The organism is Bradyrhizobium sp. RT6a, assembly GCF_040547675.1.
GTDB lineage: Bacteria > Pseudomonadota > Alphaproteobacteria > Rhizobiales > Xanthobacteraceae > Bradyrhizobium.
In genome coordinates, this window is record NZ_JBEPQC010000005.1 from 288,114 (window position 1) to 345,784 (window position 57,671).

General features: G+C 60.0%; 49 protein-coding genes and 8 pseudogenes (1 of these 57 only partly in view). 38 read left to right on the forward strand and 19 right to left on the reverse strand.

Features of this window, described 5'->3' with window-relative positions:
* Window positions 1-71: pseudogene (locus ABIC03_RS26795) on the forward strand (IS110 family transposase) (its annotated part extends 289 nt beyond the left edge of the window); the annotation flags it as partial.
* Between the two features lie 56 nt (window positions 72-127).
* Here the strand turns inward: ABIC03_RS26795 and ABIC03_RS26800 are convergent.
* Window positions 128-3,766 (reverse strand): DEAD/DEAH box helicase, encoded by a 3,639-nt coding sequence (locus tag ABIC03_RS26800; RefSeq protein WP_354062424.1) that lies wholly within the window; start codon window positions 3,764-3,766, stop codon window positions 128-130.
* 8 nt (window positions 3,767-3,774) lie between these two features.
* Entirely contained in the window at window positions 3,775-4,725 is a 951-nt protein-coding gene (locus tag ABIC03_RS26805) for an aminotransferase (RefSeq protein WP_354062426.1), read from the reverse strand.
* A 288-nt stretch (window positions 4,726-5,013) separates the two neighbouring features.
* On the opposite strand from ABIC03_RS26805, the gene ABIC03_RS26810 reads away from it, so the two are divergent.
* Both ABIC03_RS26810 and ABIC03_RS26815 read left to right on the forward strand, forming a co-directional pair.
* Window positions 5,014-5,196 (forward strand): hypothetical protein, encoded by a 183-nt coding sequence (locus tag ABIC03_RS26810; RefSeq protein ID WP_354062428.1) that lies wholly within the window; start codon window positions 5,014-5,016, stop codon window positions 5,194-5,196.
* 77 nt (window positions 5,197-5,273) lie between these two features.
* A complete protein-coding gene (locus tag ABIC03_RS26815; RefSeq protein WP_354062430.1) occupies window positions 5,274-5,456 on the forward strand; it encodes a hypothetical protein in 183 nt (60 codons plus the stop codon).
* Window positions 5,457-5,545: 89 nt separating this feature from the next.
* On the opposite strand, the gene ABIC03_RS26820 is transcribed toward ABIC03_RS26815, so the two are convergent.
* The 8 genes and pseudogenes from ABIC03_RS26820 to ABIC03_RS26855 all read right to left on the reverse strand — a co-directional run bounded on the left by ABIC03_RS26820 (window position 5,546) and on the right by ABIC03_RS26855 (window position 11,382).
* On the reverse strand, window positions 5,546-6,064 hold the full coding sequence (locus ABIC03_RS26820) for a DUF1045 domain-containing protein (RefSeq protein ID WP_354062432.1): 519 nt from the start codon (window positions 6,062-6,064) through the stop codon (window positions 5,546-5,548).
* Between the two features lie 292 nt (window positions 6,065-6,356).
* Complete coding sequence (phnL, locus tag ABIC03_RS26825; protein WP_354062434.1) at window positions 6,357-7,091, reverse strand: phosphonate C-P lyase system protein PhnL; 735 nt, start codon at window positions 7,089-7,091, stop codon at window positions 6,357-6,359.
* A gap of 13 nt (window positions 7,092-7,104) precedes the next feature.
* Window positions 7,105-7,883: pseudogene (phnK, locus tag ABIC03_RS26830) on the reverse strand (phosphonate C-P lyase system protein PhnK).
* Window positions 7,880-8,746, reverse strand: a complete 867-nt coding sequence (locus ABIC03_RS26835) for an alpha-D-ribose 1-methylphosphonate 5-phosphate C-P-lyase PhnJ (RefSeq protein ID WP_354062436.1) — start codon at window positions 8,744-8,746, stop codon at window positions 7,880-7,882. Before ABIC03_RS26835 ends, phnK begins: the two are co-directional and overlap by 4 nt.
* Window positions 8,736-9,929 (reverse strand): carbon-phosphorus lyase complex subunit, encoded by a 1,194-nt coding sequence (locus ABIC03_RS26840; RefSeq protein ID WP_354062438.1) that lies wholly within the window; start codon window positions 9,927-9,929, stop codon window positions 8,736-8,738. The genes ABIC03_RS26835 and ABIC03_RS26840 overlap by 11 nt, the downstream gene beginning before the upstream one ends.
* Window positions 9,926-10,521: pseudogene (gene phnH, locus ABIC03_RS26845) on the reverse strand (phosphonate C-P lyase system protein PhnH). The gene ABIC03_RS26840 and the pseudogene phnH overlap by 4 nt, the downstream one beginning before the upstream one ends.
* A pseudogene (phnG, locus tag ABIC03_RS26850) lies at window positions 10,511-10,983 on the reverse strand (phosphonate C-P lyase system protein PhnG). Before phnG ends, phnH begins: the two co-directional pseudogenes overlap by 11 nt.
* A 15-nt stretch (window positions 10,984-10,998) precedes the next feature.
* Window positions 10,999-11,382, reverse strand: coding sequence for an amidohydrolase family protein (locus tag ABIC03_RS26855; protein WP_354062440.1), 384 nt, complete (start codon window positions 11,380-11,382; stop codon window positions 10,999-11,001).
* A gap of 179 nt (window positions 11,383-11,561) precedes the next feature.
* Here ABIC03_RS26855 and ABIC03_RS26860 point away from each other — a divergent pair.
* The 14 genes and pseudogenes from ABIC03_RS26860 to ABIC03_RS26925 all read left to right on the forward strand — a co-directional run.
* Window positions 11,562-11,975: pseudogene (locus tag ABIC03_RS26860) on the forward strand (extracellular solute-binding protein); the annotation flags it as partial.
* 46 nt (window positions 11,976-12,021) lie between these two features.
* Window positions 12,022-12,376, forward strand: a pseudogene (locus ABIC03_RS26865) (ATP-binding cassette domain-containing protein); the annotation flags it as partial.
* A 21-nt stretch (window positions 12,377-12,397) separates the two neighbouring features.
* Window positions 12,398-13,594 carry an acyl-CoA dehydrogenase family protein gene (locus ABIC03_RS26870; protein ID WP_354062442.1) on the forward strand — a complete coding sequence of 399 codons (1,197 nt, stop codon included), beginning with the start codon at window positions 12,398-12,400 and terminating at the stop codon, window positions 13,592-13,594.
* 26 nt (window positions 13,595-13,620) lie between these two features.
* Window positions 13,621-13,995: pseudogene (locus ABIC03_RS26875) on the forward strand (ParB/RepB/Spo0J family partition protein); the annotation flags it as partial.
* A 463-nt stretch (window positions 13,996-14,458) separates the two neighbouring features.
* Window positions 14,459-15,148, forward strand: coding sequence for an ABC transporter permease subunit (locus ABIC03_RS26880; protein ID WP_354062444.1), 690 nt, complete (start codon window positions 14,459-14,461; stop codon window positions 15,146-15,148).
* Entirely contained in the window at window positions 15,145-15,873 is a 729-nt protein-coding gene (locus ABIC03_RS26885; protein WP_354062446.1) for an ABC transporter ATP-binding protein, read from the forward strand. The genes ABIC03_RS26880 and ABIC03_RS26885 overlap by 4 nt, the downstream gene beginning before the upstream one ends.
* Window positions 15,874-15,893: 20 nt before the next feature.
* The gene (locus ABIC03_RS26890) at window positions 15,894-16,976 is read left to right on the forward strand and encodes an ABC transporter substrate-binding protein (protein WP_354062448.1); all 1,083 of its coding nucleotides are present in this window, start codon (window positions 15,894-15,896) and stop codon (window positions 16,974-16,976) included.
* 32 nt (window positions 16,977-17,008) lie between these two features.
* Entirely contained in the window at window positions 17,009-17,437 is a 429-nt protein-coding gene (locus ABIC03_RS26895) for an OsmC family protein (protein WP_354062450.1), read from the forward strand.
* A gap of 3 nt (window positions 17,438-17,440) precedes the next feature.
* Window positions 17,441-18,772: an LLM class flavin-dependent oxidoreductase gene (locus ABIC03_RS26900; RefSeq protein WP_354062452.1), complete on the forward strand. Its 1,332-nt coding sequence runs from the start codon at window positions 17,441-17,443 to the stop codon at window positions 18,770-18,772.
* Window positions 18,773-19,337: 565 nt separating this feature from the next.
* On the forward strand, window positions 19,338-19,658 hold the full coding sequence (locus ABIC03_RS26905) for a hypothetical protein (protein WP_354062454.1): 321 nt from the start codon (window positions 19,338-19,340) through the stop codon (window positions 19,656-19,658).
* Window positions 19,659-19,667: 9 nt separating this feature from the next.
* Window positions 19,668-20,360, forward strand: coding sequence for an AbiU2 domain-containing protein (locus ABIC03_RS26910; protein ID WP_354062456.1), 693 nt, complete (start codon window positions 19,668-19,670; stop codon window positions 20,358-20,360).
* A gap of 14 nt (window positions 20,361-20,374) precedes the next feature.
* The gene (locus ABIC03_RS26915) at window positions 20,375-20,890 is read left to right on the forward strand and encodes a hypothetical protein (RefSeq protein WP_354062457.1); all 516 of its coding nucleotides are present in this window, start codon (window positions 20,375-20,377) and stop codon (window positions 20,888-20,890) included.
* A gap of 22 nt (window positions 20,891-20,912) precedes the next feature.
* A complete protein-coding gene (locus tag ABIC03_RS26920) occupies window positions 20,913-21,224 on the forward strand; it encodes a hypothetical protein (protein WP_354062459.1) in 312 nt (103 codons plus the stop codon).
* A 208-nt stretch (window positions 21,225-21,432) separates the two neighbouring features.
* Window positions 21,433-22,230 carry a hypothetical protein gene (locus ABIC03_RS26925; RefSeq protein WP_354062461.1) on the forward strand — a complete coding sequence of 266 codons (798 nt, stop codon included), beginning with the start codon at window positions 21,433-21,435 and terminating at the stop codon, window positions 22,228-22,230.
* Here the strand turns inward: ABIC03_RS26925 and ABIC03_RS26930 are convergent.
* Window positions 22,199-23,122: a hypothetical protein gene (locus tag ABIC03_RS26930; protein WP_354062463.1), complete on the reverse strand. Its 924-nt coding sequence runs from the start codon at window positions 23,120-23,122 to the stop codon at window positions 22,199-22,201. The genes ABIC03_RS26925 and ABIC03_RS26930 overlap by 32 nt on opposite strands.
* A 121-nt stretch (window positions 23,123-23,243) precedes the next feature.
* Between ABIC03_RS26930 and ABIC03_RS26935 the strand changes: the two genes are divergently transcribed.
* The 14 genes from ABIC03_RS26935 to ABIC03_RS27000 all read left to right on the forward strand — a co-directional run bounded on the left by ABIC03_RS26935 (window position 23,244) and on the right by ABIC03_RS27000 (window position 45,968).
* On the forward strand, window positions 23,244-23,726 hold the full coding sequence (locus ABIC03_RS26935) for a hypothetical protein (protein ID WP_354062465.1): 483 nt from the start codon (window positions 23,244-23,246) through the stop codon (window positions 23,724-23,726).
* A 524-nt stretch (window positions 23,727-24,250) separates the two neighbouring features.
* The gene (locus tag ABIC03_RS26940; RefSeq protein ID WP_354062653.1) at window positions 24,251-24,433 is read left to right on the forward strand and encodes a helix-turn-helix domain-containing protein; all 183 of its coding nucleotides are present in this window, start codon (window positions 24,251-24,253) and stop codon (window positions 24,431-24,433) included.
* 270 nt (window positions 24,434-24,703) lie between these two features.
* Window positions 24,704-24,904, forward strand: a complete 201-nt coding sequence (locus ABIC03_RS26945; RefSeq protein WP_354062467.1) for a hypothetical protein — start codon at window positions 24,704-24,706, stop codon at window positions 24,902-24,904.
* An 870-nt stretch (window positions 24,905-25,774) separates the two neighbouring features.
* Window positions 25,775-26,539: an RNA polymerase sigma factor gene (locus tag ABIC03_RS26950; RefSeq protein WP_354062469.1), complete on the forward strand. Its 765-nt coding sequence runs from the start codon at window positions 25,775-25,777 to the stop codon at window positions 26,537-26,539.
* Window positions 26,536-27,126 (forward strand): hypothetical protein, encoded by a 591-nt coding sequence (locus tag ABIC03_RS26955; RefSeq protein ID WP_354062471.1) that lies wholly within the window; start codon window positions 26,536-26,538, stop codon window positions 27,124-27,126. Before ABIC03_RS26950 ends, ABIC03_RS26955 begins: the two co-directional genes overlap by 4 nt.
* Window positions 27,127-30,543 (forward strand): UvrD-helicase domain-containing protein, encoded by a 3,417-nt coding sequence (locus ABIC03_RS26960; protein ID WP_354062473.1) that lies wholly within the window; start codon window positions 27,127-27,129, stop codon window positions 30,541-30,543. It abuts the gene before it with no gap.
* Window positions 30,544-30,694: 151 nt separating this feature from the next.
* Window positions 30,695-30,880, forward strand: a complete 186-nt coding sequence (locus ABIC03_RS26965; RefSeq protein WP_354062475.1) for a hypothetical protein — start codon at window positions 30,695-30,697, stop codon at window positions 30,878-30,880.
* A gap of 149 nt (window positions 30,881-31,029) precedes the next feature.
* Complete coding sequence (locus tag ABIC03_RS26970; protein ID WP_354062477.1) at window positions 31,030-32,196, forward strand: metallophosphoesterase family protein; 1,167 nt, start codon at window positions 31,030-31,032, stop codon at window positions 32,194-32,196.
* Window positions 32,193-34,868 (forward strand): AAA family ATPase, encoded by a 2,676-nt coding sequence (locus ABIC03_RS26975; protein WP_354062479.1) that lies wholly within the window; start codon window positions 32,193-32,195, stop codon window positions 34,866-34,868. Before ABIC03_RS26970 ends, ABIC03_RS26975 begins: the two co-directional genes overlap by 4 nt.
* A 188-nt stretch (window positions 34,869-35,056) precedes the next feature.
* The gene (locus ABIC03_RS26980; protein WP_354062481.1) at window positions 35,057-40,060 is read left to right on the forward strand and encodes a PDDEXK-like endonuclease domain-containing protein; all 5,004 of its coding nucleotides are present in this window, start codon (window positions 35,057-35,059) and stop codon (window positions 40,058-40,060) included.
* 571 nt (window positions 40,061-40,631) lie between these two features.
* Window positions 40,632-41,606, forward strand: a complete 975-nt coding sequence (locus tag ABIC03_RS26985; protein WP_354062483.1) for an AAA family ATPase — start codon at window positions 40,632-40,634, stop codon at window positions 41,604-41,606.
* A gap of 6 nt (window positions 41,607-41,612) precedes the next feature.
* Window positions 41,613-43,952, forward strand: a complete 2,340-nt coding sequence (locus tag ABIC03_RS26990; RefSeq protein ID WP_354062486.1) for a S8 family peptidase — start codon at window positions 41,613-41,615, stop codon at window positions 43,950-43,952.
* 165 nt (window positions 43,953-44,117) lie between these two features.
* Window positions 44,118-45,191, forward strand: coding sequence for a hypothetical protein (locus tag ABIC03_RS26995; protein ID WP_354062488.1), 1,074 nt, complete (start codon window positions 44,118-44,120; stop codon window positions 45,189-45,191).
* A 231-nt stretch (window positions 45,192-45,422) separates the two neighbouring features.
* Window positions 45,423-45,968 (forward strand): hypothetical protein, encoded by a 546-nt coding sequence (locus ABIC03_RS27000; RefSeq protein WP_354062490.1) that lies wholly within the window; start codon window positions 45,423-45,425, stop codon window positions 45,966-45,968.
* Window positions 45,969-46,097: 129 nt separating this feature from the next.
* Here ABIC03_RS27000 and ABIC03_RS27005 read toward each other — a convergent pair whose 3' ends face one another.
* From ABIC03_RS27005 to ABIC03_RS27020, 4 genes and pseudogenes are all read right to left on the reverse strand, one after another.
* Window positions 46,098-46,823: an SOS response-associated peptidase gene (locus ABIC03_RS27005; RefSeq protein ID WP_354062656.1), complete on the reverse strand. Its 726-nt coding sequence runs from the start codon at window positions 46,821-46,823 to the stop codon at window positions 46,098-46,100.
* 264 nt (window positions 46,824-47,087) lie between these two features.
* Window positions 47,088-48,116, reverse strand: a complete 1,029-nt coding sequence (locus ABIC03_RS27010; protein WP_354062492.1) for an IS110 family RNA-guided transposase — start codon at window positions 48,114-48,116, stop codon at window positions 47,088-47,090.
* An 82-nt stretch (window positions 48,117-48,198) separates the two neighbouring features.
* Window positions 48,199-48,648, reverse strand: coding sequence for a hypothetical protein (locus tag ABIC03_RS27015; protein WP_354062494.1), 450 nt, complete (start codon window positions 48,646-48,648; stop codon window positions 48,199-48,201).
* A 45-nt stretch (window positions 48,649-48,693) separates the two neighbouring features.
* Window positions 48,694-49,090 (reverse strand): annotated as a pseudogene (locus tag ABIC03_RS27020) (hypothetical protein).
* A 146-nt stretch (window positions 49,091-49,236) separates the two neighbouring features.
* Here ABIC03_RS27020 and ku point away from each other — a divergent pair.
* The 3 genes from ku (at window position 49,237) to ABIC03_RS27035 (ending at window position 51,198) form a co-directional block, all read left to right on the forward strand.
* Entirely contained in the window at window positions 49,237-50,169 is a 933-nt protein-coding gene (gene ku / locus ABIC03_RS27025) for a non-homologous end joining protein Ku (RefSeq protein WP_354062496.1), read from the forward strand.
* A 64-nt stretch (window positions 50,170-50,233) separates the two neighbouring features.
* Complete coding sequence (locus ABIC03_RS27030) at window positions 50,234-50,737, forward strand: NUDIX hydrolase (protein ID WP_354062498.1); 504 nt, start codon at window positions 50,234-50,236, stop codon at window positions 50,735-50,737.
* Window positions 50,734-51,198: a metallophosphoesterase family protein gene (locus ABIC03_RS27035; protein ID WP_354062500.1), complete on the forward strand. Its 465-nt coding sequence runs from the start codon at window positions 50,734-50,736 to the stop codon at window positions 51,196-51,198. The genes ABIC03_RS27030 and ABIC03_RS27035 overlap by 4 nt, the downstream gene beginning before the upstream one ends.
* An 84-nt stretch (window positions 51,199-51,282) precedes the next feature.
* Here ABIC03_RS27035 and ligD (ABIC03_RS27040) read toward each other — a convergent pair whose 3' ends face one another.
* Complete coding sequence (gene ligD, locus ABIC03_RS27040) at window positions 51,283-52,230, reverse strand: non-homologous end-joining DNA ligase (RefSeq protein WP_354062502.1); 948 nt, start codon at window positions 52,228-52,230, stop codon at window positions 51,283-51,285.
* A 141-nt stretch (window positions 52,231-52,371) separates the two neighbouring features.
* Between ligD (ABIC03_RS27040) and ABIC03_RS27045 the strand changes: the two genes are divergently transcribed.
* The 3 genes from ABIC03_RS27045 (at window position 52,372) to ABIC03_RS27055 (ending at window position 54,129) form a co-directional block, all read left to right on the forward strand.
* Window positions 52,372-52,989: a cell envelope biogenesis protein TolA gene (locus ABIC03_RS27045; protein WP_354062504.1), complete on the forward strand. Its 618-nt coding sequence runs from the start codon at window positions 52,372-52,374 to the stop codon at window positions 52,987-52,989.
* 286 nt (window positions 52,990-53,275) lie between these two features.
* A complete protein-coding gene (gene hspD, locus ABIC03_RS27050; RefSeq protein WP_354062506.1) occupies window positions 53,276-53,734 on the forward strand; it encodes a small heat shock protein HspD in 459 nt (152 codons plus the stop codon).
* Window positions 53,735-53,805: 71 nt separating this feature from the next.
* Entirely contained in the window at window positions 53,806-54,129 is a 324-nt protein-coding gene (locus tag ABIC03_RS27055) for a hypothetical protein (RefSeq protein WP_354062508.1), read from the forward strand.
* A 665-nt stretch (window positions 54,130-54,794) separates the two neighbouring features.
* Here the strand turns inward: ABIC03_RS27055 and ABIC03_RS27060 are convergent.
* Window positions 54,795-55,172 (reverse strand): response regulator, encoded by a 378-nt coding sequence (locus ABIC03_RS27060; RefSeq protein ID WP_354062510.1) that lies wholly within the window; start codon window positions 55,170-55,172, stop codon window positions 54,795-54,797.
* 168 nt (window positions 55,173-55,340) lie between these two features.
* Here ABIC03_RS27060 and ABIC03_RS27065 point away from each other — a divergent pair, with 168 nt between their 5' ends.
* Window positions 55,341-56,549: a sensor histidine kinase gene (locus tag ABIC03_RS27065; protein WP_354062512.1), complete on the forward strand. Its 1,209-nt coding sequence runs from the start codon at window positions 55,341-55,343 to the stop codon at window positions 56,547-56,549.
* A 15-nt stretch (window positions 56,550-56,564) separates the two neighbouring features.
* On the opposite strand, the gene ABIC03_RS27070 is transcribed toward ABIC03_RS27065, so the two are convergent.
* Together ABIC03_RS27070 and ligD (ABIC03_RS27075) are read right to left on the reverse strand one after the other, a co-directional pair.
* Window positions 56,565-56,726 carry a hypothetical protein gene (locus ABIC03_RS27070; protein ID WP_354062514.1) on the reverse strand — a complete coding sequence of 54 codons (162 nt, stop codon included), beginning with the start codon at window positions 56,724-56,726 and terminating at the stop codon, window positions 56,565-56,567.
* On the reverse strand, window positions 56,726-57,646 hold the full coding sequence (gene ligD / locus ABIC03_RS27075; protein WP_354062516.1) for a non-homologous end-joining DNA ligase: 921 nt from the start codon (window positions 57,644-57,646) through the stop codon (window positions 56,726-56,728). Before ligD (ABIC03_RS27075) ends, ABIC03_RS27070 begins: the two co-directional genes overlap by 1 nt.
* Window positions 57,647-57,671 lie beyond the last annotated feature (25 nt).

Here is a 57,671-nt window from a genome sequence, read left to right on the forward strand (position 1 = left end):
GAAGAGCGAAGAGCAACAGGCGGCGGGTCTTGGTGTTTCGAACCCGTGGCCTGATGGTTCGGCAGCGAACTTAGCTCATCAATGCGATCCGAGGACACCGAGCTACCAGTCCATTTGTCTTAACGCACTATTGAGCGCCCGCCCGAAAAGTTCTGTTCACGGAAGCCCCGCTCCGCGTCGCGCGAAGCTCGTAATCGCTTCGAACCGCACTACTGTCATACGTGCCGGCGGCGTCCTTCGACCTTGCCAGCTCAAATCCGGCCGGGTCAAGCCAACTGACATGCGCATCACACGGAACGGGCATCACAGTGTATCGGTGCCTGGCGCCGTTGGTTCCGGTCAATTCGACGGGCACGGGAGCAACCGTTGTAGCGGTGCGCTCACGCCTGGGCAGGCTGTTCTGCCATTCGAGAAAGAGCTGCGGATCGATGTAGTCGTCGGGCTCGATATCTACGTGGTTTGCCTGCAACCAGGTTTCGAACTCTCCACGACGTTCGGCAGCGCGCTCTCGTGTGTGAGCTAGCCCCTGTGCGAGCGCATAGGCAACGAACGGATCGTGGGTACCCCACCGCAACAGTTCGCGAGCCCAAAAACCGAACCACGGGAGACCCGTGGTTGCGCGCCACTCCGCAAGCGACGGGACCGCGTAGGGATCGCCCGCGCCAGCCGACCAAGCTTGTGCGACGACCGCTCCCATGGCGACACCCAATTTGAATTCGAGGTTCTCGGCGACAAAGCGTTGCCAACTCCGAAGCTGATCCGCATCAGGTCCATGGGTGCCGGGTGCTTGCATCCACCACGCCAACACACCTTGCCAATTTACAAGAAGCGCCTGGTCACCGACTGTGGCGCGTACACGAAAGCCAAACCCGCGATCATTAGCGAGAAGCCCTCCGATTTGTTCGAATACGCGCAGCCGCGTGTTGGGATCATCAACGCCGTAATTTTGAGCTGCCGCCATCAAATCCCGGATTTGGGGAGCAACAGCCTCGAAACGACGGCCAATGAGCGGCGAGAAGCCATATTGATAAAGGCGTCGACGTTCGTCCGCGTCCGGGTAGACGGCCTCCACCACCGCGCGGCCGCGCCGAATAAATGCCTGTTCCATCCATTCCTCCTGGGCTGCAGCAACTGCGGTAAACGTTCGCCGCCATAGTTCAACGAGCTGGGCCTCGGCCTCCGCGCCGGTCATGTCTGCTTCGTCTGCACGTGCGACCTCCTCGATCGCCGCGAGCAACACGCCGTCAAGCTCATCAAGACAGTCTGCAAGGCGAGCGCGCAGTCCGGTCGCCCCCTCACCGGCATCTGGACTGATATTCGGCGGAAGGGCCTGATCGAGCCAGTCCAGAAATCGATTAGGCGGCAGCCCAAGAACATTGATTGCACGATCGCGGATTGCGGTCAGCAGCATCGCCAACGGACTCTCGACCGCATCAGAATCGCGTTCCTCGATCAGCAACGCCGTTCGAAGTCGTTCATAGTCTGCGACGAGATCACGACGTTGCCTGCGCTGAACGTCTGCGAAGCTGTCTGCTGTCGTGGAGATCGTGGTTGGGATCGCCACAAGCGTCATGCCCTCGATCCCTCGGGCTGCGCCGGGCCGTCCAGCCCGGCCTGCGAGATTTCGGAACTCGGCGGTGGAAAGTGGAGTGACTATCTGTTGCTCGTTCTCTGCGTCCCAGGAACGCCGCTTAAGTGATGTAAGAAAAATTAGGTCGAACGGAAGGTTCACTCCTTCTGTCAGTGTCGCGGTTGCGACCGTTATTGGGCAAATTCTCCGCTCGATCATTTCGGTCATCAGACGCCGAAGCCGCTGCGGCATTTGGCCGTGGCTCGTCGCAATCCCCCGATCAAGGAGTGCGAGCTCAAAGGAATCGACGCCGCAATAGTCAATACAGGCAGCCCGTGCTTCGTCGTACCGCACGCGCAGCTCCCCTTCGGGCGCCGCGAAGCCAGGCGCTGCCGCCCAAGTCGGCAGTTCGAGAGCTTCCTTGAACCAGCGCATCGTCTGCTCTGGTTCCTGTGCGACGGAGATAAGAATGCGTTGATCTTCCTCGACCAGATGGAGAGCCGTCCAAAGCACGGTTAGACTGTTGAAGCGATTGAGGCTGTTCCGCATGCCCGCCGGCAATTGCGGCATCTGCGCGATTTGAAGCCGGAGATACACGGGCTGCTCCTCGCCACGCAAATACAGCGGTCGCCCGTTCATGATATCGAGAAGAATGCGGCACGGGCGGTTCGGTCTGGTTTCAAAAACGCCGATAACCTGTCGGGTGCTTCGATAGCGCACTCCTACGGCCTCAGCGTCGAGTCTCCCCTCGACCCAACGAGCTACAGGTAGGGACGCACCTCCCGCCACCGCAGTGAGCGCGATTCGCACGACGTCTGGTCGCCTTGCGAGAACGCGCGATATGAAGCTCTCCAGCCGGAGCGAGCGATTGCTGTGCTCCGAAAAACTGATCCTGGTGTTCTCGCCACCTTCAGGAACCACTTGGTGTGCTTCGTCAATGACCACAAGCCGCAAGCGGCCGAGCAAAAGGGGACCAAGGTAGCGCATCAGCGCATCCGCCTTCTCCACTGTGACGATCAGCACGGTCGGTTGTTCGCCGCTTAGCCAATAATCCGTGACGCCCCAGTCCGCGCCGCCATAGAGCCCGGTGACGATCATCTCATCGCCGAGTTCAACGCGAAGCTTAGCCTCCACTTCACCGGCTAGGGCACGCGAGGGCACGAGATACATTGCCAGGGGCGCAACGTCCTCGTGCCCCCGTAAGAGTAACTCTTTGACCAATGCCATATTGGCGACAAGCGTTTTGCCAGATCCGGTTGGCGTGCAAAGAGCAAAGGAGCTGTCCCTCATCAGGCGCTCCAGACCCTGCAATTGCGAGGTCCAGAGAATGCCACGCCCTCGGCTGAATTGTCCCCGAGCATAGGCCAGGAGCTTCGAACGTCGTTCGGGATTCAGGTCCGACAGCGCAGTGAGCGGATGATAGATGCTCGCGCTTCTGAAGCCATCCGCCACCTGTTTCAGCAGTCCCACAAGGAGCGAAGCGTCGTCGCTGAACACACGCGCAGCCATTCCATCGAGGGCGCTGAGCTTCTCCATCGCACGTCCGCTGCGCTCATTATCTCCGCGTCGGAGACTGTCAGCCAAAAGCCCGAGGCAGCGCACAAGCTCGACGGTGAAAAGCCAAGCCACTCGATCATCATCGTCGAACGCATCGAGGTCGGGCCTAGCCAACTTTTCGGAGGCGTCCGGACTCGTCAGATCGCGATGCAACGCCCAAAACGCGGCCGTTCGCGCCAGGACGCTGTCAAAATCCGCGCGCAAGAAGGCAGCGTACAGAGCCACGCCATCGTTCTCGGCGTCAACCTGCCCCAAGAGACCTGACGCCATCGCAGGGAGCCCGCCAAGTTGGTAGGCGGCGGCGGCAAGTATTTCGATCGGAACAACGGCGCGGATGCTGTCCGCTGCTCGCGTCAGCCACTCAAGGATTTCGCCCGTGCGGCGATAGCAGGCGATGGCCCCTGGCGACGCCGGCCCTTCGACTTGCCGAAATATATGTGCTGCATGAAGAAGACGCCTCGCGTCTCGTAGCTGACTGGCAGACTCCTGTTCCGTCCATTGAATCGTACGCACCCGCCATGTCGCCTGCAGACAGCGGACATACGCCCTAGCCTGCGGGCGCGAGAGTTCGTTCTCCACGGCCAGTTGGCGGCGGAGGTTGTTGGCCAGGTCGATCCGGTCAGCATCGAATTCTGGCATGGTTCAACCTAGGTCCAGAGCGAGGAATACAAGCCATCGATCAGCAGTTCACCATCCCTCAGGATGAGCTCAACGACCTGCAGGTCATGGGCAGCGCTGTATTCGTTCGGCAGTTTCTCCCAGCCGATCAGCACGTCTCCAGCCTCCCTTCGTCGCGCGCCGTTGCCCGCGATCAGGATGAGGTTGGTGCGTGGCAGCGGCCTTGGATGATCGAGGATCAACGCCTCATCGAGCGACAAGATCGCCGCCGCATGGCCATCCGGATCCCGCTGCTCCAAAAGCCTCTGCAATTGGCGCAACCCGTGCGGCACTGAGGTGTCTCGATTTAGTTCAAACCAGACACCTTTTCCCGAACGGGTGCGCTCTCCAGTGTCCGGGTCCCTGGTCAGCTCACCCAGCATCAGCTCATTGAAGACACTATCGGTAAGCTGGCGGCGCCATTTGGCCTCTCCCGCAATAAACCTCGATACCCGACCGCCGTCATCCAGAACGACACCGATAAAGTCGCTGCCGAATCGGCCGAACACTTCGCGTCGCCGGCGCTCGTCTCGAGCGAGCGAAAATAAATGGGCCTCGACATCAGCGTGATACCGAAACAGGAAGATCGGCACACGCCAAGGGTGGCCGCCGACGAACGAATCGCGAAAAGCCTCGGTGAGCATCCCCGCCATCACCTCGCCGAAAAGGCCCCGAAGCGCCTTCGGGGGGAGGCAGTTCGGATAGCAAGCCTCCTCGCCAGGAGAACCGGCATCCGGGTGAAGGTCGATCCCTATTTGAGCGTGGAAGTAGTCCCGCGCGTCCATGTGAGCCGACTCGAAGTACGGCCTCAGTCGAGCGATAAGGTCGTTGTCGGTGTCGGACTTCTGCTCGAGCAGAAGGTGGCCGTAAGGTCCCCGCACGCTGTCATACGATTCGAGCCATTCGTCGAGCACCTGGTTCGGCGGCGGACAAGTATGCATTGTTGATGGACGCCTCAACTCAAAATTGTTGTCCGCAGGGAATATACCTCGGCATCCTCCGGTGAAACTAGGCAGTTCGCGGCCTGATTTGACCAGTGACCTCGCTTCCAACGGTCGAAAGCTGGCCTACAAAATCGGCGAAAAATGCTGGATTAGGTTTGCCCCATTCCAATTCGGAAAAAGTGATCAAATAGTAACCTGGCACCGCATCCCGGTTAGGATATCGCCGTCGATACGGCAAGCATTTTTTCTGCTCTACGCCACAGCCTTACGCCGATTGAATACCTGTTGAACTACCCCAGTTCCTGCCTCTTCTATTCATCATCGTCGCCTCGTGTGACGACCGCAGGTCCGCAGCGCATCGATGAACCGCTCACCGGAAAGGTTCAGAGAGCCAGCATTGTCTATGTGCAGCACGTCTATGGGCTCGACCGGATTCAGGTCACTTCGCGCGAGCCGCTGCTTGAATGATGATTCGCTCTCTCGCCCGCGTCCCTTAAGGCGCTCGGACAAGACTTCAAGTGTGCGGTGACATTGACGAGGCATAATTGCGGATAGCGCTGACGAGCGAGGGGCGCGACCGCCCGCGAGCCGTTCGCGACGACGACTATACCGCGATCGAGACGGTCTTCGACTGTCGCAGGAATCCCGTAGAAAAGCCCGTGCGCGTGCCAATGCAGCGCGAACTTGCCGGCGCTGGCTCGGCGTTGGAACTCTTCTATGTCGACTGATTCGTGAGACTCGCCGACGGAACGAGGCCTGGTGATGATCCGGCGAACGAACTGAAAGCATTGGACTCAAATTCTAAACGCGTGCGGGCCTAGTCGATCAGGTGTCCTTGCCGGCCCCACTGGGACCAACGACGAGAACCATGTTCCCGCGAGCGGAGGTCATGGTCTCGTACCGCCTCCTTGAGGAGGCTGCGGCTCCTCAAGGCAAATTGCGACCGGACGACAAAGTCCGCGCCGGAATGTATCTGAACAAAGAGGGAAAGAGCATCGATTCTGTAGTCTTCGGAGAGCAAGGTCCCGAAGACCGTATCCAGCTCCCGCCGCACTACAGGTTGATTGTCGGCGGGAACGCGATCGGTCAGGGGCATGTGGAAGTGGAAGTGATCGAAAACGTACGGGTAGCCCCATCGCACAAGATGAGTGGTCTCGATCTCGTCGAGCGGACCGCACAAACGTCGTTGAAACTCGCCCTGGCTCAGCGGCGCTCGAAAACAGTCGAACTCTTCGACTATACACGAGGCAAGGCCCTGCAAAGTGGGAGTCGGATTCACAGGAACCAGCGCAAAGAAGCCCGCCAGCAGATCGATTTTCAGAGAACCGATCGGCATGAAGGCCAAGCTGTTACGAACGTGCGGAGCGCCCGCTCCAATTCCTCGACGGAATACCCCTCCTTCAGCCGGAACGGCGCCTTGGGTGTCGCGTGGAAGCCGGAGCGGCGGGGTGCAGTGGTAAGAGCACCGCGAATTTGGTTCGTAGTAGCGGCGTCGAGTCCAGCCGACGCCACGGTCGAGCATCCCGCAAAGGCGTCGCGCCCTAGCCACGTTGTCGCCGCTACCGTCAGCGGGTGTTCCGGAGCTGGCGTGTAGTAGATCGCGTAGCAGGGCGAGGACGGTTCGGGCATTATACGATAGGTTCCGCTGCTGTCATATTGCGCCGAGACTTACGAACGGACGACTGGCCCACTTTGAACAGGCGGTCGGCCACAGCCTCGCGCACTTCCTCATCATGAAAAATGCCGACAATGGCGGCCCCACGCGCCTTAGCCTCGTTGATCAGCTCGACTACGCTCTGGCGGTTGACGGCGTCGAGCGAGGCCGTCGGCTCATCGAGAAGCAGGACCGGGTAGTTGACCATGAAGCCTCGCGCGATGTTGACGCGTTGCTGTTCGCCCCCCGAGAATGTGGCGGGCGCCAGCGACCAGAGTCGTTTGGGGATGTTGAGGCGCGCAAGTAGCGCCTTCGCCTTGGCATGTGGTTCATCTGCTGGAATACCGATGGCGATCGCCGGCTCGGTGACGATGTCGATGGTGGCGACGCGGGGGATGACGCGTAGGAATTGGCTGACATAGCCGATCATGCGACGTCGCACCTCGACCACTTCCCATGGCTCGGCGCTGACGAGGTCGATAGATTCGTCTCCGTGTTGCACGACGACGTGCCCGGCGTCCGGCTTGTAATTGGCATACAGCGAGCGCAGCAACGTCGACTTGCCCGCCCCGGAGGGGCCGTGTAGGCAGACGCACTCCCCCGCGCGGACCTCGAGTGAGATGTCGTCGAAGACGGCGATCTCTGCGCCGCCCTGAGTATGAAGCGTGAAGGTCTTGGAAAGGCCGCCGACGCTGATGAGGATGGTCATGACCGGCCTTTCCTTAGACCTGCAGGATGGAGGAGACGAGCAGCTGCGTATATGGGTGGTGAGGATCATCGAGCACTTGGTCGGTGAGCCCCTGCTCGATTACTCGACCGCACTGCATCACCATCAACCGATCGGCGAGCAGACGCGCAACGCCGATATCGTGGGTGACGACAACGACGGCAATGCCAAGTTCGCGGACAAGGCTGCGCAGCAGGTCGAGGAGCTTTGCGTGGACGGAGACATCGAGGCCACCGGTCGGCTCGTCCATCAGCACGAGGCGAAGGTGGGTAGCGAGTCCGCGGGCGATCTGCAGCCGCTGCTGCAGCCGCCGGAGAAGATTTCGGGCAGGTCGTCGATGCGCCGACTCTCGATATCGACCTTCTCAAGCCATTCCAGTGCCGTCGCGCGTAAGGAGCCGTAGTGGCGGCCGCCGGCGGCCATCAGAGGCGCGGCGATATTGCCGCCGGCGCTGATATCAAGTCGCAATCCGTCGCGCGGGTTCTGGTGAATGAGTGAAATCGTCGTCGGCAGGAATTGCTCGCGCGAGGCTTCGTCCATTGCCCAGAGATCGACGACGTGGTCATCGGAGGCGATCAGTACTTTGCCATCATCCGGCTCGATGCGGCCCGCAAGACAGCGGAGCAGCGTCGACTTGCCCGAGCCGCTCTCTCCGACAATGCCGAGAACCTCGCCCTGACGCAGCGAGAACGATATCGCGCTGCAAGCGGGAACGCGCCCAAAGGTTTTGGACAGGTGCTTCACCCGAAGAATTTCCCTCACCCTCGGTTTCATGATGCGATCCTTTCGTCGCGCCGCTCGGCGCAATAGGCGGTGTCCGAGCAAACAAAGGCCCGGGTGCCGCGATCATCGAGGAGGATCTCGTCGAGATAGCTGTCCTGCGCGCCGCAAAGTGAGCAGCACGCCTCGAAGTGTTGCACTGTGAAAGGATGGTGGACGAAATCGAGACTTTTGACATCGGTGAAAGGTGGGATGGCATGGATACGCCGCTCCCGGCCCGCGCCGAAGAGGGCCAGCGCGCGGCTGCGGTGAAGCTTCGGATTGTCGAATTTCGGGATCGGCGACGGCGAGGCGAGATAACGTCCATTCACCATAACCGGATAATCAGCCGACATCGCAACGTGGCCAAGCCGAGAAATATCTTCATACAGCCGGACATACATAATGCCGTAGCGGCCGAAAGCGTGGATTTTCCGCGCGACCGCCTCATGCGGAATGAATCGCCGCAAAGCTTCGGGCTGCGGCACCTGGAAGACGATGATCTGGTCCTCAGTGAGCGGCCGCTCAGGAATGCGATGACGCGTCTGAATCACCGTTGCTTCCCCCGTACGCTCGGTCGTAGCAACATCGGCGACATGGGCGAAGAAGCGGCGAATCGAGACGGCGTTGGTGGTGTCGTCCGCGCCTTGATCAATTACCTTTAGCACATCGTCCCGGCCAAGAATGCTCGCGGTAACCTGGAGTCCGCCAGTGCCCCACCCCGGAGGAAGCGGCATTTCACGGCTGCCGAACGGCACTTGGTAGCCCGGCACGGCCACCGCCTTCAGGATCGCACGCCGAATCATTCGTTTCGTCATCTCGTCGAGATAAGCAAAACTGTAGACGCCGCTGTCGTCGAATGTGAAGTCAGTCTCCACTGAGAGCCTCCGTGATCATATCTGGCCCGGGAGTGGGTTTTAGACTGGGGTTTGCATGTCGTTCCGCATAGTCCGCGCGCATCTGGCCGAGCAGCTGCATCTCGGCTTGGAAATCGACGTAGTGGGGCAGCTTTAGGTGCTGCACCAACCCGGATGCCGCCACGCTATCGCAATGAGACAGGACAAATTCGTCGTCTTGTCCCGGGTAAGTAGCCGTCTCACCGAGTTCGGCGGACCGCAGCGACCTGTCGAGGATGGCCATCGAGAGCGCTTTGCGTTCACTATTGCCAAAGACGAGGCCGTAACCGCGCGTGTAACGAGGTGGCAGCGCACCGTCGCTGGTAGTCAGATGCACGGTTTGACATTCGGTAAGGCAGATCGTCCCAATGCCAACAGGTATGTTGAGCTCAGGGATGGTCAGGACAACCCCGACGTCACCGCAGCGTAGTTCGGCAACGAACGGATGGTTACGCCCATAGCCGCGCATCGTCGAATAGCAGAGGCCCATCAGGAAACCCTCATCCCCGCGGGCCAAGCTCTGCAGCCGCTGGTCCCGTGTGGAGGGAAACACCACTGGATCGCGGGTGATGTCGGCAACCTTCGACTGTCCGTCAGGCCGGGCGTCCTCGACGATATCGGCCAGCGCGAGGAGGCCGCAATCTTTTGTCAAAGCATGAGCCACAGAATCGGGCCCCGGCTCTGCAGCGTCATCTTCGGCTTCCTTTTCATACCGACTTTCGCTGTCGCCGGCGAGATCGGTAAGATCGTCGCTGCTTGCTCGCAAAAGAGCGATATCAAGGATCCGGTGGGTATAGTCATAGGTCGGCCCGAGGAGTTGGCCGCCCGGCACGTCCTTGTGTGTTGTCGCGATGCGTCGGCGTACCACCATCGCCGCGGGGTCGACCGGTTCGGCGTAGCCGAACCGGGTGAGCGTGGTCCGGAAAGCGCGCAACAGGTAGATCGCCTCGGTGAGGTCGCCCTCGGACTGCTTGATCGCCAGCGCCGCCAAGTCCGGGTCGTAGAGCGAACCCTCGCTCATCACTCGGTCGACGGCGAGCGACAATTGCTCGCGGATCTGGTCGACGCCGAGGTCGGCAATCGTCGGATTGCCACGGCGCCGCTTGGCGAGGAGACGCTGCGAAGCAGCGATGGCGGCTTCGCCACCCTTGATCGAGGTGATCATGGTTCCTCGGCTTTGGTGGAGCGCGGGAGGCCGACAACGGCGAGGTTGTCGGTGAGGAAGATATCGACGCCGAGCGGATAGCGAGCGGCATTCTCGCGCCAGGACGGCCAAAACCAGTCCGGCAGGCCACGAGGCGCGAAGCTGGTCGTCGTCTCGATTCCGGGCCCGGAAAGACGGACGACAGGCCCGCCGGCGAGCGAAGGCACTTGGAGCAGAAGCGTCGTCGACCGGTCAGGATAGGTGGCCACACCCGGATGGAAGCTGCCGAATCCCGGCATCCGGCCAACATCGCCGATCAGCGCGCAGGTCGCGGCTCTTGGATCACTGACTTGCGGCGCGTTTGTATGGAAATGGAGATAGCGCCGCACCGAATCCCTCGACAGCGCCGGTCGAGCCAGATCGAACAGTCGGGATCGATGAGCGTCAGCGCGATAGCGGCGAGCGGCCCGCTCATCGGCTGAGGCGGCTGGGCGGGGCTGGGAAACGAAACCGGTGTGCCGGGCCGCGACAGCGCTCTCAGGAGTCGGCGGAAAGCTGACTGCGCATCGTGAACAGGATCGCGGAATGCAGGCGGGATCAGATCAGCCGTCATTCGCCATGTCTCCCTGCCCCAGCATGAAGAAATCGACCTTGCTCCGTTGGGCCTCGCGTCGAATCGCCCGCTCTGCTTGGCGCACGCAGCGATCAATCGCGGCAATGATCGGGCCGATCGCGCCCGCCCCGGTCGCTTCGTCGCGCTGCATCAGTCCGTCGAACACGGCGGCGAGGGCCGCGTGGCGCTTGTTGCGACCGAGCACGTAGGCAATGCCAAGCTCGCCAGTCTCGATCTGGAGCGTACAGCGCGTCACAGTCGCCTCGCCGAGATTGAAAACAGTGCCGGTGCGCCCGACGCCCCGCGCAGCATCGCTGCGCCATATTCGGGACGCCGTATCCACTGGAATTTTGGCCGAGCGATCGCCGCCCAGTGCCGGTCCAGTTCTGCAACTGGTGCTTTGGCAAGTAAGGTCATCCAGTTTTGGCGGCTATATTGATGGTGCGTCACTGAGATATTCATGTGTCTCTGATCAGCTCACAGTGCCTGACGTCCGGCCGTCCAGACCCCTCGGACGACAGGACCGGCTCGGTCAGCTACGCGGATGAGGTCGGCGCGCTTGCCCACAGCGATCTCGCCGCGGTCGAGAAGGCCGAAGGTTTCCGCCGGCTGCTTGCTTCCGAGTGCAACGGCCTCAGGAAGCGTTAGCCCCCCGGGTTGGCTCGCCAAGTACCAAATGCCGCGCAGAATGCTGGCTGGGATGTAATCTGAGCAGATGATGTCAATGAGGCCGTCCCGCGCGAGCTCCCGCACCGAGACGTTCCCAATATGTGACCGCCCGGCGACGAGGTTCGGTCCCCCAACGATGATCGTCATGCCCGCGGTGCGGGCTGGCTTTCGCCGCTTCCTCGGCGCCGGCATGATCCGTCACGCTTCAAGGCAGGTTTGTCATGATGAAAACGATGTCTTCGGTGATATCGGCCATCGCTGGCGCCCTCATCGGGGTGACCGCAGCCCATGCCGATCCGGTCACACTGCGGGTGGGCTACGCCTTTCCGGCGCGCGACGGCCTCTTCCGTCAGCCGATTATCGAGCGGTTCATGCAACAGAACCCCGACATACGAATCGTGACGGAAGCCAACGCCGCCGACTGTCCGGCCCTGTTGCAGCAACTACTGAGGGCGGCGGTCACCGGGGATCTGCCAGATGTCGTCGCCTCGCTCTGCTATCCGGATATGCCGGTCCTCGCCGAGCGAGGGCTGCTCGTACCACTCGACAGATTTCTTGCCGCTGACCCGTTATGGGCCGCGGCGGGTGTGAAGCCAGAGGCGCTCGCCGCGACGCAATGGAAAGGCAAGACAATCGCCCTTCCGGAATCCGTATCGACGAGCATCATTTACTACAACATAGGCGTCATTCGTAAGGTGCGTCCGAGTCTTTCAAACTTGGATCTTTCTTGGGACGATATCCTGTCGCTCGCCGACAACATCCACACGTCGATCCCTGCACTTGTTCCGATTTTCTTTGAATATTATCCCGACAGTTACAATTGGTCGTTCCACGCGCAGTGGCGAGCAGCAGATGACCGCAATCGGCCGCGCCCTGATGTCACGACCGCGCCTCCTGGTGCTCGACGAGCCGTCGATGGGGCTAGCGCCACTGGTGGTCCAGGGCTTTTTCCGGGCGCTGAAGCAACTCAACCGCGAGCAGAATCTCTCGATCCTGGTTGCGGAACAGAATTCGAGGGTCGCGCTTCGTTTTTCCGATCATGCCGTCGTCCTTGAGAACGGCCGCAGCGTGCTGTCCGTCTGACGCGTTACGCAACCACGACGATATCAAGGCGCTTTACCTCGGCGGCTCGCCGCAAAGTGACGTCGACGAGAAGCCGCTTATCCATGCCGTAGCTGGACTTTAATCGACACAGGAGAGACTGACCATGGTAACCCCCAATCTGGTGCGCAAGATCGATGAAGACGTCTATTCCCGACTGGATGCCGCGATCGATGCGACCGTCAGGGTCAACGCCGATCGCAACGATCCGGACAGCCGCTTTCCGAGAGAGAATCTGAAGGCGTTGGCGCAAGCCGGCTGGACCGGTGTTTTAAATGAAACACGGTTTGGCGGCCTTGGCCTTGCTCATGTCGATTTCGCGGAAGCCGCTTACCGTATTGGACAGGCTGATGCATCGACCGGCCTCATCTACGTCATGCATGTCGGCGCGGCCCAGACGATCAATCTGTTTGGCAACGATGACCAGAAGGAGCGCTGGCTCAAGGCGAATAACGGAGGTCTGCTTGGCACATATTCGACCAGCGAGCGCGCCACCGGGGGACACTGGTGGTATAACCTCTCCGAAGCATCACGCGATGGCGACAACTATCTGCTCAACGCCGAGAAATCGTTCACGACAAGCTCCGGTCAGGCCGATTTCTATGTGGTGCAGACCCGCACCCCTGGCGCCAAAGACCAGGCCGACATCATCTTCTTCATTGTCGACGGCAAGTCTGAAGGTATCGAATCCAAGCCCTGGGATGCCCTCGGCGTGCGCGCCAATCACTCGGGTCCGATCCGCTACAGCAACGTGCGGGTGCCGCAGCGGGATCGGCTCGGCGCAGAAGGGCAGGGAAAGGAGATCATCTACGACGGCGTATCGCCGGTCTATCTGATCGGACTCGGCGCTGTCTGGGAAGGCGTGGCCCGCGGCGCCTTGAATGCGGCGGTCAAGCACGCCACGAGTTTCGTGCACAAGGATCGGAACAAGAGTCTATCCGACTATCAGGCAATCCGGCAGGAGCTCGGCGCGGCTAAGGTCCTGGTCGAAACGTTACGGCCGTGGCGGCTCGAATTGGCAGCAAAGCTCGACGAGCTCTGGCGAGCCGGCAAGCCGCAGAGTGAAATCCTGATCCCACTGACCGAGTTCAAGGTTCACGCCGCCGAGGTCGCAAACAAGGTCGCAGCAGCGGCACTGACCGTGACGGGAGGCTACGGCTATCATCGCGGGCCGATCGAGCGTTCCTTCCGCGACGCGCGCGCAGCCATCGCAATGGGGCCGTCAAATGTGATTGCTCGGGACTGGATTGGCAAATCGCTGGTCGGCCTGCCGCTCGAGCTGTTCTACGAGGGGGGAGAGTAGTCTGAATCCGCCGGCCAGACCCTCGAGAGATCCCGGCCGGCGGGCGCCGCTCTCGGGCCTTGGAGCTGCTGGTGAAGCAGAAGCCCCTGGCCAAGACCACGTCGGTGCCATGCGTCGTGCGCGATCCGGCGACCGACATTCTCGGCGGCGACGCCTCGCTGGCCGAGAACATCCAGCGTGCGCCGCTTCATCCGCTTGACCAGTTCCGCGCCTTCCAGGCTCCGCGCGAGAAGAGCCAGAGCGAAGAGGACATCGCCGCTGCCATCTTCATCTCGGTCAACGTCGTGAAGCAGCGCCCGCGGTTCGCCTCGGTCTCGCACGCGCTGCTTGAGGTCTATGCCGACGACGGCATGTCGCTCGAGCAGTTGATGGCCTTCACTGTCACGCCGGATCATGGCCGTGCTATGAGCGCTTCCGCTCCAGCGATGTCGACCTTCTGAACCAGTAGATGCGCATCGCACATCTTGAAAAGACATTCTTTGAAAAGACATTCTGCAAAATCGCGCGCGCAGTAGAACGGCATTGATGCCGAACAGCGAAAAATGAATTTTGCTACCATCGAATTGCAGGCCGGAGTTTGCGAAGGTGGCGCCGTCTCAGGTGAGACGGAGCAAAGTCGATTTCATGACGGATGCGTCGCTACTTTCCAGGCCTGTCGATGCGACAGCGTCGCCTGCGGCCGGTGGCACGGAACCATTCCCCCGTGCCGGCGAACCCGTGGTGACGGTGGTAGCCGACGTTACGCGACCGTCGGAGACATCTGCATCGCGCGCGCGCGGCCTGGCTTGGCGCTCATTTTTTCTACCCTGGCTTCTGCCGTTTGGCATGCTTCTGGTCTGGCAATTCCTCTCGACGACGGGGATTGTGTCTACGGCGATCGTGCCGGCTCCGTCCGACATCTGGGATGCTGCGCGGCAGCTTGCCGAGCGCGGCGAATTGCAGCACGACGTCCTTGTCAGCCTTCGCCGGGTTGCCATCGGCTTCAGCATTGGCGCCCTCGGTGGGCTGCTGTTCGGCTTGGCCGTCGGGCTGTTCGAGCCGCTGCACGATCTTTTCGATCGGTCGCTGCAGATGATCCGGACCATTCCGCACCTGGCGTTGGTGCCGCTGATGATCCTCTGGTTCGGCATCGGGGAGGAGCCGCGGCTCATTCTCGTCGCGATGGGATCGCTCTTCCCGGTCTACATCAACACGGTCGGGGGCATCCGCAACGTCGATCCCAAGCTGATCGAACTCGGAAAGTCCTACGGCCTTGGCCGCGCCGAGCTGGTCTGGTCGATCATTCTGCCGGCGGCGCTGCAGCCGATCCTGGTCGGCATGCGCTATGCGCTCGGCGTGGCCTGGCTCACGCTGGTCGTGGGTGAAACGATCGCGTCGCGGGACGGGGTTGGATATCTCGTGCAGAACGCACGTGAGCTGCTGCGCATCGACATCATCGTGCTGGCCATCATTCTTTACGCCATCGCAGGCTGGCTGTCCGATCTCGTCACGCGCCTGATCGAACGGCGGCTGTTGCGCTGGCATCCGAACTATGCGGATCGGGTGAAGGCATGAGCGGAGCCAGCGTCAGCCTGCGTTCGGTCGGCAAATCGTTTGCCGGCCGCACGGTCCTGAACGACGTCGATCTCGACATCGCCTCCGGCCAGTTCGTCTCGATCATCGGACCAAGCGGAGCGGGCAAGTCGACGCTGCTGCGCCTCGTCGCCGGGCTGGACGCGCCCTCGCGCGGCCGCATCGAGCTTCGCACGACGGGCCGCAAGGCTGACGTGCGCCTGATGTTCCAGGAGGATCGTCTGCTGCCGTGGCGGAGCGTCCTCGGCAATGTGCTGCTGGGCATCAAGGGCAGGAAGCAGGACGCGGGGCGCATCCTCGAGGCAGTCGGGTTGCAGGGACGCGAAAGCGAGTTTCCGATCGGGCTGTCGGGCGGCCAGCGCCAGCGTGTGGCGCTGGCGAGGGCGCTGATCCACGAGCCGGACCTGCTGCTGCTCGATGAGCCGTTCGGAGCGCTGGACGCCATCACCCGGGCTGCAATGCAGCTGCTGTTGGGGCAGTTACTGGTTGCACGGCCCCGCACCGTCGTGCTGGTCACGCACGATGTCGAGGAGGCGTTGCTGCTCTCCGATCGTGTGCTCCTGGTCAAGGATGGCGGCATCGCGCGCGACCTGATCTTCGATCAGCCGCGTCCACGGCATCGCGGCGATCCGGCGCTGGCGACCCTGAAGGAAGAGCTGCTCGACGGTCTGCTCACGGCCGAGCGCGACTTGGCTTCCGTTGCATGAACAAACGAAAGGATGACGACATGACTTTTATTGGCTCGACGGGCCACCGCGCTGGCATCTCGCGGCGAACGCTGTTGTCGGTTGGCGCGGGACTTGCCGTAGCCTCGACAGGCGTCCGCGGATTGCCGCGCGCGAATGCTGGCGATGCGGTGCCGCCGCAACTGACCGTCGCTGTCATCGGAGACGGCCGCACCGGCGTCTGGGCATCACTGCGGGCAGGCGTGGGTGGCCGCAATCTCGAGCAGGAGCTCGGCACCAAGATCGTCTGGCAACCGGGCTTCACGGCATCGCTTCCGGTGATGGAGGCGGCCAAGGCCGGCTCGGTCGATTTCACGTTCGCAACAGCAACTGCGGTCGTGAACGCGGTTCCGGCGCGTGTCCCGATCGTGCCGCTCGCGGCCTACCCGTTGCCTGTCGACGAAGTTGATTTCCTGGTGCAGGCGAATTCCCCGATCAAGACCGCGGCCGATCTGAAAGGCAAGAAGATCGCCCATCAGAACGGCACGACGGGCACCTACAGCCTGATCAAATATCTGGAGACCGCCGGCCTCAGATTGTCTGATGTCGCAGCTGTCAGCCTGAGCGGGGCAGACGCGTTCACGGCATTCGCGCAAGGAAGCATCGACGGCTGGATCCATTGGCAGCCAGCCACGGCGCTCGCGCTGACCAAGCTCGGCGGCAAGGCGCGTCTGCTGCCCGACGTGAAGACCTATGACTATGCCTTCTACGTCGCGCGGAGTGACGTCGCGGTGAAGTATCCGCAGCTCTTCGCGAAATTCGTGAAGACCATACGGGAAACCCAGGCCTATATCTTCGCGCATCCGGCTGAGTCCGTTGCGCTCTGGGCCTCGCAGGGTGGATTTCCGCCGAACGGGACCGAACAGGCCGTCTACGAGAAGCTTGTCCGCGATGCCAGGCTGTCTGAGTCGACCGCGGTCGCGTTGAAACCGATCGATGAGGCGGCGGCCGCGTCGACCCAGGATCTTGCCGACAATTTCCAGGCGCTCGGTGTGCTCCCGAACAAGGTGGACGTCCGATCATTCCTGCTTGGCCCCCAGTTCGACGCGGCGAAGAAGGCCGTCGCGCTGGAGCTCGGCGCATAAGCGGCGACGCCTAAACCAACAACAGAGAAATCATGATGAACGCTCAACCCGGCGAGACAGTGTCGATCACGTCCGCCACAATCGGTCAGTTCGGTCGCTATCTGGTCAGCGCGGGTACGAACCATTTAATTTCGGACCAGCGCGTTGCCGTCGGTGGGCCCGGCGAAGCGATCAACGCCGGCGAGTTGCTGCTGTCGTCCCTCGGCAGCTGCTCGCTCGGCCTCATTCAGAAGACGGCAAAAGAACGAGGGATTGTCCTGCGTGAGGCCGGAACCGAAGTGTCGTTCCGGCGTCATGCGACCGATCCGACGCAATACGAGTGGATCCGCATCGTGGTGCGCCTGTCCGGTGTGACAGCGGGCGAGGCTGAGACGCTGGTTGCCGGATTCACCGCCAACTGCCCGATCTACAACACGCTGAAACGTGGCGGTCCCGTCGAGATCTCCTGGACTGTGAGCTGATCGATGCCTGACAAGAAACTGCATCTTGCCGCCTTTGTCTCCGCAGGTCCCGTTTCCGGCAGCCATGCTGGCTGGCGGCATCCGGAAGCGGACGGCGACTTGCTGTCCGCCGCCTACTACCAGAATATCGGCCGGCTGTTGGAGCAGGGGCGCTTCGATCTTGTGTTCATCGCGGACATCCTGGCAATCCCTGACACGCTGGGCGGCAGCCTGGACAGCCAGCTTCGCTACGGCGCGCTGGGCGCGCTGCGGCTCGATCCGCTGGTGGTGCTCTCGATCATCGCGGGTGCGACCAAGCATCTCGGTCTTGGCGCGACCATTTCGACAACCTACGCCCAGCCCTACGCCCTGGCGCGGGCGCTCGCGACGCTCGACCATCTCAGCGGTGGCCGCGCCGCCTGGAATATCGTCACCTCGTTCCAGGAGGCCGAGGCGCGCAATTTCGGCCTGACCGAGCAGCTCTCTCGCGAGGAGCGCTACGAGCGCGCCGACGAATTTCTGGAGGTCGTGACCAAGCTGTGGAATTCCTGGGAGGATGGTGCGCTGGTCCGGGATCGCGAGGCCCCGCTGTTCGCCGACCCTGCGCGGGTGCACCGGATCGACCATTCCGGAAAATGGTTCAACGTGCAAGGGCCCCTCAATGTGAGCCGGCCGCCGCAAGGACGCCCGGTCTTCATCCAGGCCGGCGCTTCGGATCGTGGCCGCGATTTCGCTGCGCGATGGGCCGAGATCATCTTCGTGACGCCGGGCCTCATCGATGTCGCCGTCGAATTCCGCAACGACTTGCGCGCCCGCGCGGTCCGTTTCGGTCGCGACCCTGATACGCTCAAGGTGTTGCCCGGCATCGTCCCGGTCATTGGCGACACGGAGAAGCAGGCCAAGGCGCTACACGACCAGCTCCACGAATTGTCGCATCCGGAGTCCGGTCTCTCGACTTTGTCCTATCATCTCGGCGTTGATCTCTCGCGCTTCCCGCAGGACGAGGTCCTGCCTGAGAATCTCGACGTTCCCGGCGTCGAAGGGCACTACCGTGAGGTCGCCGAGCTGACGCGGCGCTCAGGCTTGAGCCTTGCTGAGCTAGGACAGCGATACGGCGCGGGGAGAACCACCAGCGGCTTCGCCGGCACGCCCGGCACGGTGGCTGATCGCATGCAGGAGTGGTTCGAGGCGGGTGCTTGCGACGGCTTCATGTTGCAGGTCCCATATCTGCCAGGGGGCTTGGAGCAGCTGGTCCACGGCCTCGTGCCGGAGCTGCAACATCGAGGGCTGTTCCGCACTGAGTACGACGGCTCGACCTTGCGCGATTCGCTCGGCTTGCCCCGGCCGGCGGGCTGAGGTCGCCGGTGGCCGCGACGCAATGTTCTTCAGTTTCAGACACTTCCATAATACGCAGCCCACCGTTGTGATCGTGCACGAATGTCCATTCACGGCCTGAAAAACCCCGGGGCACGACTAGTAAGTCATTGATAGTGCTCGGCGCGCAGACTCTCAACAGTGGCCCGGTCGGTGTCCATTCATCCAACAAGCTTAGGAATTCTCTTGTTCAATCAATCGCAATAATCGGGTGTTGCGCCTCCGCGAGACAACAAGTCCTTGAAAACAAACGTTTTCGAGGGCTTTACGATGCTCCAAATTTGGTTGGGAATTTCGTTCGTGGAAGCATCGTGGAAGCGGCAGAAGGAAAGTCGCAGCGTAAGATCGGCGGGGTTGCGCGCCGCGTAATGACTCAATTGTGATCAGGGGCCCGCTGTGCGCGGCATCATCGACGTCACGATTTTGCAGCGCTGCTAGACCACTGATCTTGTGGCTAGTCTATCCTATTGTAACGGACCATTTCATTGGACCTCACGGCAAGGTCGTGATCGATAGGGTTTCGCTCCTCTCAAAGATCTTGGAGGACATGGCAGATCAGCGCGTGGATTTCTTCGTCTCCGGCATCGCCCGATATAGCGACCCGTTTGCCGAGACGGCGGAGCGCTCAACGAAGTTCTGCTTTGTCGTTCGACCACACAAAGGGCCCAGCGGACTAAGCCTTGCCAACCGCGCGCTGTGTCACCATTGGAACTGTGGCGATGAACATTATGAGAGAGATAAACGCAAATATGAGCAAGAGCGGCGTGATATCTTCATGCGCAACCCCAAAGCCGCCGAGATTAGCAAGCCCGTGCCGCTCGGAGCCGTCATCCCTTTCTATCCTGTTCCACTCGTGAAGGCGCAGTGAGCCTCTGATATGAGCGCGAAAGCACCAGGGCCGTCCGATACAACTCAGAGTGAACTCTATCTGGAGTACTGCAAGAAGGGCGAAATCATCCATCGCTTCGCAGAGAACCTCGCGCAGACGCTCGGTGTGTTCCATGGAGTTAACAGCACAGGAAAGGCGCTTCGGCTCGAAGGAGAAGCGACGGGCGCTCTAAGCACCATCTTGTTTGACCAGTTGCAGATCATGGTGATCAGACTGAGCGCGTTATGCGACAACGGCACCAGAAATGATGACGCCTCGCTCGGACAGCTTGTGCGTGGCGTGAGCGTTCCCAGCTTCCAGCAATTCTTGATCGACAAGGAGACGCAATGGCAGCGTGCCGTTGGCCACAGGGCGGGAACGACAAGAGACATACCGAGGTTGATAAGGGTGCTGAAGGCGCGATGGTCCATCCTAAAGGCAGAGCAGGACGCTCTAACGAGGATAAAGCACTACCGGAACAAAGTTCTCGCCCACGCCACCACCGGGCTTGATCCGAGCCAAAGGGTTCTCATTCGCGATATCTGGCGCCTGTCTCGATTGGCGTTGAGCGTCGCCAAATACATCCGGCTATTGTTGGAGCGCGACGACTGGAACTATCTGGAGCATTCAGAGGATGGCAAGGCCTGCGGTAGGACGTTGGTGCGTTCGTTACATCGCGACAACAAGGTACGTGGACTCTAGAAAGGGGACAATTGATGGCTCTCAGCGAACGAATGAAGATTTTGCAAGATGCAATGTCCGCTTACAGCGACATGACGGTCAAGAGCTTCCGCACCATTGAAGCGCTTGGAGATGCTATCGTGCAACGTCTGCCGATCTATCTAGGCGAAGGCTCTGAAGCGCGTGGCGTGCCGCCTGAAGGCGAGTATCGAGAGGAGGCTGGCGACTACCGGGGTGCAAAATTCAGCACTCATGACAAAGATACCTTGACGTTGGCCCCCATTCAGATGGGTGTTGCTGTGGGGATTCCGCGTACAAGCGGCAAGGGCAAGTTCTGGCCTCGCGTGGTGCTAGAATTTGAGATGATCGGTGACGCCATAACGGTCAGGATTGGCGATAGCCCGCGAGCGGTGCGAGGCATTCCACCCGACTTCAGCGAAGAGGACGTTGAACGGGTCTGCGAGGAGATTCACGAGTACATCAGGGTAGTATTGGAGAATCCCGTTAAAGTCGCGACCGCGGTGGGTAAGGGAAAACTTGGCTTCATCTAACGGCCACGGCAGAACGGTACTCATGGAAGCCACCTTCGGCAGCGGCGATTTGACGGACTATGCTCGGCGGCGCATAGCGCTCGCCCTCTATGCAAAGGGCCAAAGTTTCCTTGGCGCGTCCATTTTACTGCAACGCCACGGGGGCGACGATTACGTAGTGCTCCACCTGACCAGCCAGGGCACGGAAATCGTTGTGAAGGCGCTTCTGCTGCTTCTGGACTACAAGAAATTCGCTAAGCCGATTAGGAGATACGGGCACGATTTAGAAGGCGTTGCAGCAGAGGCTCTAAGGGTCTTTGGCCTCCATCCCATGCGTCCGGCGCTCGCGCAGTAAGTGAAAGCCCTGAATGTCTTCTATAAAGGAAACCTGCTCAGATATAATGGTCTTCCAGACATTTTCATCGATCCAAAGACAATCGGTCGGCATAGGTTGCTGAGGAGAACGACTGCTGTCATTCGGCTTGCAAATCGCGAAATAGCAAAGTTGGGTCAGCCTTAGGGTGACGCCGTTATAGTTAACCGAGTTCTTTGGATACCTCAGAATGACGGACGCGACCACGCAGCAGCCTTTCGACGCGCGCATCACTCCTTACGACGATGTGGTTGACGCCTACGACCTCACCATCCTGAAGGAGGTGGGTGATTGGTCGCAGGACGACACCGGCGACATCGTTATGACGAAGGACGGCGACCCTCAACACGGAGACATTGCCTACAATGGGTTGTTCCGGCTCGTGCAGATGTGGCGCTACAGCGAGCCGCACCTTCGGCACCTGTTTGCTACCCTGTACAGTACGCTAACGCAGCGCACCGTGCTGGATGACGCCCTAAACGCCGTTGGGGACAGAGCGCATGAAGTTATGATGCGCGGGCACGGGATGCCATCTGGCTCGTTTGGCGCGGCCTTCCACGATGTGTTGGATCGGCAGGCGGCAGCGGCCTTTGGCGCGGGTATTTACGCAGGTTCGTTGATGCTGATGCTGAGCGCTATCCTTCTTCGCCTTCGGGACGATAACCAAGGGAAAGAGCAATGGACCGCTGTGGGGCCGTTCTTCAACGGTCATTCGGTTGGCGTGATCATTGAGGCTGGTGCGAATGGCTTTCGTCACGCAGATGAGTGGGCCAAAACCCACCCACCGAAGGCGCAACAGAAACGCTCGCAGGACATTATAGAAGGCGCACTACACGGGCGTCCTCAACCAGACGAAGGAAGCCCGGGAGCGTGCGTAGAATTGTTGGCCCTGCTCAGTGGCGGTAGCTTTGAAGGTCTGGCTACCAACGTGTTTACGTTCGCGCACAATCTGACTGTTAAGTGCCGTCAAGGTCCATCGGGCTACTGAGGTACTTGCGGGGCGACGGTTGTCCCGCACCCTTTCTGAAGTCCCTATCGGATAGTTGGCGCGTTACCTCCCCGGCCAGGTATTGCGCTCCCATGACCGTGTGACCGACTTCCACGCGCTTGGGCTGATCCTTGGCATAGCGGTTGCGAACATAGCGCGGCTGCGCCTCCGTAACTCTGCGCGCTCGTGCAGCATCGAACGCAGGCCACTTTGGTTCTAGGTAGTTGATGAGGCGGTCGATGTGGTGCCCATATTTGTCTCTGATATCATCCTCTTCCAACCCAGTGGCAGCGGCCAGAGCCTTTAGCGCAAGTTCGGTGGCGAGCAGTCCGCTTTGTACGGCTCCTCTGAAATCGTATCCGCCCGTGAGAATTGCAGCAGCAGCATGGAGGTGCAAGCGAGAAAGGTTGAGGAGCCTTTCTACTAGCTCCATCTGAGCATAGGGCGCTCGAAGTTCACGAATTCCATATTCAAGGTCGAACAGGTCCGCGAATTGGTCGTGATATGCGTTGAAGATGTCCGGCTCGTTTGCCAAAATTCGCTTTTGAATGTCAGTCAGTTCAACGTGCTCCATGGGCGCTATCGCTGTGCGCCCGTAGATCTGCGGAATTCCCACACGCGCGAAAACATCTCGGAACATGAACACGCCAATATGACCGCCCACGGCAAGGTCATGAGCATTATAGAGCCGCGCGAATTGCGCCCGGATGCGGACCAGTATCGGCGGCGTGTACGCTCCAAACAAGCCGTAGCCCACGTATCCGAGTTGTTGCATCACAACTCTTGGCACGTTGAATTGACGCTGCCTTATGTCTTCTCCCGCTGCGAATAGGCTTTCATCTGCCCTTACCACCAGCAATAGCAGGGCGTCGTCTGCTACGTCCTCACTCATTCGCTTCCTTCCCGGTAAGCTTCAACCCACACCCGCAATTCAACGGCAGTAACATACATTAGGCGAGGTTCTCAAATCGTGGGATGATCTTGCAGCAGATCGTCCCCATGGCGGTCACGGGATGACTCACACGAAATTCCACTACGTCACATTTACCGCGAGCAGACCGAAGCTGTCGGAGCCCGATACAGAGGGTGAGTACGCTGACGGCAAGTACAAGACCGAAGCGACTGCCTCTGAAGATTATACAAAGCGCGTTCAAAACGAAATTCAGGTCATTGACCGGCACTTCGCGGGCAAGAAGCACGTCTATGTCCCGTGGAAGGAGACGAAGGAGGGTGCTATCGCCTTCAACTTTAGGTCTCCCATGAAGAAGCCAGAACTCGTAGATGCTAAAGGTAACCCTCTCAGACAGGGCATCATCATTCGTGGTGGCTCCCTCATCCGCATCGCTGGCGTCATCGTGCCCTGGGGAAAAGGAGGCATTCGCGGCGTGAGCCTCTGGCCGGATGCCGTGCGCGTTATCAAGCTCGCGCCGGGTCTCGCCGCTGCGTTCGGTCCGCCTGAAGAGGGCTTCGATGGGACGTATCATCCTGCGCCGTGATGATCCCTCAAAGAGGTTGGTGCGGGCTTGCTGGTAGTAGCACGACATGGTAGCAGAGACGAAGCAGCCAAGCTGATTTGTGGCGATTTTGCTTGGGCTTATCGTGTCGCGCTTTTGCCTCCCCGAGGGAGCGCCAGCAACCTTAGGCACTTAGGTAGCCTTCAGCCGCGTTCGTTGAATTTGGTTGAATAAGACGCTGGTGAAAAGCGGCGAACGCTTGAAGAATTTGCTGCCGAGATTTGCAGACTAGCCTCGGCGCGATGCTCACTGTGGCCGGCGCATTCGCGAAAAATTTTCTCGTCGCCCTTAGTGTCCCGAAATATTCAAACCGCCGCTGACATGCGCTGTCGTACGCGAGCGCCCTCGGATGTTCGCATTGACGTTGCTCGTCGCACAATCAATTCTCGTCCTGTCGAGCTTTTTGCGAATTGGAGGGCCACGTGAGATACAATCGAGGAGAGAAAACTGGCGGACAACAGTCACAAGTCAGTCTAACCGCTCCGAAAGCCGCAGAACCGAGTACGATGCCATTTGCCCAGCGGCTCACCTGCACGATTGACGATGCGTGCGAAGTGACCGGCTTGGGACGCACGAAGCTTTACGAGTTGATAGGAGCTGGGCGTATCGTCACGACAACGATCGGACGTCGGCGAATAGTAGTGGTGCGCTCACTTCTGGCGCTCCTTGACACGAACATGTCGAACTAATGGTCGTGCGACTTAAGGAAGCAACCCCACCTTGAACGCGCTTTTCCTCAGGCGCTCATTTTTGGATGACGACAGTGCTCCCTCAGCTGGTCGAACTCGTCCGCCCACCACCGCATCATCGCGATCCTGTCAGAATTCGGCGGCAGGGAAATATCGACCGCATCTGCTGAGAGAGGCACACATCGGACCGGCATATAGAGCCAACTGATGGAGAGTTGCGCTTCAATGCGGCTGTGCTAGTACGCCCGCTCTCGAATCGAGGAGCTAAAAGTGGCGAAGAAGGTAAAGAAGACCGCGACGAAGAAGAAACCTGTGCGTCGCGAATATACAAAGGCTGACGTGAAGGAGCTGCGCGCTCATTCGAAAGCGAAGACTCCGGTTGCGAAAATTGCGAAGCTCACCAAGCGCTCCGAAGGCTCACTCCGCCAAAAGGCGCTCAAGCTTGGAATCCGGCTCGGTCATCGGCGCTAGAAGGCGGCATCATGACGGGCTTCAATAGAGTGTTCTCGACCAGAACGTTGTTGCAAATCATCTGCGTTCTTGTCGCTGTTGTCACAATGAAGTTGTTGGGCGCTCATTATGACTTCAGCTGGGCAGCCGCAGTTGCGATTGACTAGAAGAACACCTTGGCAGGCTGAGCAGAAAAGAAGTACGCCTAGTGGCGAGCTATCACGGGGCGTTCAACCGTACGAAGTAATGGCGCCTTCAGAACCGCAGGGCGAAGGAGACCAGTCAAAAATCTAGTGCGGGCGATTTCCCCATATGTGCGGCAGGACTCGAATCTGCAACCAGACCGTTATGAGCGGCAGACTATCGATCAGCTTTGTTGATGTTACTGTCTTTTCGTCCCAATAGGATCGCGTTCGTTGCGCTTCGGTTGGGTCGTTTCTGGTGCGAAACTGGTGCGGTCACGCCTGCTCGTGCATTCATCTGGTATTCGGTCAGGTCGCCGATCTTACAGCGGAGATGAACCACATTTCGGGTCTCGATGCAGCGTTCCGCTGAAAGCGGGGTGAAGGGGCGAAGCCAAGCATGGCGACAGCGGCTTTGACAGCCGTGAGGCCAAGCATCTCATCATCCAGCCGCGCGACATGTTCACGCCGGATTCGCATATCGATACGTTGAGGGGTGAAGGCGCGGAATTCCGGCGAACAACCGCCGCTAAGCCAATGTATATAAGAGATGTTAGCCTTCCGCACGAGCTCTGTCTCGACGGCTTGCCCCAATTGAGTTACAGCTTCCGGTAGCAAGGAAGCAATGACTAGTACCGACTGATCCTTTCCCAATCACGTCGTTTGGACCCACATGGCCGTCCCACTTCGCAAGTTGAAAGACAGGGTCTTGTATCAGCGCAGGCTGCTGGTTGAGAACGCGATTGATGATCTCATGAAGGTGTCGCGTTCGGATCAAGCAGATCGCTGTAAGATCGCCGACCCATCTGATCCCGGTTATATTCCGTCGGAGTGCCTACTTCATTTGATCCGCGGGTGTCGCTCCGACAACTCCGACCATTTCTTTGCAATGATATTCCGCACACTAAGGCGACGAGTCCTCACTCGATTACCGAACCCGGCCATAAAGGGGAGCGGTGAGGGTAAGTCATTGGTTTCGCAGCGGAACATAGCGATCAACGAGTATGTGGTCGATCGATTTCAGGCGATGCTTGTCCAGGACCGGGCCGGGTATGATGAGCGGCTCGATTATTACGAAGTAAATTTTGATGCCGCTTTGGCTACCCTTCGTCTGGACGGTCGAAAAAAGGCCTTAAGAGAAGAAAAGCGCTCGGAATCCATTGGCTATGACGATGAAACCAGTGAACTCAATGCTGAGGTGGAGAAAGCAGCGGCAGCCCAGAATCCAGTATCCGAGTCAAAACTTGACGATCCTGTTTACCGGTCACGGCTTTACGCCGCGATTGAATCATTACCGGACAATCAGCGCCGCGTGATCGAGCTATTGCTACGCGGAATCCAGATAGATTCTCAGGAACCCAACATTCCTACGATCGTCCGATTCCTCGGTTGCACGGAAAAGACTGCCCGGAACCGCCGCGACCGAGCGTATGCAGCGATTCGGAAGGCTCTCGAAACGGAGGAAGACGCATGAGCACAGCAGATACAGACTCCCTTCTTGAGCATGTGTTGTTGGCGTTTGCCGTCGAGCCTTCTCACGATAAAGCAACTCTTGAGCGCTATCTTTCGCGTTATCCGCAATACGCGACCGATTTGGTTGATCTCTTGAGCGAGCTTAGGCTCTCTTCCGAAGGGATCGTTCATACCACAGATGATGAATCTGCAGCACAAAAGGCATGGGATGCGTTTAATGCCACGCCGCCCCGCGCCGAACGTCCCCGCTTAGTCGAGAATCCCTTTACACTGTTTCAGGGGCCTTCCTTTGTTGCCTTAGCGACCGAGCTTCGTATTCGCCGTTCTATCCTGATTGCACTAAGGGACCGGATCGTCATTGCGACATCAATTCCCAAACCCTTCCTAAAGCGGCTAGCCATAGCGACCCGTTCAACGACCGAAGTCCTTCTTGAATATCTCGATCAACCCACGACCGTGGCTCCCGGGGCGAGTTATAAGTCGGACGGGAAGCCCGAAGCTCCCGCCAAGATCGAATTCGAGCGACTCCTCATTAACTCAGGTGTCACCTCCGAGGAGAAAGACGATATTTTCATGTCGTCTACCTAGATGGACACGATCGAAATCACACGCCAGACAGCCGAACGGCTGCATCTTGCGGCCGCGCAAAAGGGAGCCAATCCCTGGCAGCCTTACGCCTTCGCCTGTGCCGAAGCTCTTCGCCGGTCGATTGCCGTCGAGAAGCTTCCGACGGGGGATGCGCGCTTGCGCGGCGCGCGTGCTTCATACGACCCAGGCGGACTGACCATTCTGCACGAAGATGCCGGCAATGATTTTATGAATGCGTTTCTTGTCGCGCATGAGATCGGGCACGTTGAATTCGGCGGGGCTGGAGAGAGCACGCTCTCTTATGAGGTGAGCCCGATGCGCCCGGCGGAGGCGGCGCCCATTGGTGTCGATCGGGTTATTGACTATGGCCGCCGCGAACGCCGCGAGGTCCAAATGGACCTGTTCGGGCGAGAGCTGCTCTTGCCCCGATCCGTTGTGCGCAAACTTCATCTCGACGAAAAGTTGACGGCAACGGCCATTGCGCAGCGGCTCGGTGCGCCCTTCGATGTTGTGGCACAGCAGTTACTAGATGCCCTTCTACTTCCTCCCGTTCGCTTAGATACGGACGTCCATGCGGAGGAGTCGCTAAACCCCGAGCAACGTTTTGCGGCCGAACATTGGGGTTCACCTTACTTGCTTGAGGCCGGTCCTGGTACGGGAAAGACGCAAACCCTAGTAGGTCGGGTGGAATGGCTACTCAAGCACAAGAAGATTCCTGCAGACCAGATCCTTGTGCTGACCTTCTCCAACAAAGCGGCCGGTGAACTCTCAGATCGTTTGGCGGCCCGAATCCCTGCAGCCGCCGCCGCAATGTGGATCGGTACATTTCACTCATTCGGCCTAGACATTATCCGTCGTTTTCACGAGCGCCTTAAGCTTCACGCGAATCCTAGGCTGATGGATCGCACGGAAGCCATCGACGAGCTGGCCGATCAGTTTCCGCGCTTGGATCTGAAACACTATCGCGATGTATGGGACCCGTCGCTTGCGCTAAGCGACATCCTCGCTGCGATTTCGCGTGCGAAAGATGAGGTAGCATCACCGGAGCGTTACGCTGAGCTTGCCGATGCCATGTGGAAAACTGCAGCGCCGGGCCAGACAAGAGAGGCGGCTGAAAAATGTCAGGAGGTCGCCAAGGTTTATGCAGCATACGAAGCGTTGAAAATTGAGCGTCAGTGCCTTGATTTCGGCGATCTCGTCGCGCTGCCGGTAGGACTGATTGAAACGGATGAGGAGGTGCGTGCGCAACTCCGCGCTCGCCATCGCTATGTTCTGGTTGATGAATTCCAAGACGTGAATCGGGCCAGTGTCCGCCTTCTTAAAGCTCTGTGCGGGGACGGGACAAACCTCTGGGTCGTCGGCGATGCCAAGCAGTCCATTTATCGCTTCCGGGGCGCGTCATCTGTCAATATTGCGCGGTTTGCCACTAAGGATTTCCCAGGTGGTCAAACCGGCCGCCTCAAAGTGAACTACCGGTCGACCGAAGAGATCGTGAGCGCGTTTGTCACGTTTGCGGAACATGGCATGAAGGCGGCGGCGGACGCAGACGTGAAATTGAAGGCGGAACGCGGTCCGTCCAGTGTGAAACCGAAGTACTCCGCCGTCGACATGGCTCCGGACGAAGTCGCGGCCATTGCCGAAGCCATCGAAACTCAGCGGGCTGCAGGGATTTCCTATCGAGACCAAGCCCTGCTCTGTTCAGGAAATGAGCGCCTTGGACGAATGGCGGCCGAGCTGGAGAGCATGGGAATCCCGTTGCTGTTTCTTGGCAGTCTCTTTGAGCGAGACGAAATCCAACAGCTGCTCTCTCTACTTTCGTTGCTGATCGACCGACGGGCGATGGGCCTTGCGCGCGTGGGAACAATACCGGAATTCCGGCTTTCGTTGGCGGCTACCGCAGCGGTTATCGCCCACTTAAGGGAATATGAGGGTGAGCCGCTCGCTTGGCTGAGGGAAGGTGCACCGTTGAGCCGCGTCTCCGCAGATGCGACGCCTGCGTTGACGCGGCTGCGAGATGTTCTGAACGGGTTCGGCCGTGCGTCGCCCCCTTGGCAGGTGGTATCGACGATTCTCCTCGATCGCACGCGGTTTGCGGCTGCTATTGCGAATTCTGACGATGTCGCGGTCCGTGCGCGGGGTGTAGCGATCTGGCAATTCATGAATTTTGTCCGGGCACAGCCGGCGGCAGCCGGGCTTCCGATTTCGCGTCTTCTCGACAGGATACGCCGACTTGTTTTGCTCGCTGATGAGCGGGATCTCCGGGAGCTGCCGGCGGCTGCACAGAGCATCGATGCTCTCCGTGTCATGACGATTCACGGGAGCAAGGGCCTGGAGTTTCGCGCTGTCCACCTTCCGGGTATGAATGCTGATACAATTCCACGTTCGCCAAACCAGATGCGCGGGTGCATACCTCCGGATGGCATGATTGAAGGTTTGTCGGGCACCGCCGTCGATATTCTGAGGAAGGGTCACGTCGAAGAACAAGAGTGCTTATTCTTTGTTGCGATGTCCCGGGCGAGAGACCGCCTTCTTCTGTATTCGCCGACCAAGGCTAAGAACGGGCGGCGGCGCGATCCTTCCGAGTTTCTGGCTCGGCTCGGGTCGACAATCGTCAGCGGGCACGTTCATCCGCGCCAGGCAGTTCCCCCAGATGCAGATGCCGCTCCCGTTCACCTCAGTTTCCCAGCTGGGATTGTACTCACGGATCACCAGCTCGCCCTGTTCCAGCGGTGTCCTCGCCGCTTCTTCTATACGCATATTCTTGAGATCGGTGGAAGGCGAACCGAAACCCCGTTCATGCAGATGCACAATGCCGTTCGGTCGCTCGTCGAATGGTTGACTGCGGATCCAACCCTCACGCCGTCCGCCGCTGAGCTTGATGCTCGCCTTACTGAGGCATGGGATTCGCTGCGGCTCACGGACCATGGCTATTCAGAAGATTATCGCCGAATTGCCAAGCAATTGATTGATTTCTTTGTATCTTCCCGCACTGGCTACGCCCGCGCCATACCCGCCGAGATGCGCTTTCGCGTTGGCGCCAGTGAGATCATTGTTCGTCCCGACGAGGTGCTTACGGCACCGAATGGCCGGAAGCATATTCGGGCGATCCGGACCGGCCATGCCGGCTCCAAGGATTTTGAGAACATTTCGGCGGGCGTCTTTACGCTCGCAGCGTACGAGGCGTTTCCGGGATGTACCGTTGAGTTCGTCCATCTCGGCGACGGCACGATTGGCGCCGTAACCATGACGGACCGGGTGTTAAACAATCGGCGTGCGACCGCCGAGGAGTTTATCGCTGAAATCCGCGCCGGGCTGCTTCCACGGAAGGAAACCGCGCGTACCTGTCCCCGGTGTCCTGCTTTTTTCATCTGTGGCCCCGTGCCCGACGGCGTACTCGAAAAAAACTTTTCCTTGTAGCCCCGACGGACTTACCGGTCAGCCTTCTTCCCATCGATTGGCCCTTTGAAGGCAGGCGCAGGGCCATGCCTTGCGGCGGATTTGGTGGCCGCCGGGCCTGTCAAGGCGTGCCTAGCCGGGACGACCTGCCAACCTATGAGGAAAGTAAGACATGAGTACTGCTACAGCAAAACGTGCCCCGATTGCCACGAAGGCCCGCACCGGAGAAGTATGCCCGGAGAGCGGTGTTTGGAAGGTCGACGGCTCGCCGAGCACGACCGCACCCATCGCCAAGGGCAACCGGATGCCACCCTACGACGGCAAAGCCGTCACCTGGGTGCTCAGCCAATACGCCTAAGCCTGGACGCCCGCTTCGGCGGGCGTTCACCCTTTCACTGAGAAGAGCCGGTACGCAGAACACCAAAACGAAATGGGCATAACTGGGCTTCCCGCTAGGCGAGGAGCGCATTGCTCTCTACTTTAGAATTAAGGGGAAGGGCGTCCACTATGAAATTCATCCATTCATCCGATCTCCAGATCGGCAAGGTTTTTGGCTATTTCGAGCCGGAGGTTGCGAGCGCCCTGCAGGATGCGCGTCAGGCCGTCGTTCGGACCCTTGGGGAAGCTGCGGTTAAATCCGGCGCGACGGCGGTCCTCATTTCCGGCGACGTTTACGAAAAACAACAGATGTCTCAACAGACCCTGGCACGTGCCATTGAGAACATGCGCGCGTTCAAAAGCGTTCAATGGCATCTCATGCCTGGAAACCACGATCACTTCCGTGAAAACGGACTGTGGGATCGGATTGTCCGCATGCAGCTCCCCTCGAATGTGACCGTGCATACGCAGGCGGGTGCGGTGCAGATCGCGGACGAGGGTGGCGCTCCTGTCTTTGTGTTGCCTGCGCCCCTTCGTTTCACATCGAGCGCGGACGATCTCACGGCCTATATGGATAAGGAGGCCACGCCGGAAGGCGCGATCCGTATCGGCATGGCGCACGGCTCCATTCAAGGCTTTGGATCAGAGGGTGAAGCCAGCAACTACGTGGCGCCAAGCCGCGCGGACAGCGCGGGCCTCTCCTACCTTGCCATGGGTGACTGGCATCGGCAGATGCGGGTGAACGACCGTTGCTGGTATAGCGGCACGCCTGAGGCCGACCAGTTCAAGCTTCCGCCAAATCCCGTATCCTCGCACTGCAACGGCGGTTCGGCGCTTCTTGTCGAGGTCAACGGTTCAAATGCATTGCCGGTGGTCGCGCCGATCCCGACAGGCCGTTACCAATGGCACAGGGTCGAGAAGGTGCTGACCGAAGATGCACAAGTGGATTTGCTCGAAAGCGAGCTCCGTGCGCTCGATTCAGACCTCAGCAAAATTGTCGTCGATCTCCGGGTTACGGGCGCGGTGTCTCTCGCCGGCCGTAAGAAATTTGAGGAACAAATCCTCCAGAGCGTCGGGGCTGCTCTTCGCGGCCTGCGCTTTGACGAGGCCGGCCTTGTTCTCAATCCGACCGACCACGATCTCGATGAGATCGATCACGCCGGCTTTGTGCGTGTGGCAGCAGACCGTCTCAAGGCCATGGCTGCGGTCTTGTCGGATCAAGGCCAGGCGTCGCTTGCCGCCCTTGCTCTCAAGCGTCTTTACATCGAGCATCTTCGTCAGGGGACACGGTCATGAAGATCCGATCGATTGAGCTTACCAACTTCTGCAAATTTGTCGGAACCTTCCGCGTCGACAACATTGGCGACAACGTCAATGTCTTGGTGGGGCGAAACGAGCTGGGCAAATCGACCCTGCTGAAAGCCATCAACGGCGCCATCTTCGAAAAGGCCAAGTCGACGGCTGCGCACGTCAAGGCGTTTCGCCACTTCGTCAACGGCACCGTGCCCGAAGTGAAACTCACCTTCGACATCGACGGCAAGAGCTGGACCATTCACAAGCGCTTCGCGGGACAAGCTGGTAAGTCAACCTTGACCTGTTCGGATGGCCGGCTGTTCGAGGACGACGCAGCGGAGGCGGAATTGCAGCGCCTTCTCGGCTTTGCTGGCAGTCGCAGCGGCGGCGAGCCTGGTATCTGGGGAACGCTTTGGGTTCAGCAGGGGCAATCCTTCGGCGATGCGGCGCTTGACGAGCATGGCCAGCGCACCATGCAAGGCTGCCTGGAAGCGCAGGTCGGCCTTGTGACAGGTGGAACGCGAGGCCAGAAAATTCCGAAAGCCATCAAAGACGCCCTTGAAACGCTACGGAGTTCGAAAGGACCGCGCGGGAAGTTCAAGGACGCAATGGATCGGCTTGCCGAGAGCAAGCAGGAGACGGCCGACTTTGAAGCGAAGCGGCAGTCCGTGTTTCAGTTGATGGAAGATCTTGCGCGAAATAAGCGCGAGCTTAAGCAGGAAACGGATAGCTGGGACGACGCGGCGCACCGCAGGGAGGTCGAGGCAGAACGGACCAAGCGCACGGTTGCCGCGACGCATGCTGCCGAACTTCGAAGTGCGACGGACGCGGCCAAGCTCGCGTGCGAACGCGCAACACAAGCCCGGAGATCGGTTGATGATCGCGCCAAAGCCGTTGCAGAACTGGAATCGCTCGAATTGCAACTCAGCGATCTGAATACGGCAAGCGCCGGCGCAGTTGCCGCGAAGGCCGACGCCCAGGCCTCCGTCGATACCGGCGAAGCCAAGCTCTCCGATCTTCGCAGTAAAACAAGCCGGAACGCCGAACGGGCGCGGAATCTTGAGCGTATCCGTGCCATTGTCTCGCTGAATGGGGAAATCATCCAGCACCAGCTGACCCTCGATAAGGCTGCTTCGCTTGAGTGCGAGGCCGGAAAGCTTTCGGAATTGATCGGCGCCATTGCGACGACCGATGCCGCCGTAACGAGGATCGAGGAGGCCGTTACGGAGCTATCGGCCGCGGATGCAGCCGCAAACGCAGTTGCGACCACCGTTTCATTTGCCCTGGAGGAAAGCGCGCTGCCGAGTGTTGCCTTAGACGGCAAAGCGCTCGATGCATCCAAAACATCGCTCCCAATCCTTGGCAAGACAGTAATCACCATTCAAGACGTGGGCGCGATCACGGTAGAGCCTCAGATCAAAGATCGCGCCGCCTTGGTCGCACGCCGGGACGCGGCCCATGAGGAAGTGAAAGCCGCTTTGGAGACTGCAGGCGTCATGGATCTAGCCGCCGCGCGCACAGCGGCGGCTCAGCGCAAGGAATATCTGCGGCGTTCCGCAGACGTCGGCAACGAGCTGGCAAATCTTGCTCCCGGAAATCGGACCAAGAAGCTGGCGGCCGGGCTGGAAGCTCTCAAGGGCCATTTGGGCGAGTTGCGCGGCCGACTCAGAGTTGAGATGGAAAAGTGCGGACTTGCGGAAATTTCCGGTGAAGATGATTTGACAAGCGACATTGCCAATAATCATGCAGAAGGCGCGCGGTTTGCTGCCGAAATCGAGACAGCTGAGGCTGAATTGGCAGGGCCTCAGGACGCTCTCGCCCAGGCCGACAAAAAACTCCTGAGCGCGCGCGAACGCCTTGCTGGGTTGAACGGCACGATCGAGACCAAGAAGGCGGACTTAGCAGCTGGACGTGCCGGCGCCAGCGACGAGCAGCTCACCGCAAGCGCGGAGAGCCTTGAACGTGATGCCGTTGCGAGGGATGAGCAGTTGGCAGAGAAGCTGCGCGGTCAGGGCGAAACAGTGGAGGCTATCGACGCCCGAATTAAGCGGCTCGAAGGCGCCGCCGCCAACCACCAGCGGTCGGTCGCAAATCTCGGGATTGAGGTGACACGCCTTACCGCGCTGATCGAGGCTAACGAAGGCGGTGGCGTCGAAGAAATGCTTCTTGCCGCTGAGGCTGAACGTGATCGCCTCACGACCGCCGTAGCCGAATTTGAGAAGGAGGCGGCGGTCCTAAAACTCCTTTCGGAGACATTAGAAGCAGCCGAAGGTGAGGCAAAGACCCGCTATCTCACGCCGGTTATCAGCCGTGTAGAGCCCTACCTGAAAATGCTCCTGCCAGGAGCCAATATCGTTCTCGATGAGGATTTGCGCATCGCCGCGCTTCAACGTGCCGGACAACGCGAGGATTTCGATGTACTGAGCGGCGGCACGAAGGAGCAGCTTGCCGTCCTCACGCGATTGGCGTTCGCCGAGCTGCTGCTTGGGCAGGGCCGGCCGGCTACGGTCATCCTCGACGACGCGCTCGCGTTTTCAGACGACGACCGCATTGAAAGCATGTTCGATGTCCTGATGCGCGCTGGCGACAAAGTGCAGATTATCGTTCTGACCTGCCGAAAGCGGCTTTTCACCCGGCTTGGCGCTGCCCCGTTGGAAATTCGGGAGGCGGCGTGAGGTTTGGGCTGTGCCCGGTGCCAACTGAATGGCGTCGGCTGTTTGCGGGAGGTATGCGGAAGGTGGATAGTCGACGGGCAAAATGACCTCGCGAGAGTTGTGGTGCTACGATTATAGCAGTTGAAGGGGCGCTTAAAATCCGCAACCATTCGCTCTAAAGCTGTCCATTTTTAGGGGTCCCGCTCGCCGTGCCCGCCCAAGTAAATGTAGAAGACGAACTGGCCGCACGGCGGTTGACGGGCTTGCTTGATTACGTCGAGGCGCTCGTCAAGCTGGATGAGCGCGTTGCGACGCAACTGTCGCAGCACAAACTCGCCGATGGATCCCAGTTCGCTCTTCATCAACACGAAATCGCAGGACTTCCCGCCATTCAGTGCGATACGAGTGACGCTGATGGCCCGATCTGGTTGCGGGTTCAACGCCTGCAGCGCACGACGCCGCCGGCATTCGACGAAGGCGGCAAGGAGTGGATCGACGTCTCTAACGATCCGCTTCGCGTTCCGGTTATACATGATCCACTCCATGTCCGCGTGCCTGAGGCTGAACAGCAGCGGCTAATAGCGATCGGCGAAGCACGTCCGGAAGATTGCGTCCCATCACTGAAAACGGAGAAATCAGATACTCCCAACCAGAAATTCTACGATGTTATGTTGCGTCTGGAAGATCGGCCCGCGCTTCGCGACGCTCTTGAACGATACTGTGCCGGCCCCTGGTCGCTTTGGTCCGAGGTAGAGAAGCCGCGAAGGCGATCCATCGCCGTTTATCAGCGGCTCTTCGAGATTGCACAGCGATTACTCCAATCTGGCGGCAGTGAATCGATCGAGTTGGTGTGGGGAATCGGTCTAGCGCGATGGAAGCACCTTTCCGAGCTCATCGACCTTCCAATGATTGAGTGCGGAGTTGAAATTGAAATCGCCGAGACCGGCAATGCCGACATCACCGTTCGCCCGCGCAGCGGCGTGACGCGTGTCGAACTCCGGCCGTTCGAAAAGCTCGCCGGCGCAAGATTTGTACTAGCGGAAGATGCGGCGCGGCGGTGCCTTCGCTCCTTGGAGGGGCCGGATAGTGAAGGAATCTCTCCGTTTCGCGCGGAAACGTTTGAGCCCATTCTCAAGATTTGCGGTGGCCAGCTTGACCCCGAAGGCCGGTTTCTTCCCGATCACCATCCGCTCCCGGCATCTGAGCCGGTTCCGGAGCCCGAGGGAGAATATCTGACGGTGAGCGACCGATACGTGCTCTACGCGCGCCGCCGGTCGAACAATTCGGTTCTGCGTGATATCGAACGTCTCAAAAAGGAAGTGTCTTCGGAGGACGGTAATCCGATTAGGATTGAAGGTGCGGTTCGGACGCTGGTCTTGGGTCCGACCGACGGTATTGACGACACGTTCAAGCCGTTGGGAGACCGCTTGGGCGCGGCTGGCGATGTTCAACTGGATGCGGACGAGGGGCCGGTTGACCCGGATCACGGCGACCTGTTCTTTCCCAAGCCTTTCAACGACGAGCAAGTTGAAATCATTCGCCGCCTGGAGAAGTCGGATGGGCTCGTGGTTCAGGGGCCGCCAGGCACCGGAAAAACGCACACCATCGCGAACATCATTAGCCACATGCTGGCGACAGGGCGGCGTGTCCTTGTCGTTTCGCATGGGGAGACGGCGCTACGGGTAATCCAAGATCAATTGCCCGAGGGTGTACGCGACCTTGCGATCAGTGTGACAACATCCGAACGCGAGGGGATGAAGCAGGTCGAGAAGGCTATCGGCCTTATGCTCGGGGTAGTCAACACGATCGACATGAACCGCTCGCGGCAGGTGAAGATTATTCGAGACCTTGAGGCAAAAATTGTTGCGGATAGAAATCACCTTACCGAAATCGATGTACGACTTGCAAAAATTGCGACCCAACATCTCTCGCCGATACCTGGCTCTGCCGAACTGCCATTTGAGGTCGCCAAACGGGTGATTGAGGACAAGGCGCGTTATACATGGTTCTCGGATCGGCCTGTGCGCTCGTTTTCGGAAGGGGGTGTGACCCTGGCCGAGATCGACGCGCTTTTCACGGCGCGCAAAACGCTCAAAGGCGATCTCAAATACTTGGGAGAACAATTTCCTAGCCCCGCCAACTTACCAGATCCCGATACCTTGCGTGCCTGGCATCTCGATTTGATTGCGGCACAAGACCTTACAGCCGAAAATATTGCTTCCGAACCTTTAACCCGGCGCGCAATTGCGACGCTTGGCATCGACAAGGCTGCCGAACTTGGCGAGCGGCTGCAACTCCTCGCATCGAGCATATCCTCTCTCCAGGACCAAGCCTGGGCATGGGCGTTGACCGAGGCGATCCTCGGGCAGACGGCAATGGCCGGTCGACTCGAACCTCTCGCCCATGCATTTTTAGCCGATGCGCGCGATTTAGTGGCGCAGCGCGCGCCATTTATTGCAAGGCCGGTCCATCTCCCGAAGGAATTGCCGCCTGCAAAGCAGTTGTCTCAAATTTTGGCAACCCTCAGGGTCGGAAAGAACCCGTTTGGACTGATGGCCTTCGGCACTAAGAGCCATCAACCCGCTATTGAAGCGATGAAAGTTGCAGGCCTGCGACCTAATACGCCGAACGATTGGCAGCACGTCCAACTATTTATTGAGTTCTGCGGTGCGGTGACAAGCCTTTCGGCGCGTTGGGAGACGCTCAAGGTGGAGCTATCAGCGCCAAGCCATCTTTCGTTTGCGGTGGAATCAGTATTCCTACTCGATGCCCTCTCCGACACGCTCCATGCCTGCCTGACCGGCGTACCAAGCCAAATAGCCGAAATGTCGGAGCAATTATCGGCGGCCCTCGGAAATCGCGACGAGGCCAGCGCGATTTTGCGGCATCCCGCCGCAACTGCTGCCTTCTCTCAAGCATTATCACGTCACGTATCGTCGGTAAGGCTGGCGGCTGTCGCGAAAAACGTGGCAGAAGCCGTCGCACAGTTCGACGGCAGAAATACCGATCTTGCGGGCTTCGCACGGCAAATCTTGACCGAACTGGTTGGAAAGCCGAACGCGGATATCGAGCGACTGACCCGCGTATGGCAAGGTATCCTCTCCAAGTTGGGACATGTTCGCGCGTTGGCGCCTTTCTTCGATCGCATAACTTACACCTGTGGCGAGCTTTCGAAAGCGGGAGTGCCAGCATGGGCCGAACGCCTAAGAAGCGAGCCTGCCAGCGAAGCGACAGATCCAGCGGCCCCCAGCGACTGGCGGGAAGCATGGGAGTGGGCGGCACGGCTGACCTACCTCGAAAAGATCGGGGCCAGCAGTCATCTGGCCCAGTTGCACCAGGAGCGGTTGGAAATAGAAAAGGCTCTTCGCGAGGGGTTCGCCGCGCTCGTGAAGGAAAGAACCTTCTTCAATCTTGCCGCTACAATGAAGGGATCCGCCAAATCCGCCCTTCAAGGTTTTGCCAACATTATCCGGCGTTTGGGGGCCGGGACCGGGCAAAGGGCCGTACTGCATCGTCAGAACGCACGTCTGGCGATGGAAAATTGCTACGAGGCGGTACCTTGCTGGATTATGCCTACCTGGCGCGTCTCCGAGCAGCTGCCCGCCACGCTTGCCAGTTTTGATCTCGTGATCCTGGATGAAGCGTCGCAGTCCGATGCGCGCGAATTGCCAGCGCTCTTACGTGGCAAAAAGGTGCTCGTTGTCGGTGACGACCGCCAGATCAGTCCCAGCTCGGCTTTCCTGTCGATCGCGAACATCGCGCGTCTGCGACAGAACTTCCTTAGCGAATTTCCTTTCCGCGCAGAAGTTGAACCAGGGGCTTCGATTTATGATCTTGCACGCGTGATGTTTCCGGCGAAGTTCGTGATGCTTAAGGAGCATTTTCGATGCGTGGAGCCCATCATACGTTTTTCGATGCAGTTTTATAATCAAGACTTGGTGCCGCTTCGTATTCCAAAGCCGAGCGAGCGGTTGGACCCGCCGTTGGTCGATATCTACGTTGAGGATGGGCAGCGTCGAGGAAAGTCCAAGGTTAACCCGCGCGAGGCAGAGGTCATCGTCGAGGAGATTGCCACGATCGTCGAGCAAGCGTCGAGGGTCGAAGGCCCAGCGCGGTCAATCGGAGTGATATCCCTTGTCGGTGCCGATCAGGCTCTGCATGTTCAGAAACTTTTGATGGAGCGCATCGGCGAAACCGCCATGATGCGTCATCGCGTTGTGTGCGGCGACAGTGCATCCCTCCAGGGAGACGAGCGCGACATCGTCTTCATTTCAATGATTGCCGATCGTGCCCGCAAACAGTCGCAGACATCCATTCAGTATCAACAGCGATTCAATGTAGCATTGTCGCGGGCACGGGATCGGATGGTGCTTGTGCGGTCCGTGAAAGAGGAAGAGCTAAATCCAAAAGATCTAAAATCAAAGGTGATCGGACACTTCCGCGAGCCGATGCCAAACGTCGTTAATCCTAGCTTGGACCTCATTGATCTCTGCCAGTCTGAATTCGAGCGGACTGTGTTTATGGCACTTGTCGAACGGGGATACCGCGTTATTCCGCAAGTGGGTTCTGTGGGGTTTTCCATCGATATGGTAGTCGAGGGAGAAGGGGGAAGGCGCCTTGCCGTCGAATGCGACGGCGACAGGTATCACGGCCCGGAGCGTTGGGCGGACGACATGCGCCGGCAGCGCATCCTGGAGCGCGTAGGTTGGAGCTTTTGGCGCTGCTTCGGTTCCAATTACCAGATCGATCAGCAAGGCGTTATGGACGATCTAATTCAGACGCTCGATCGTATGCAGATTAGGCCGATTGGACTCGAACCGGTCAATCGAAGCTATTCCGAGCATCGCGTCATTTCGCCTGCTGCAGAAAGGTCAGGCGATTTTGCAGCGACGCAGGTAGACGGGACGATCTCGGTAGCAGCCTTGCGAGATGAACTCGGTCCCACATCGAATGACGCTGAACCGGAGTACCGATTAGCTCCGGGCGACCGCATCGTCATCCGGTATCTCGACGTGGAACCGTCGCGCCCGGAATTTCTCACAATAAGCGATATCGCGGATGATCCGATCAATGGCTATCTGATGTTGTCCTCGCCACTTGGACAGGCGCTGTCGCAGGGCTCGCCAGGAGATGAGTTAACCTATCAGGCAGGCGAAAAAGAACGCGGTGTCCTGTTTGTTTCATTGGAGACCGTGTCGGCTCAGGCAGCTTAGCGGACATTTCTCGCGTCGGTCTTGTCGTATTAAAACGAGACCCAGCGAATTCCCGGTCGAGGCGGCTATTCTCTCGATGAGATCAAGGGCAAGCATCGCCGGATGTTTGTCGATCCTTGCTACGCGGCGAGTCCGGAGTAGACTGCGTTCTGGTCTGCGCTCATCCGGCGAACCGAACCGGCTCCGGACCTCGCGAAGCAATTAGTGATCGTGTCGCGAAAACTGAACGAGGTCTATGGCGCCTTCACCCAGCCCAATCCAGCTCCGCGCCCAATCAAGGGGAGGCGGGCACACGAATTCCAATCCCCGACGGCCCGAGCTGACGATCGTTCATTCCTGTTTTGTTCGCAATTGGCGCGGACTCACTGTATAAGCATCTGTACTTGCCGCGTCAGGGCTCGGATCGTCGGGGCTCGCTAGGGCCACCCGGCCGAACCGCCGCCGTTGGTGCCTGCACCTGGCTGTGGTTGACGTGACTTTAACAGCTGAAAGGCATGGTGGGCACCGACGATCCAAACTATGTTTGTCGCCAGAATAGATGAGTGGACCGCTAATGGCTCGCGGCGAGTTGATGAAAAAGCTGTTGGCGAGTTACGGCCGGGACGACGAGTTCCGGGCGGTCGCCGAACAGATCATTCTGGAGGAGGAGCAGAAGAACAACCGCGTTCTGGCGCGGTCGCTCCGCCAGACCCTCGACCATGCCTCGAATCGCGCGCCACCCCCGCGGGCGCTGGCGCCACTCATTCCGTTCCCGGATGCGGCCAACGACTTCGTCGAGCGTGTCGAGCCGGAGCATACCAAGAGCGACATCGTTCTCAGCAAGGCCAACATCCGGATTTTTTCCGGACTGATCCAGGAATTTCGCCGCGCCGATGACATCCGCCGCAGCGGACTGCCGGTGCGATCGAAGCTGCTGTTCTGTGGACCTCCGGGCTGCGGAAAGACTCTTTGTACCGAGATCTTCGCGGGTGAGCTCGGGCTTCCGTTGTTCGTGGTCAAGATCGACCGCCTGATCTCGTCTTATCTCGGCGAAACCGCGACCAACGTTCGCAAGATTTTCGAGTTCGCGCGCAAGCAGCCCTGCGTCCTTTTTCTCGACGAATTCGATGCCCTGGCGCGCTCGCGCGACGATACGAGCGAGCACAACGAGCTGCGGCGCGTGGTCAACAGCCTTTTGATCTTCATCGACCGGATCAAGCCGAAGGGCTTTTTGGTCGCAGCGACCAATCTCGACCAGTCTCTCGACCCTGCGGTCTGGCGTCGCTTCGACGAGGTCATCTGGTTCGAAAAGCCTGACCGGGAGATGACTGAGCATTTCTTGGCGCTGAAATTCAAGAATATCAAAACAGCTTTCGATCCGACGTCCCACGTCGGTTCGCTGGAAGGCTATTCTTTCGCCGAGATTGAACGCATTTGTGTGCAAGCGATCAAGGCCGCAGTGATCGAGCGCCGCAAAGAAGTCCGTGAACTGGACTTCCGTCACGCTGTCGCCGATGAGATCCGACGGCGATCCGGCACCGCACGCCTGCAGCATTTGGAAGACTAATCCGGCGTGCCGCGCTACGACCACCTCCAGCTCCTGCGGCTTCCCGAGCGTCTCGAACGGCGGAAGCATGGGGGAGGAGGTGCTGCCCCTCAACGAGACGTCGGCGGACATAGCCGGAAGCTTCGCGCTGAGCTCGACACCGCGATCGCAGAGCAGCAACGCCGTCGCCGCCCGGAGTTCATCGACCCGTCGCTCATTTTGCGGGTCCGCATGACCGGAATGACGATGGAGGAAGACTGGGAGCGGCTTGGACTGACACTTCTCGCCAGCGATGAAGACAAAACCCTGATCCTCTTCGCATCGAATGACGATCTCCAGAGTTTCCGTGATCGCCTGCAAGCCTATGCGCAGGGAACCCCGCCAGGACAAGCTGCCCCGTCCTACAACGGCTTCATCACCCGCATCGAAGAGATCGGCGCCGTTGGGCCCCGCGACCGTATTGGGCTGCGATTGCGCGAAGAAGGCCTGACGGTGCCCGAGAACTTCGATGCGGACCGAATCTTCGTCCTCGATCTCGAGCTATGGGACATTGGCCGGCGTGAACTCCGTACTCGAAAGCTTGAGCAAATTGCAGAGTACATTGATGCGCGGGGCGGCGAAGTGCTTGACCGCTATGTTGGCCCATCGATTACGATGCTGCGCGCGCGCATGTCGGGCAGCGTGATACAAACGCTTCTCACGGTCGAAGACGTCGCCGATCTCGATCTGCCGCCTGAACCTGATATCGCCACCGGCGAGGCGTTTGAGCTGACGATCGCCGATTTGCCGGAGATGGACGATCTTGGCAACGACGCGCCGGTCATTGGTATCATCGACAGCGGCGTCAACGATCATCCGTTGCTGGCGGGTGCCATCGTCGGTGCGATCGGCGTGCCGGAAAGGCTCGGCACGGCCGACGATTGGGGTCACGGCACGCGCGTTGCCGGCGTGTCGCTATTTGGCGATCTGCGCGATCAGATTGCTGTTGGTGCGTTGGTACGTGCGGGGCGCATTGCTTCGGCCAAGGTCGTGAACGAACGTGGTCAGTTCGACGAGCGTCGTCTTGTTCCCTCCCAGATGCGCGAAGCCCTGACCACTCTCAATCAGCGTTTCGGTTGTCGGCTATTTGTCGTCGCGCTCGGTGATCCCAAGCGCACCTATGACGGAGGCAAGGTTGGGCCTTGGGCCGCGACGCTCGATGAACTCGCCCGCGAACTCGATTCCGTCATCATCGTGTCGGCCGGCAATCGCGCGCCCCGCAGCGGCAACCGCCTGGAACAAGCCGTCACGGAGTATCCCGGCTATCTGCTCGAGCCGACCAACCGTCTGTGTGAGCCTGCGGGCGCCATGAACGTTCTCACGGTCGGCGCGTTGGCGCACGGCGAGGGTCTTGGGCCCGATCTTGTCGAGCACGTTCATATCCGACCCATTACGCGTGCGTTCGAGCCTGCGCCCTTTACGAGGATAGGGCCCGGCATCGGCGGTTCCATCAAGCCGGATCTAGTCGATGTCGGTGGCACAATGGTATTCGATCCCGCAGTAGGGCGGCTGCGGCGGGGCGAAGACTTGCCGACCGCCGGTGTTCTCACGCTCCATCATCTGTTTCTTGACCGGTTGTTTACGGCGGGGTCTGGCACGTCCTATGCGGCCCCTCGCGTTGCCCACAAAGCCGCTCAGATTCTTGCGCGCTTTCCCCGCGCATCTGCAAACCTTGTCCGTGCGTTGCTTGCAGGCGCGGCGCGCATTCCGGATGAGGCTCAGCTAAGGCTTCAAACCCTCGGTGACGATGCCATGCGTTCAATCTGCGGCCATGGCGCAGTTGATTCAGGGCGAGCAGCATATTCGGATGATCATCGCGTCGTGCTGTACGCCGAGGATGAATTGGCGCTCGACCACTTTGCGGTCTATCAGTTGCCGATTCCCGAGCTGTTCCAGAGCGGCGGTCGTCGCAGCATCCGCGTGACGCTTGCCTTCGATCCCCCAGTTCGTCACACCCGCGCCGACTATGCCGGAATTGGCATGAATTTTCGTCTCGTGCGAGGATGTGGTCCCGATCTGATCTTCGAGCACTTCCGACGGAGAACCCAGGAGGAGGGGCGTCAGCCGGATATCGATAATCGTTTCGACTGCGACCTGAAGCCGGGCCCGCGGGAGCGTGAACGCGGAACTCTGCAAACTGCGAGCGTAACGTTTACGCGTGGCACCGAAGCCTATGGCGACAATTATTATCTAATCGTGCGTTGCGATGGCGGCTGGGCGGGAACGTTTGAAACGCAACAACGCTTTGCAATCGTGGTGGAGCTGACCCATCAAGCAGAAGTGCAATTGTATGAGCGGCTGCGCGCTCGTGTCCGGCTCCAAGGTTGAGCAGGGAGTGGAATGAGTCGTTTGCCACCTTCGTCACGGATCCTTATGCGATACCGACGTCGGTCCGATCCTGTTTCGCCGCGCCGCGCTTCACTTCCACCAACGCCGTGTCGCAGACCCGACCGAACAGGGCGAACTAAAGCTGATTGATCTTGAGGGCATGCGATGAAATGGGGAGACAACGCCCGAGATTTTGATGCCGCACTGGCGGTGTGGCCGTACTACCGCCCACTGTTCGACAACTGGCTGATGCAGGAACTGGTGGAGCACGGTGACAAGGCTCCGGTCTGGCGTCACCGCAGGGTGCCGACCGACAATGGACGCGTGCGCGGCGACGTCTATCCGGATCGCGAGACCGCACTATCCGCTGCCGCCACGCTCAATCAGACGCTCCACGACGCGCTCGCAGCGCGCGAGATGGATTCCGTGAGGAAACGTTCGCTCCAGCTTAAGGTCGCGAAGAACCTGCAATCCAGCGAGCGCCTTCGCGACGAAGAGGGGCTTATGCTCGCCGAGGCACGCCGCCGGCACGCCAATGATCCGCGACCAGACCCTTCCGCAATCGTGCTGCCTGCGGAGTCGGCTCCTTTCCGTCAGCAATTGAGCGAACAGCTTTCCGACATGCCCTATCTGACGGTCGTGATCGTGACTGTCCGGGAGACGAATCGCAGTTGGCACCGTTCCATTCTTTACCTCTCGCACGACAGTAAATGGTCCAAGCCTTACATCGCCGGTGAGCGATCCGCGGCAAAGGCCATGCGAGCACGAATCGCCAACGGCTTCGGCTACGGCGCCGACGACCATTGGGGAAAGACCAAGGCCAAGTTTCGTCAGATCTTGTTGCCCCGCGCCAACCTGCTGCTGCAACTCGCAAGCGTGCAGCGTATGCTGGCGGAAGCGTTGGCCAATGGTCAAAAGGTGCTGGTCTCGAACGGCATCGTCTTCTGGTACGAAGAAGATGGCGGCATCGGTTGGCAGGTCAAACAGACCACGTCCACTAAAGAGTCCGAGGGAAGCACCTTGTGGAAGGATGGCACAATCCGCTCGATCAACCACGGGCGATTGGTCATTTTGCCTTATATCAAGGAAAGCGGCGAGCAGGTGCGCGGGCACACCAGGAACGGACCGAATGACGGCAGAGCCAAACCACGGCACCCGGATCACTACGTCGATATTCCGTTTGCGCAACTCGACGGTGACCTCATGATCGGTCTCTTCGGCGAATTGCCCTACGAATAGCTTGGATCGCCGCGCTAGCATCACTATATAGCAAGCGCGCGCATGCTCGCGGTGGAGGCCCGTAGAAGCGCCCCATCTCGACTGGCTCCTTGCTAAGCCTGGCGCGAGAGATCGTCACCTTATGGCCGCGACAACGTTCCGGCGTGGCCGGCAACGGCTTGCGCAGTGAGCGCAAGCGAGTAGAGCCCGGCTGGCTACAAAGCTGACGCATCCTGTGCTAAGGAGATATCCATGAAAACCGAGACAATCAGCTGCCGCTTTATTGGTGACTTCAAGGTCGGCGACAACATGGTCTACAACGCCGGCCTACTCTGCAAGCTCGCGGAGTCCGGCAGCACGTTCAACAAGCTGATGCTCTTACAGGCGGGTGCAATTGCCGAAGCGGCGCTCTGGGAGATCATTTACCGTGCGCAGAATTTCAACCGCGAGGGTGTGCCGAACATTTACGAGGAGGACCGAGCGGAAATCGAGGGTAAGAAAGTCGAACGCTTCAAGGCGATCATCGACGTGATGAAGAAATACAAGATTCTCGATAAGGCCGGTGCCGACATCTACGACGAGTTGGATAAATTGCGTGAGTACCGCAACAAAGTGCATATCCAGCTCGATGTGAAGCTGGAGGGTGTGCCGCGCGACGAGGACAAGGCCTTTACCGATCCGGTGCGTGACTGGGCGCTAAAGCTCAATGTGAGGGTACTCCAGTTCCTGACCGAAAGCTTTGCGCGCCCCGCAGATCTGGCGCAGTTCGCGCATAGCATAACCGTGCCCAGCCCCTGACTTGCGGGATCAGGCACTCGCTTAGGTCCGGATCAGATCGCGGCCGACATTCTCAAGGCATGCATGTCGTCGACGTGGATGATCTTACGCTGGCGCGACGGGCCGTCCTCTGATCGTCGTCTTCGTCGGTCACGCCGCCGGCCCGGCCGGATCTTCCTTGACGCCGCGGGCAACGATCCGGAGCGACCCATCCGGAAGCGGCCGTTGCAGCTCCAGGGCCTCGTCCAGAGGGGCCGCCATCCAGGTCTCGACTTCGTCCGGCGTCGTCAGGATTACGGGCATCGCCTTGGGGTGGATGGCACCAACGTCGGCATTCGGCTCTGTCGTGAGGAACGCGTAGAGGTCGTTAGTCGTCTCGCCTTCCTTGACCTTCCGAACAGACGTCCAGTTGGTCCAGATGCCGGCGAAGCAGGCGAGGGGACGGGTCTCATCGAGCGCGAACCAGATATCACCGCCCTCGGCCTTGTTGAACTCGCTGAACGAGTTGAACGGCACCATGCAGCGGTTTCCGGTCCCCAGCCATCGCGTCCAGTGCTTGCTCTTTACGTTGCGGATGTTAGTCGTGCCGCCGTCCGGCTCCATCCGCAGCAGCTCCTTGAAATCGACAGGCTTGCCCTTGGCCTGCAGCTTTTCGGCGCGTTTCTTGGTGGCATCCATCAACGCCTTCGATGACGAGGGCATGCCCCACCGCGCCGTCGCGAGTTCGCGGCCCTCGGCCCCGTTGCGCACGATCGGCGCCTTGTAATCCGGAAACACCCCCGGCATCGGTGCCAAATTGCCAACGTATCGGTTCACGACGCGGAACAGCGCGCTGATGGCGGCCTGGTTTGTCGTGATCGAATAGAGATTGCAGATGTGGACGGCCCCCCACTTGTCAGGATGTTAGCAGACTTCTGACCTGATCGCTTGCTATCAGATGTCCGGCCTGTTTGCGCGGACAAGGTCCGCTGGCCGAGATGGTGTTCGCTACGCACGCTCCAAGCACATAGGCGACATCGATGATGCCAGTGTAATCTACGGAAGCTCGCGCGTATCGACCGATCGGTCCTTCCATCTACTGCGTCCTGCAAGTTCGTGGGCTATCCGCTGAGCAACCTTGCTCGCGGCGCCGATTTCAGATCAAATAGGCATAGCGGCTACCGGCCGGTTGTATACTCCGCCCGATATCATCAAGCGCCAGGCGATACGGGCGAACTTATTGGCTAAGGCCACCGCGACCAACTTCGGCGGTTTTCGCTCCAGCAGCGAAGCGAGCCAGGGTGTGGGCTTATGACGACCCTTTCGGATATGCCTCAGCAGCGCGGTCGCACCGACGATTAACGTCGATCGGAGCGCTGAATCTCCGGCCTTTGTGATGCCGCCATGTCTTTGCCGGCCTCCAGTTGAATGATCCTTGGGCGTCAGTCCGAGCCAAGCCGCAAAGTCACGGCCTGATCTGAACGTCTCTGGCGGCGGTGCCTTCATGCTTAGCATGGAAGACCCAATCGGACCGACGCCGGGAATCGTCGCAATACGCCTGCTGACGTCATCCTCGCGGTGCCACATCATCAGCTTGGCCTCAATCTTTGCCAGACGAGCTTGGACCGCGGCATACTCTTCCGCCTGAAGGCGAAAGAGGTCTCGCGCCATTTCCGGCAAGCTGTCATCCTCGAGCACCCGCTTGATGAGTGCCGTGACGTTCTGCCGGCCGGCGGGGCCGACGATGCCAAACTCAGCTGCATAGCTCCTAAAAGCATTGGAGAGCTGCGACTTCACGCTGACCAAGCGTTCCCGCACGGTCATCAACATGCAGGCCGCTTGCCGTTCCTTCGACTTCACCGGTACAAACCGCATACTCGGCCGGGTGACCGCCTCGCACAATGCCTCGGCGTCGGCCGCGTCGTTCTTACCGCGCTTTACGTAAGCCTTCACGTACTGAGGTGGGATCAGCTTCACCTCGTGACCGAACGACTGCAGCAGGCGCGCCCAATGATGCGAGCTGCCGCAGGGCTCGATGGCGACGAGAACCGGTGGAAGCCGCTCGAAGTAGCGGATCATCTCGGCTCGCCGGAACTGGGGACGGACAACCACCACCTCGTTCTCGTCAACACCGTGAAGCTGGAAAACCGACTTAGAAGTATCCATGCCGATTCGAACAGGAAGATTCATCAGACTTTCCTCTCATCTAGCTGTGACGCCGAGAGCGCCATAGAACCGTGGGGATGAGAGGCCGTCCACACCAGCACATCTGTCAGGCTTCGGTTCGAGGATGGCGCGGCTGCCAGGCCAATTGTAGCAGAGTCGCGGATGGACGCCGGCCCGCCTTGGCGCATTTGCGGCAGCGCAGCCGGCTAGCGAGATCGTGCACGAAGGTGGTCGGTGGGTGCTTCATTGCCGCGAGGTCGACGTCGCTCGGTGTCTTGCAGCGCGCGCAGCGGATCTCCAGCCAGGGGAAGCCTCCGTTCACGGCTTGATCGATGGTCGGCGACGGATCGATCGGTTCGCCGTCACTCCACATCCGCTCGTTCCAGCTTTCGCAAAGAAGCCGGTCGGCCTGCTGGATCATCACCTCGCCTTTGGCCCGCATCTCGGCCGATTGGGCGGCCAGGATGTTGGCCATCGCGCGCGCCTTGCCGAGCTCTTTCGCCAGAGCCTTTCGGTCGCCGCCCGACAATGGCGTAGGGTGATACTTCGGGGCCATCCGCACATCCAGCGCACAGAGATTGGATCGGCGATCCGGAGCGAGTTAGGGCGTCTCGAACGCCGGCCAGCACCCGTCTTCTTCATGCCTGCCAGTGCGCTGCAGGCAGGTGTTGTCGAGCAGCCGCTGCGCGACGTCCTTCCAGATCGCGTTGCCGCCATACAATCGGACTGCATCCGCGGTCTGGATTTCCACGGTTCGCTCGCAGCGGCGGCAGGAGATGCGCAGGACGTGGCGCTGAATTTCCGAAAGACGTCGCTGCCGCATCTCGGCCTCGGCCATGCCGGCGCGAGGGTCTTTGAGTACCGATTCCCAGTATTCGGCAGGGAGCGGCGCATCTGGAGCCGCAGCGGGGGGGAGCCGGCCTGCGGGCGGCGTCAGCGGCCAGTTTTTCCATCTGCTTCGGGGTCGGCATGCGCCAGCTCGCGGGTCGGTCGGTCATTTTCGAATTAGAACATAAAGAGAACAAAAGTCGAGTCCGCCCGAGCCCGCGCCGAAGAAAAAACCATCATGTTGGACAGGGCGAGATGTCGGAACCAAGCCGGGCCGTTCGTCTTGAATCCGGCATCAGTATCGGAGTTCCCCGCCATGGCCCCGCGCGCTAACTGGAAAGGCTTCCTGCGTCTTTCGCTCGTCACCTGTCCGGTAGCGCTCTATCCGGCCACATCGGAATCCGAAAAAGTCTCCTTCAATCAGCTCAACCGGAAGACCGGCCACCGCATCAAGTACGCCAAGGTGGACGCTGATACTGGCGAGGAGGTCGACAACGAGGATATCGTCAAGGGCTACAAGGTCGACACCGACACATTCATCGAGGTGACGAAGGAGGAACTCGAGAACGTCGCGCTGGAATCCACGCGAACCATCGAGATCGACGAATTCGTCGACCGCAGCGAGATCGATCCGCGATATCTCATCCGTCCTTATTATCTGCGCCCTGACGGCAAAGTTGGGCACGATGCCTTCGCGGTCATTCGCGAAACGATCCGCGAGATGAACAAGGTCGCGATCGGTCGGGTGGTGCTGACCAATCGCGAACACATCATCGCGCTGGAGCCGCTCGACAAGGGGCTGATGGGGACGCTGCTCCGCTATCCCTATGAAGTCCGCGATCCGAAGGAGTATTTCGACGATATCCAGGACGTCAAAGTCACCAAGGACATGCTTGATCTCGCCAAGCACATCGTCAACCAGAAGGCGGGACATTTCGAGCCTGACAAGTTCGAAGACCAGTACGAAACCGCCCTCATCGATCTCATCAACCAGAAACGCGCCGGAAAACCGATCACCGCGAAGGCGCGCCCTCGAGGCGAGAACGTCGTCGATCTAATGGACGCGCTGCGCAAGAGCATCGGAAGAGAGGGGGCAGCCGCGACAGAGGCGCCCAAGAGACCAGGCAAAAAGCCGCGCAAGGTGGCGGCCGGGCAGAAGGAAATGCTGATGCCGATCGCCGGCAAGAAACCGGCCAAGGAGGCCGCGGCGAAGAAGCCGGCGGCCAAACCGCAGCGGAAGTCGGCCTAGCGTGTCGTTAAGCATCCAGTGACGCCAGACGGCCGTTGCTTCGTCGTCGGCGGCAGGGAGCGATATGGCTGAGCTGAAAAAGACTTCCAGGAGATCGATGTTGAGTGCGGGCATTCTCGCCTACCGCAAGGGCGCTCGCGGACTCGAGGTTCTGCTCGTTCATCCCGGCGGTCCGTTCTGGCGCAAGAAGGATGACGGCGCCTGGTCCATTCCGAAGGGCGAAATCGATGCCGCGGATGCTCCGGACCAGGTCGCGCTGCGCGAGTTTGCCGAGGAGCTCGGCCCGAGCGCTTCGATTGGTCCACTCGAGCCGCTGGGGGAGATCCGACAGCGAGGAGGCAAGCGCGTCATCGCATTCGCCGGCAAGGGCCATTTTGATCCGGCGGCGCTGACCAGCAATACCTTCGATATCGAATGGCCGCCCCGAAGCGGTCGACGGCAGAGCTTTCCCGAAGTCGACCGCGCGGAATGGTTTGATATCGAGTTCGCACGGACCAAGATGCTGTCCGGGCAGGTAGAGCTACTCGATCGTCTTTTGGCGATCGCGGCGGAGAGCGACGGGAAATGACGTTCAGGATCGGAATCATTTCGGACACGCACGGCCTGTTGAGGCCCAAGGCGGAACGAGACCTGACGGGTGTCGATCACATCATCCATGCAGGCGACATTGGGCGGCCCGAGATCGTCGACGCGCTTCGCCGGATCGCGCCCGTCACCGCCATCCGTGGAAACGTGGACAGTGGCGAGTGGGCCCGCCAATATCCCGACACGCAACTCGTGCGCCTGGCGGGAAAGTCGATCTACGTTCTGCACGATTTGAAGACGCTGCAGGTCGATCCCTGCGCGGGCATCGGCGTCATCGTCTCCGGGCATACCCACGTGCCGAAGATCGACACGGTCGGTGGCGTTCTCTACCTCAATCCCGGCAGCGCGGGACCGCGGCGCTTCAAGCTGCCGATCACGCTTGCGACGCTCGAAGTCACGCGTGAGGGCGTGCGACCGGAAATCCACGACCTTGGAGGGGACTGAACATACGGCCGCGGAGGGAATTCACAGCGGAGGAGGCGAATGCATCAATTCGTTCAGTTTGCCGGTTAGGCCCGAAGGGAAGCGCTATTTGCGAGCACGCTCTCGCTCGCGCACGACATCCATTGCCCGCTTGTCGGACCTGAGCCCGAGGTAGACGGGCTGGCGCAGTTCGCCCTTGCTCGTCCACTCCGCAAATTTGACCTCGGCCACCAGCGAGGGCCTGACCCAGGTCGTCGCGGCCTCATCCTTCACTTTGGCAGGGAACGGTGATTTTGAGGCCGTCAGCTTCATGAGCTTGGCATGGATGTCTTCCAGGACCTTGTGGCTGAAGCCAGTGCCGACATGACCGATGTAGCGCCAAGCGTCATCTTCGCGCACGGCGAGGACCAGGGCGCCGAAGAACGGCCTGGTGCGCCTGGGCGCCGTGAAGCCCGCGATCACCACTTCCTGTCGCTTTGCCGTCTTGATCTTCAGCCAATCCGCCGTTCGGCTTCCGGACGCATACGCGCTGTCGGCGCGCTTCGCCATAATGCCTTCGAGACCTCTACGGTCGACCTCGGCGAAGAATTTCGTGCCGTTCCCTTTACGGTGAGCGCTAAAGGCGATCAGCTTGTCGCGCGGCAGAATTGCCTTCAGCCGCTTCTTGCGCTCGAGGAGAGGCCGCTTGCGCAAGTCCTCTGCGTTCTCAAACATGAGATCGAAGGCGCAATACAGGAGCTTCGCTTCATGGCGCAGCGCGTTTTGAAGCAGCTGGAAATGCGAGACGCCATCCTTTCCGATCGCAACGAGCTCGCCGTCTATCACGGCGTCGCCCCTCACGCCCTCCAGCGCGTTGGCGACCTCGATATAGCCGCGGCTGATGATCTTGCCGTTGCGGCTGTAGAGGGCAACCTTGCCCCGCCGGATTTCCGCGATCATCCGGAAGCCGTCGTACTTATCCTCGAAAACCCAGCCGGGATCGTCGAACGGAGCGTCGGTGAGCGTAGCGAGCATCGGCTGCAGGCGCATGGGCAGGGTGGACGTCCGGCTCATTCGGGGCCAATCCTTTAAGAGCGCGTTGCGAAATGCATGGACGTCCTTCAAGGATTAGGGAACGCTACGAGGCCGCGTCATGTTCCGCAGAAGCCGTGGCGCGCGACGTCGACGATTGATCGGGGAGGGCGGATCAGACAGATGGCCAGGAAACTGAAAACCTATCAGACTTCGCTGGGCTTCTTCGATCAGGCAATCGCCGCTCCTTCGATGAAGGCGGCGCTGCAGGCGTGGGGCGCTGACAGCAACCTCTTCCATCAGGGCGCGGCCAGGGAAAGCCACGATCCGGATGTCGTCGCCGCCACCATGGCGAAGCCGGGCGTCGTTCTCAAGCGCCCCGTCGGATCCGACGGCCCTTTCGGCGAGCATGCCGACCTGCCCACCGATCTGGACGACGCCGACAAACCGGCCAAGGTCACCCGCAAGTCGAAAGCCCACAAACCGAAGAGGAGTTCATCGCGGCCCGCCGACAAAGCGGCGGAGCGGAAGGCGGCACTCGCGTACGAACGCGAGCAGAAGCGCCGCGATCGCGAACGGGCAAAGGAAGAGGCCGCCAGGGAGAAGGAGCGTGAACGACGGCGGGCGTCCGTCGACAAGGCACAGGCGGCGTTGGACGAAGCCGCGCGGGAGCACGCCGAGAAGGCGGAGAGCATCCAAGCCCAGATGGAGGCTCTCGAAAGAAGTTCGCAGGCCGAGGACACCCGCTGGGACAAGGAGAGACGTCGGCTCGAAAAAGTTCTCCGGCGAGCCCGAGACTGATGGCGGCGGGCAACGGTTGGTGGGCAAGCTTCGGCGGTGATCGTACTGCGTCCCACGTCGAAGCCGCTGGAGGAGACGACCCGACTGCCTAACGACCCTGGCGCCGGCCCGACCCGCATCTTCGAAATTTTTTCGTTCCGGCCCTTGAAACCAAAACTCGTTTTGCTAATTCATTTGGCGTCACCTTGGAGGTGGCTCCCGCGGTGCCTTCTGGGCCTCGGGATCGAGACGGGCACCGGTCGTGTCCGGTGCCTCATACCCATCTTGCTCCTTGGAGGATTTGGCTATGCGCACTTATGACTTCTCTCCCCTGTTCCGATCGACCATCGGTTTCGATCGCCTGTTCGACCTCGCCGAGACGGCCCAGCGGGCCGCGGAAGAAGGTTACCCGCCCTATAACATCGAACGCCTGGCCGACGACCGCTACCAGATCACGCTGGCGGTTGCGGGTTTCTCGCCCGACGAGGTTTCGATCACAGCCGAACAGAACGTGGTGACGATCGAAGGCGGCAAAACCGAAAAAACTGAGCGTGAGTTCCTCTACCGGGGGATCTCGACCCGTCACTTCAAGCGGCAGTTCAACCTGGCGGATTATGTCCAGGTGAAGGGCGCGAGCTTCGACAACGGCTTGCTCAAGATCGAACTGGTCCGGGAAATCCCCGAAGCCATGAAGCCGCGGCGGATCGCCATTAACGGCGCATCAACTGCCGACGACGTCCGTCAGATCGAGGCCAAGGCGGCCTGATTCATCCACTGCAGGAGTGTGCCGCGCGTCGACCGACGCGCGGCGGACATCGTCTAGGAATGGAGGAGAACATGCGGCCGACGACCGCTTTCCACGACAACGTGTTCGACATCAACGCGCTGCTGCATCCCGGCACGGTCTTCGATCATCCGAAGGACGTCCTGGCGCATCCTTCACTGTCGGTTTCGGAGAAGCGCGCTATTCTGGCATCCTGGGCATCGGACGCATCGGCGATCGCTTCGTGCCCCGCCTTGCGGGCACCAGCCGGCCTCAAGGCGCCCGTCTCCATCGACGAGATTCTCGAGGCCCTGTGCGAACTCGATGGCGGTCCCCGCAATCCGCCTGGCGGCAAGCCGAACCGTCTGTGTTCGACGTCCAGGGCCTTGGCCGCCTAGTTAGCGAGGGACGCCATGGAAGAAATCAAATTGCCGCACCACGTCGTGAACCGGTTCGAGCGCCGATGGACGGCTAGGTTCGCGCAGACGCTGGGCGGCCCGCCGCAGCCGGTTGCACGGTGCTGTCGCGGAAACGACGATCCCCTCCGATCGCCGCAGGTCCGGCGGCTGCTGGAGGGATCCTTGCGGCCGCCCAAGCCGGATAGAACACGCGAGTTTGACCGGGGCCTGACTTGGCCGGCGGCCTGAGATCACCGAGCCGATCGAGGAGGGTCGCCAGTGGGCGTATCCGCGGTGCGTTGCGGCGGCGCGGTCGATTTGGGCCGGCCGGCGCGACGAGTTCTTGGGCCGCCTGTTCCGCAGCAAACGGTGGAATCGTTCCACCTCTTAGACGACGGTGCGGCTCTCGGATCCACCGGCATGACGGGCTCGCCGGAAAAGACATAGCGGTATTTGGTGAGCGAGGAGCCCTATCTGGTCGGCACCGCTTCGAGCTCGACGTGACGTCACAGGCGAGTCGACGACGATCTTCTCGCGGCTGTCGACCGGACGGATCTTGTGCTCGGTGACGTAGGTCCGGATCTTCGTGCGATACTCCGCTCGCTCAGGACGCGACGTCGAACTGCGGACGTGAAGGCTCCGTGGACCGTCAGGATTGACGGTCGTCAGGCTGGCGCGGCCAAGCTCCCGAGGACCTCGGCGATCGTTGCGGCGGTGTAGGGCTTGGGAATGAACACTCCGCCTTCCGGAAGGTCGCCCACGCTGATGGTCACGCGTCCCGATGTGGCGACGAGCTTGATCGGGGGCCATCTATCGCGCACGAACCGCGCAAGCCTGAGGCCGTCCATCGATCCCGGCATCTGGATGTCGGTGAAGACGATACGGATATCGGTTCGGGCTTCGAGGATGGCGATCGCCTCATCGGCGTTGCCGGCTTCGACCACCTCGAAGCCAGCGTCAGCGACCATCTCCGCCCCGCTGGTCCGGAGCAGCCACTCGTCTTCCACGATGAGAACGACCGGCCGCCCGACTGCTGAGGCCATCCAAAGCACTTCCTTTGCCGAGCCTAAGTGCGCCGGCGTGGCATCGTTCCACGGGCAGGGGAAAGGCCGCGCTGGACCGGTCCAGAATCCCAAATCCCTGCGATCGCATCGGCATCGTGCTAGGTTTCGGAACGCCGAGTGCTCGACCCTCTTGCCTGAAGGATTTTCATGCCAGCTCCATCCGGGAAAGAGTCGATATCGGCCCCTGCCAAAGCGACCGACGCGACCAGGCAGGAGCTTCCATATCGCCTGCGACAGCAGTCTCTGTTGGGAGAGGTCGGCCGTTCCGCGTTGCAGACCCGCGACATCGAGCAAATCCTGCAGCGCGCAACCGAGCTCTGCGCCCAAAGCCTCGAAACCCCGTTCGCCAAGGTCCTGGAATATATGCCCGACGACGAACGGCTGCTGGTGCGTGCCGGCGTCGGCTGGGGATCGGATGTAATCGGCCAGGTGTCGCTTGGCGTCGATCTCGAATCCCCCGCCGGCTACGCGTTCCAAACCGGACAGATGGTGATTTCCAATCACCTCCAGGAGGAAACCCGGTTTCGGACGCCGAAGCTCCTATCGGATCATGGGATCCGGCGCGCCATTAACGTGCTGATCGCGCGCGGCGGCGAAGGTCGTCTGCCGTTCGGAGTCCTTGAGGTCGACAGTCCCGAACCCGGGCAATTCGACCCTGCCGATGCGGACTTCCTCGCCGGTTTCGCCGGGCTGCTCGGCATCGCCATCGAGCGCCAGCATGCCGACGCCGATCTCCGCCAGGCCCTTGACCACCAGGCCATGCTGACGCGGGAGATGAGCCACCGCGTCAAGAACAGCCTGGCCTCCGTCGTAGGGCTGCTGCGCGTACAGAGCCGCAGCGCACAGTCGGAGGAAGTCCGGGATGCCCTCAAGGACGCGGCTTCGCGCATCACCACGATCGCGCAGGTCCACGATCACCTATGGCGCAGCGCCAGGATCGGATACGTCGATATCGCCGATTTCGCCGGCGAGCTCTGCCGGAAGCTGCAGGAGACGGTTCCCCACACGGTTCGCTGTAGCTTCGGCCAACTGATGATTTCGGCCGACCAGGCGATTCCGCTGGGCCTTCTGATCAATGAGCTTGTGACGAATGCCGCCAAGCATGCCTACCCCGACGGCCCCGGCGAAATCGAGGTTTTGGGCGAGCGGCGTGGCGCCGACTTCCACGTGGAGGTGTCGGACCGGGGAATAGGCCTTCCGAAGGATTTCGATATCGACCAGCCCCGGGCAAGCCTGGGCTTCAAGGTGATCAAGAGCCTGCTTGCTCAACTCGACGGACGCATTGATGTGGCCTCCAACATGCTAAAGGGCGTGACCGTCCGGCTTGATGTGCCGCTGGAGGCGAGCGCCACATGACGCGCCGAGCATTCATCATCGGCGATCGACACGCGCCGCGGCCTGGTTCACTTTTCCCCGGTCCCGCCTGTCCTCGGGCGCGAGCTCCATGACCGCCCGATGCAGGTCAGCAGGCAGTGTCATTAGACTTTCCAGCGGCTTGTTCGCCCACTGCCAGAAGCGATCGAAGGCATCCATCACAGGTCCTCCCGAAGGCCCCGGAAGAACGGGTGCCGGACCTTTCCCTCGGCCGACTTCGCGCGGTACTCGATCTCGGCGAGCAGCTTTGGTTCGACCCAGATGCCCTTGTGTGCGATCCGCTTGGTGTACGGCTGTGTCTTGCGGATCAGCGGCTTCAGTCTTTTCTGGAGGTCAGCGGCGGACGTCTTGTCAAAGCCGTGGTCGACCTTGCCCGCATAGACCAGATCGTCGCCCTTGAGGCGGCCGACATAGATGCCGTCCCATTTTCCCTCGTCGAGCGAGAAGCCGGCGATGGTCAGCGTCTCGCGCTGGACGCAGGTTTTCTTCACCCAGTCGCTTGTACGGCCCTTCGGATAGGGACCGTCTCGCAGCTTCGAGACGACACCTTCCAGGCCGAGTTTGCAGGCGTGCGCGAACATCTCGCGTCCCTCGATCTCGAAGCCGTCGCTGAACTGGACGTCGGTGCCGATCAGGATCTTCTTGAGTTCGGCTTTGCGCTGAATGAGCGGCAGCTTCCGGAGATCACGGCCGTTCAGATAGAGCAGATCGAACGCCACCAGCACGATCTTGGTCGACTTGCCCTTGAGCTCGTTCTGCAGCACTGAGAAATCGGTGCTGCCGTCGGCGGCGGGGACGACGATCTCGCCGTCGATGACGGCCGAGCTCGCCTTGATTCGCCAGGCATCGTGGGCGACCTTTTTGAAGCGGTGGGTCCAGTCGTGGCCGCGCCGGGTAAAGATCCTGGCCGACTCGTTGGCCAGATGCACCTGCACCCGGTAGCCGTCAAACTTGATTTCGTGAATCCAACGCCTGCCGGACGGTACCCTCTCGATCAAGGTCGCCAAGGCCGGTTCGATGAAGCCGGGCAACGGCGTCTTGACGCCGATGGCCGGGGGGTTTTTACGCTGAAACGCCACTCAAGCACTCCACGCAGCAGCTGAT

Bases quoted from the DNA above. Each gene is read 5' to 3' on its own strand.
- ABIC03_RS26800 (WP_354062424.1), bottom strand. From the start codon at position 3,766: ATGCCAGAATTCGATGCTGACCGGATCGACCTGGCCAACAACCTCCGC.
- ABIC03_RS26805 (WP_354062426.1), bottom strand. From the start codon at position 4,725: ATGCATACTTGTCCGCCGCCGAACCAGGTGCTCGACGAATGGCTCGAA.
- ABIC03_RS26820 (WP_354062432.1), bottom strand. From the start codon at position 6,064: ATGCCGATCGGTTCTCTGAAAATCGATCTGCTGGCGGGCTTCTTTGCG.
- phnL (WP_354062434.1), bottom strand. From the start codon at position 7,091: ATGACCATCCTCATCAGCGTCGGCGGCCTTTCCAAGACCTTCACGCTT.
- ABIC03_RS26840 (WP_354062438.1), bottom strand. From the start codon at position 9,929: ATGATCACCTCGATCAAGGGTGGCGAAGCCGCCATCGCTGCTTCGCAG.
- ABIC03_RS26855 (WP_354062440.1), bottom strand. From the start codon at position 11,382: ATGCCGGCGCCGAGGAAGCGGCGAAAGCCAGCCCGCACCGCGGGCATG.
- ABIC03_RS26870 (WP_354062442.1), top strand. From the start codon at position 12,398: ATGGTAACCCCCAATCTGGTGCGCAAGATCGATGAAGACGTCTATTCC.
- ABIC03_RS26885 (WP_354062446.1), top strand. From the start codon at position 15,145: ATGAGCGGAGCCAGCGTCAGCCTGCGTTCGGTCGGCAAATCGTTTGCC.
- ABIC03_RS26890 (WP_354062448.1), top strand. From the start codon at position 15,894: ATGACTTTTATTGGCTCGACGGGCCACCGCGCTGGCATCTCGCGGCGA.
- ABIC03_RS26895 (WP_354062450.1), top strand. From the start codon at position 17,009: ATGATGAACGCTCAACCCGGCGAGACAGTGTCGATCACGTCCGCCACA.
- ABIC03_RS26900 (WP_354062452.1), top strand. From the start codon at position 17,441: ATGCCTGACAAGAAACTGCATCTTGCCGCCTTTGTCTCCGCAGGTCCC.
- ABIC03_RS26905 (WP_354062454.1), top strand. From the start codon at position 19,338: ATGGCAGATCAGCGCGTGGATTTCTTCGTCTCCGGCATCGCCCGATAT.
- ABIC03_RS26910 (WP_354062456.1), top strand. From the start codon at position 19,668: ATGAGCGCGAAAGCACCAGGGCCGTCCGATACAACTCAGAGTGAACTC.
- ABIC03_RS26915 (WP_354062457.1), top strand. From the start codon at position 20,375: ATGGCTCTCAGCGAACGAATGAAGATTTTGCAAGATGCAATGTCCGCT.
- ABIC03_RS26920 (WP_354062459.1), top strand. From the start codon at position 20,913: ATGGAAGCCACCTTCGGCAGCGGCGATTTGACGGACTATGCTCGGCGG.
- ABIC03_RS26925 (WP_354062461.1), top strand. From the start codon at position 21,433: ATGACGGACGCGACCACGCAGCAGCCTTTCGACGCGCGCATCACTCCT.
- ABIC03_RS26930 (WP_354062463.1), bottom strand. From the start codon at position 23,122: ATGAGTGAGGACGTAGCAGACGACGCCCTGCTATTGCTGGTGGTAAGG.
- ABIC03_RS26935 (WP_354062465.1), top strand. From the start codon at position 23,244: ATGACTCACACGAAATTCCACTACGTCACATTTACCGCGAGCAGACCG.
- ABIC03_RS26940 (WP_354062653.1), top strand. From the start codon at position 24,251: ATGCCATTTGCCCAGCGGCTCACCTGCACGATTGACGATGCGTGCGAA.
- ABIC03_RS26955 (WP_354062471.1), top strand. From the start codon at position 26,536: ATGAGCACAGCAGATACAGACTCCCTTCTTGAGCATGTGTTGTTGGCG.
- ABIC03_RS26960 (WP_354062473.1), top strand. From the start codon at position 27,127: ATGGACACGATCGAAATCACACGCCAGACAGCCGAACGGCTGCATCTT.
- ABIC03_RS26965 (WP_354062475.1), top strand. From the start codon at position 30,695: ATGAGTACTGCTACAGCAAAACGTGCCCCGATTGCCACGAAGGCCCGC.
- ABIC03_RS26970 (WP_354062477.1), top strand. From the start codon at position 31,030: ATGAAATTCATCCATTCATCCGATCTCCAGATCGGCAAGGTTTTTGGC.
- ABIC03_RS26975 (WP_354062479.1), top strand. From the start codon at position 32,193: ATGAAGATCCGATCGATTGAGCTTACCAACTTCTGCAAATTTGTCGGA.
- ABIC03_RS26985 (WP_354062483.1), top strand. From the start codon at position 40,632: ATGAAAAAGCTGTTGGCGAGTTACGGCCGGGACGACGAGTTCCGGGCG.
- ABIC03_RS26995 (WP_354062488.1), top strand. From the start codon at position 44,118: ATGAAATGGGGAGACAACGCCCGAGATTTTGATGCCGCACTGGCGGTG.
- ABIC03_RS27000 (WP_354062490.1), top strand. From the start codon at position 45,423: ATGAAAACCGAGACAATCAGCTGCCGCTTTATTGGTGACTTCAAGGTC.
- ABIC03_RS27010 (WP_354062492.1), bottom strand. From the start codon at position 48,116: ATGAATCTTCCTGTTCGAATCGGCATGGATACTTCTAAGTCGGTTTTC.
- ABIC03_RS27015 (WP_354062494.1), bottom strand. From the start codon at position 48,648: ATGGCCCCGAAGTATCACCCTACGCCATTGTCGGGCGGCGACCGAAAG.
- ku (WP_354062496.1), top strand. From the start codon at position 49,237: ATGGCCCCGCGCGCTAACTGGAAAGGCTTCCTGCGTCTTTCGCTCGTC.
- ABIC03_RS27030 (WP_354062498.1), top strand. From the start codon at position 50,234: ATGGCTGAGCTGAAAAAGACTTCCAGGAGATCGATGTTGAGTGCGGGC.
- ABIC03_RS27035 (WP_354062500.1), top strand. From the start codon at position 50,734: ATGACGTTCAGGATCGGAATCATTTCGGACACGCACGGCCTGTTGAGG.
- ligD (WP_354062502.1), bottom strand. From the start codon at position 52,230: ATGAGCCGGACGTCCACCCTGCCCATGCGCCTGCAGCCGATGCTCGCT.
- ABIC03_RS27045 (WP_354062504.1), top strand. From the start codon at position 52,372: ATGGCCAGGAAACTGAAAACCTATCAGACTTCGCTGGGCTTCTTCGAT.
- hspD (WP_354062506.1), top strand. From the start codon at position 53,276: ATGCGCACTTATGACTTCTCTCCCCTGTTCCGATCGACCATCGGTTTC.
- ABIC03_RS27055 (WP_354062508.1), top strand. From the start codon at position 53,806: ATGCGGCCGACGACCGCTTTCCACGACAACGTGTTCGACATCAACGCG.
- ABIC03_RS27060 (WP_354062510.1), bottom strand. From the start codon at position 55,172: ATGGCCTCAGCAGTCGGGCGGCCGGTCGTTCTCATCGTGGAAGACGAG.
- ABIC03_RS27065 (WP_354062512.1), top strand. From the start codon at position 55,341: ATGCCAGCTCCATCCGGGAAAGAGTCGATATCGGCCCCTGCCAAAGCG.
- ABIC03_RS27070 (WP_354062514.1), bottom strand. From the start codon at position 56,726: ATGGATGCCTTCGATCGCTTCTGGCAGTGGGCGAACAAGCCGCTGGAA.